The organism is Streptomyces aidingensis, from assembly GCF_900112355.1.
Taxonomy (GTDB): domain Bacteria; phylum Actinomycetota; class Actinomycetes; order Streptomycetales; family Streptomycetaceae; genus Streptomyces; species Streptomyces aidingensis.
In genome coordinates, this window is record NZ_FOLM01000002.1 from 488,002 (window position 1) to 544,268 (window position 56,267).

Below are 56,267 nucleotides of genomic sequence, written 5' to 3' on the forward strand. Positions count from 1 at the left end.
CAGGTCTTCCGCCGAGACCAGCGGGTGAAGATCGGCGTCCAGCCTGGCGATGATTTCGCGTGCCTCCACGATGGGCATGCCCACGGCTTCACGCAGCACATAGATGACCATGATCGCCTTGAAATCGACGGCCTCGGAGTCGCGCAGCGTGGCGAGAATTTCGGTGAAGGGACCGCCCTGGGCGATGATTCTCCGGACTTCCTCGATGACCTCTTCCACGTAACCTCAGCTTCCCCGCGAGAAAATCACTTCGGCATTCGTGTGCTGCCCAGGAGGGCCGTCGGCCCTGGTGACGTTGACATCGGTCAGGCCGAACTTCGCATTCATCCGGCCCGTGAACGTCGCCGCGGCGGCTTCCGGCTGCGTCCGGCGCTCGTTCAACAGCCCATTGAAGTCCGAAGCACGCCCCATGTCCCCTGCCCCCGTTTGCACTTACGGTCGCAACTGCCTGTAGGGGACCGTTATGGCCGCCACCGATGCGGGCAACACCCCTCCGGAGCCGTGGATACGGGAGCGCCGCGCAGCGGCTGAGGGCTGTCAGGGGCCGGCGGGGTGGGAGAGGTGATGGAGGCGGAGGGCGAGCTGGATTTCCAGCACGCGGTCGGGGGACTGCCAGTCGGTGCCCAGCAGGCGGGCTATCCGGTCCAGGCGCTGGGTGACGGTGTTGACGTGGATGTGCAGGGCGTCCTTGGCGCGGGCCGCGCTCATGCCGCTGGCGAAGTACGCCTCCAGGGTGGCGGCCAGCTCGGTGCCGCGGCGGGCGTCGTAGTCCAGCAGCGGGCCGATGGTGCGGCGGACGAAGCCGTCGATGTCCCGGCTGTCGGAGAGCAGCAGGCCGAGGAAGCCGAGGTCGCGGGCTGCCGCGCCCTGCCCGGTCCGGCCCAGCAGGCGGAGGGTGTCCAGGCAGCGGCGGGCCTCGGTCCAGGCGGCCGCGACCTGTGCCGGTTCGTCCAGCGGGGCGGCCACCGGCTCGGCGGCGCCGACCGTGACCGGCAGGCCGACGGCGGCGCCGAGCTGCGCCGCCACCTGGGCGGCGAGCCGGGAGGCGGTCTGACCGGGGACGGCCGGGAGCAGCAGCACGGTGCGGCCGTCCCGGGAGGTGGCCAGGCCGTGCCGGGTGACGGCCAGATGGGAGGCGGCGGACCACAGCCGCCGGCGTCCGCCGCCCTCGCTGCCGGCCGGGCCGCCGGCCGCGTCGTCGTGCTCGGCCCGGGCGGCCAGCACCAGGTGCGGCAGGTCGAGCTCGGCGCGCAGCCGGGCGGCCCGTTCGCGCAGCAGCCGGGGATCGCGGTCGGGGGTGTCCAGCAGGTCGTCGAGCAGTTCGCCGCGCACCCGCTGCTCCGCCTCGCCGGCGGTGCGGCGGGCGAGCAGCAGCAGCGAGGTGACCATGGCGGCGCGTTCCAGGGTGCGGCAGTCGACCGGGTCGAGGTCGGGGCGGCCGTGCAGCAGCAGGGCGCCGAGGGTTTCTCCGCCGGCGGTGACCGCGGCGGTCCAGATGCCGTCGTCGAGCACCGCCCGGCCGGCCGGCCCGCCGCCCCGGCCGGGCCGGGGCGATGCCGATTCCTCGATGAACTCGACTTTCCCGCCGAGGATTTCGGAGACCGCCGAGGTGACATCGGCCACCCCGCCGCCGTGCAGCACGATCGCGGTCAGCCGGTCGTGGATGCCGGCGGCCCGCTCGATCACCCGGCTGCGGTCCCGGATGATGCCGTTGGCCGACTCCAGCTCGGCCAGTGCGGCGCGGGTCTCCTCCAGCAGGCGGGCGGTGTCGATGGCGATGGCGGCGTGCGCGGCGAAGGAGGCGAGCAGCGAGATCTGCTCCCGGTCGAACACCCGGGAGCGGCGGTCGGCGGCATAGAGCACACCGATCACCTCGCGGCCCAGCAGCAGCGGCACCCCGAGGATGGCCACCAGGCCCTCCTCGCGCACCCCGCCGTCGATGGACCGGGTGTGGCGGAAACGCTCGTCCGCCATGTAGTCGGCGGTGACATAGGGGCGGGCGGTCTGCGCCACCAGGCCGCCGAGCCCCTCCCCCATGCCCAGCCGCAGCTGCTGGAACCGGGCGGAGACCGAGCCCTCGGTGACCCGCATATAGGTGTCGCCGCGCTCGGGGTCGGTGAGGGTCATGTACGCCACTTCGGTGCCGAGCAGGGAGCGGGCGCGCTGGACGATGGCGCGCAGCACCGAGTCCAGGTCGCGCAGGCCGGAGATGTCCCGGGCGGTCTCGAACAGCGCGGTCAGCTCGGCCTCCCGGCGGCGGCGCCCCTCCAGCTCGGCCCGCACCCGCAGGGCCAGCGCCCGGGCCCGCGCGGCCCCGGCGCCGGCGGGCGTCCGTTCCTGGTACGCCTCGGCGGGTGCGTCGGCCGCCAGCAGCTCCAGGAAGTGCAGGGCCGCCGCCTCGGCGGCGGGCGCGCCGGGCGCGCCGGGGGCAGCGGGTGCCGGGCCGTCCGGGGCGGTGGCGGGCGGGTCGGGGCTGGGGTTCATGGCGCTCATGGTCAGTGTGCGGTCCAGCCTCCGTCCAGGGGGAGTGAGATGCCGGTGATGCCGGCCGCCTCCGGCGCGCAGAGATAACCCACGGCGGCGGCCACCTCGGCGGGCTCGATCAGCTCCTTGCGCGCCGAGTCCGTCAGCATGATGTCGCTGATCACCCGCGCCTCGGGGATGCCGTGCACCGCCGCCTGGTCGGCGATCTGCCGCTCCACCAGGGGGGTGCGGACATAGGCGGGGCAGACGCAGTTGGAGGTCACCCCGTGGGCGGCGCCCTCCAGCGCGGCCACCTTGGACAGCCCTTCCAGCCCGTGCTTGGCCGCCACATAGGCGGCCTTGTAGGGCGAGGCGCGCAGCCCGTGGACGGAGGAGATGTTGACGATCCGGCCCCAGCCCTGGCCGTACATGTGCGGCAGGGCGCCGCGGATCAGCCGGAAGGGGGCGTGCAGCATCAGCCGCAGGATGCGTTCGAAGCCGTCGGGCGGGAACTCCTCCAGGGGCCGGACGAGCTGCACCCCGGCGTTGTTGACCAGGATGTCGGCGCCGGCCCCGGCGGCGACGCGTTCGGCGGCGTCGAGGTCGGTGAGGTCCAGGACCTCGGTCTCGGCGGTGATCTCGGCGGCGAGCGAGTCGAGGCCCTCGGCGTTCACGTCCACCGCGCGGACCTTGGCGCCGGCGGCGGCCAGATGGCGGGCGCAGGCCCGGCCGATGCCGCTGGCCGCGCCGGTGACCAGTGCCGTCCGGCCGGAGAGATCGGGCATGCCGGCGGGCCGGCCGGTGGCGTCGGTGCTGGTGATGGTGGTGGTCATGCGTGGTCCCCGGCCTGGTCGGTGGTCGGCTGGTGGCTGGGCGGCTGGTGGCTGGGCGGCTGGTGGCTGGGCGCCGGGCGGTGGCCTGCCGCGGGTGGCGTGCGGGAGGCGAGGGAGGCGAGCGCCTCGGCCGTCGCCCCGGTGGCCGCCGGGGTGAGCAGAATGGAGTAGTGGTTGGTGTCCGGCACCGGGCGGGCCGGCACCGGGCAGGCCGCCAGCCGCCCGGCGTCGTAGAGCGCCTGCGGTTCGTCCAGCAGGCCGCGCTCGGCGTAGAGCAGGGTGGCCGGGACGGTCAGCCGGGCCGCCGCGCCCAGGGTTTCCGGGTCGGTCAGCACATCGGAGCCGTCGGCCCGGACGGCCTCCAGCACGCAGCCGCTGCGCAGCGCGGGCGGGCTGCCGGTCAGGTCGCGGTCGACGTAGCACTGGACGTCCGGCCCCCAGTGCCGGGCCAGGGCGGGATGGTTCCGGAAGAAGGCGCGGTAGGCGTCCCGGTCGGGGAAGGTCATGGCGAGCCGCCGCATGGCGGGGCCGATGACGGCCTCCAGCAGGGCGTCGATATCGGTGCCCGCGGGGGCGGGGAAGCCGATCCCGCCGTCCACCAGCACCACCCGGGGGAACCGGCCGGGGTGGCGGGCGGCGGCCAGCGCCGCCACGAAGCCGCCCATGGAATGCCCGATCAGCGGCGCGGACGGCAGCCCGAGGTGGTCCAGCAGCGCCAGCAGATCGCCGGCATGGGCGGCCAGCCCGTACGGCCCGGGCAGTGCCCGGCTGCCGGCCCGGCCGCGCAGATCCGGTGCGTAGACATCGTGCCCGGCGGCGGTGAGGGTGCGGGCCAGGGCGGTCAGCGCAAGACCGTTGGCGGTGATGCCGTGCAGTGCGATCACCGGCCCGGCGGCGGCGGCCGTGGGAGCCGTGGTGGTGGCGGGCCAGTGGGTCACGGCCAGGTCGCCGCCGGCCACCGGGACCCGCAGTTCACAGCCGGCCGGTACCGGCTCGGGGCGGCCCGTCATGCGGATGCTCCTTCCGCTGCGTCGCGGCCGGGGGTGCGGCGGCGCGGGCGCAGGGCGCGCCCGGCCTGGGTGAGACCGCCGGGGAAGAGGTAGACGGCGGCGACGAAGAGAATGCCGAGCACGACCAGGGGCTCGGAGAGCGGAGCGGAGAGCCATTCCGGCAGCCCGGCCACCGCGTCCGATACGCCCAGGGCGCCGAGCCGGTGATCCAGATAGACGAAGAGGATGCCGCCGACGACCGGCCCCCAGCGGGTGCCGGCGCCGCCCAGCACCACCATCACCAGCAGGGTGAGGGTGAAGTCGGCGGTGCTGGCCTCGGGGGTGACCCCGCCGGTGACCACCAGATACACCGTGCCGCCCAGCAGGGCGAGCGCGGAGGCCAGCACGAAGGCCCCGAGCTTGTGACGGAACGGATCGCGGCCCAGGACGGAGACCCGCTGCTCGTTGTCCCGCACGGCCTGCCAGACCTTGCCGGTCGGGGAGGCCGCCGCCGTCCAGGCCACGGCCGCGGTCAGCACCAGATAGCCCAGCGCCAGCCAGTAGACGTTGACCGTGTTGGCGACGCCGATGAACGCCTGGGGCACCGCGTCCGCGCGCAGCGGGAGCCCTTCCTCGCCGCCGGTCAGGCCGCCGGGGTTGCGCTGCACCCAGATGGAACCGGCCTGGGCGAAGGCCAGGGTGACCATGGCGAAGCCGATACCGCCCAGAGCCAGGCTGCGCAGTGAGACCGCGCCCAGCAGGCAGGCGGCGGCGCTGCCCGCGGCCAGGGTGAGCAGGGCGGCCGGGACCAGGGTCAGGCCCAGTTCGGACATGGCGAGCTGGGTGCCGTAGGCGCCGCCCGCGATATAGAGGGCGTGGCCGAAGGAGAGCAGCCCGGTGCGGCCGAACAGCAGGTCGTAGCTGACCGCCAGCCCGGCGAAGACCAGGCAGAGGGCGAACAACTGGAGCGATCCGGCGGAGTTGACCGGTCCGTCCAGCAGCACGGGGATGTCCAGCGCCGAGTACGGCAGGGTGAGCAGAAGCAGCAGCACGGCGGCCGTGCCCAGCCGGGAACGGTGGGCGCGCAGCCGCTGCGGCAGGCCGCGCCGGACGCCCCCGCCCGGGGCCGGCGCGGGGCCGGGCGGCGCTCCGCCGGCCGGTCCGGGGGACGGCGTCACCGCGGCGGCGGGGGCCGGCCCGGCGGCCGATGCGGATGTGGATGCGGATGTGGATGTGGATGCGGAGGCGCCCGAGGGGGCGGTGCGGGGGTTCATGCCTGGCCTCCTGCGGTCGGGACGGGGGTGCTGCCGGCGGTGGGCCGGGGCACGGGCAGCAGTTCGCGCAGCCGGTGCAGCACGGAGCGGCGGCCGGGCGCGGGCCGGGCCAGCACCACGGCGGCCAGCACGATCACCACGGCGAAGTCTCCGAAGCCGCCCGCCACGTAGTAGTTGGCGTACTGCTGGACCAGCCCCACGGTGACGGCGGCCAGCGCCACCCCGGTGATGGACTCCAGCCCGCCGATGATCACCACCACAAAGGCGAAGATCAGCAGCCCGGTGCCCTGATGCGGGGAGAGGGAGCCGAAGTAGAGCCCGGCCAGCACCCCGGCCAGCCCGGCCAGTGCCCCGCCGAGGGCGAAGACCAGCGTGAAGGCCCGGGTGACGTCGATCCCCAGGGCGGTGACCATGGCGCGGTCCTCCACCCCGGCGCGGACGATCAGCCCGTAGCGGGTGCGGGAGAGGAACAGCCGCACGCCGGTGAGCACCAGCACCGCGGCGGCGATCAGCACCAGCCGGCTGACCGGCACCTGGGCGCCGAGCACCCCGACCGTGCCGGACAGCGAATCGGGCACCGGGAACGGCCGGGAGTCGGCGCCGGCATACGCCTGGACCAGGGCCGGTACGGTCAGCGACAGCCCGACCGTGACCAGGATCTGCTCCTTGGGCCGCCCGTACAGGCGGCGGATCAGCACCCGTTCGACCACCACGGCCAGCGCGAGCCCGGTGAGGGTGCCGGTGATCAGGGCCAGCAGCAGTCCGCTGATCCCGCCGACCGCGGTGGCGGTCTGCCAGGCGGCATAGGCGGCGACGGTGAGAAACGCGCCGTGCGCGAAGTTCAGCACGTCCATCAGGCCGAAGATCAGGGCCAGGCCGGAGGCGATGAGGAAGTACAGCGCGCCCAGGCCGAGCCCGGTGAGGGTGAGCAGGACGAGAGTGCTCATCGCGCCGCTCCTTTCGTGGTCTCCGTGGCCTGTGTGGCATCCGTGGCGCCCCGGCTGCCCCGGGTGGCTTCTCCGGTACTTTCTGTGACCGCACTTTCGGCGGATTCGGTTGCCCGGCCGGGCGGACGAGTTCCGCCGGGGGCCCGGCCCACGCCGAGCAGGGTGGTGGTGCGGGCCCGGTCGGCCAGCAGCCCGGCGGCCGGTCCGCTGTGCACCGCCCGGCCCGCCTCCAGCACCACCGCGTGCCCGGCCAGCTTCCGGATGACCGCCAGGTTCTGCTCCACCAGCAGCATCGGCACCCGCTCCGCGGCCCGCGCCAGCACCTCGGCGACCTCGGTGACCACCCGGGGCGCCAGGCCCTTGGTCGGCTCGTCCACGATGATCAGCCGGTTGTCGTTGAGCAGGCAGCGGGCGATGGCGACCATCTGCTGCTGTCCGCCGGACAGGGTTCCGGCCGCCTGCGCACCTCTGGCCTTGAGCTCGGGGAACAGCTCGTGGACCAGGTCGTAGGCGGGCCGGCCGCCGCCCGCCCGTTCGGCCAGGGCCAGGTTCTCGGCCACGGTGAGCCGGGCGAAGATGCCGCGGTCCTCCGGCGCGTAGCCGATGCCGCGCCGCACGGTGCGGTGGGTGGGCTCGTGGGTGATGTCCGTCCAGCCGTCGCCGCCGGCCCAGCGCACGGTGCCGCCGGTGATCCGCCCCTCCTCCGGCAGCAGCCCCAGCACGGCCCGCACGGTGGTGGTCTTGCCCACGCCGTTGCGGCCCATCAGCGCGGTCACCCCGGTGGCGGGGACGGTGAAGGTGACGCCCTGGAGAATGCGGGAGCCGGCGATGTCCACCCGCAGATCCCGGACGTCCAGAATGCTCGGGCCGGGCGGGCCGGGCGGGCCGGGCGGGCCGGGCGGCATGTCCTGGCTGGTCACAGGTCCTCCCCGAGGTAGGCGCGCTGTACTTCCTCGTCCGCCATCACGGCCTCGGGGGTGCCCTCGGCCAGCAGCGTGCCGTGGTGCAGCACCGCGATCCGGTCGGCCAGGTCGAGCACCACATGCATGTGGTGCTCGACCATCAGCAGGGTGCGGCCCTCCTCCCGGTGCAGGATGCGGATCACCTCGGTCAGTTCGCCGATCTCCTCGGCCGCGACGCCCGCCATCGGCTCGTCCAGCAGCATCAGCCGTGGCCCGTCGCCGCCGACCCCGGGAACGGTGGAGGCCAGCAGCATGGCCAGCTCCAGCTTGCGCTTGTCGCCGTGCGACAGCCCGCCGGCCAGGTCCTGTGCCCGGTGGCCGAGCCGTACCCGCTCCAGCACCGCCGCCACGTCGGGCCCGGTCACCCGGCGGGCGCCGACCGCCCGCGCGGCCAGCTCCACATGCTCGGCCACGGTCATGGTCGGGAAGACGGAGGAGGACTGGAAGGTGCGGCCGATGCCCAGCCGGGCGCGGCGGTGCGGGGCGAGCCGGTCGATCTCCCGGCCGTCCAGCAGCACCGCCCCGGAGGTGGGCCGGGTGATGCCGCTGATGAGGTTGATCAGCGATGTCTTGCCGGCCCCGTTCGGGCCGATCAGTGCCAGGAACTCGCCCTCGGCAACGGTCAGCTCGATGCCGTCGACGATGGCTACGGCGCCGACCGCCCAGGTCAGCGCGGTGCACCGGAGCACCGCCCGCCCCTTGGCCCCGGCGGCCGGGACGGAGGCGGGGGCAGGGGCGGACGGGGCGCCCGGGGGCGGGGGCGTCATGCTCAGCTTCCTTCCGCCGCCGCCGGCGCCGGGGCGACCACCGCGGCGTCGAAGGTCTGCACCACGGTGGGCAGGGCACCGTCGTCCGCGCTCTCGAAGGCCGCCTGGAACATGGGCTGGAGCAGGGCGTGGTCCTCGGCGCGCACGGTGTTCTCGCCCTTGACGCCGGAGAAGGTGAAGCCCTCCAGGGCGTCGATCATGGCCTGGGTGTCGCCGTCGGCGCCGCCCGCGCGCACCGCCTCGACCACCATCTGGGCGGCGTTGAAACCGTCCGGGGTGAACAGGTCGGTCTCCCAGCCCTGTGCGTCGAAGTAGCTCTGCAGCGCCTGCGCCTCGGGGGTGTCGGTGGCGCCGGGCACATAGTGCGCGAGCAGCGTGACCTTGTCGCGGGCCTTGCCGAAGACGGGGTAGCTGGCGCGCAGGTCCAGCCCGGTGACCACGGTGGCGGCGTCCAGCACGCCCTGCTGGTCCAGGGTGGTCCACATGGACTGGGCGGTGTCTCCGGCCCAGGCCACGAAGACCATGTCCGGGTCCTCGGCCAGCACCTGGGCGGCGGACGGGGTCAGATCGGTGGCGCTCGGCGGGGCCAGGACGGACGCCACCTCCATGCCCTGGGCGCCGAGCACGCCCTCCACGGCCGCCACATTGGCCTGGCCGAAGGCGCTGTCCTGGGCCAGCACCACCACCTTCTTGCCCTCGCTCTGCCCGCCCAGGATCTCCTTTGCGGTGACCACGTCCTGGTAGGTCTGGCGGCCGGAACGGAAGGTGTAGTCGTTGCTGCCGGTGACCGCGTCGGTGGCGGCCGGTCCGGAGATGTAGAGGACCTGGTTCTGCTCGGCGAGCGGGGAGAGCTGGACGGCCACACCGGACGAGACCGTGCCCGCGATGATCCGGGCACCCTCGCCGATGCGCTGCCGGGCGAGCGCGACGGCGGTGTCCGGCTCGGCCGCGTCGTCCGACTTGACGACCTCGATGGCGATGCCGTCCACCTCGCCGGTGCCGTCCGTGGCGTAGTCCAGGCCGGCCTCGAAGCCGCGCAGATACTGCTCGCCGTAGGAGGCCAGCGGGCCGGAGGTGGAGGTGATCAGCGCGACGGTCACGCTGCCGCCTTCCCCGTCACCGTCCTTGCCGCCGGAGCCGCCGCCGCTGCCGCCCGCGTCGCTCGATCCCGGGCTGGAGCAGGCCGCGGCGGTCGCGGCCAGCACGGCGGCCACGGCGGTGGCGGCCAGTCTGCTGAGAACTCTTCGGCGGACTCCTCGACGCGGCTGAGGCATGGTGTACGGCTCCCTTGTACGGCCGGTACGGCGGCGGCTCGGCACAGCTATGTGTGTCCCAGTGATGCCGAGAAGGGTCCGTCCCATCGAAGCCCCAGGACAATGTGTGTCCCACACATACTCAGCCATCGATCTATAGATCCGGTCTCCATCAACGGCCGGGCCGGTCCGCCCTACGGTGCCCGCATCCACCCCCGCCGGCGCGGCCCGGGACGGCCGCGCCGCGTCCGAAGGAGAACCGGACATGCCGACCATGCCCCGGAGAGCCGCACCCCGCCCCAAGGGGCGAAGAAGACCTCTCGCCGCACTGACCGCCCTGCTGGCCACGGTGGCCGCCCTGCTGCTGGTGCCGGCCGGTCCGGCGCACGCCGCCTCGCTGACCGCCGTCACCGGATTCGGTTCCAACCCCGGCAACCTCACCATGCACCGCTATGTCCCGGACGGCCTGCCGGCCGGCCGCCCGGTGGTGGTGCTGCTGCACGGCTGCGCCCAGGGGCCGACGGACTACTTCGCCGACTCCGGCTGGCAGAAGTTCGCCGACGCCCACCGCTTCACGGTGATCGCGGCGGGCCAGCAGAGCGGCAACAACTCCTCGCGCTGCTTCAACTGGTTCGAGCCGGGCGACACCCGGCGCGGCCAGGGCGAGGCGCTGTCCATCAAGCAGATGGTGGACCGTGTGCTGGCCGACCAGTCCGCCGACCCGGACCGGGTCTACGTCACCGGCCTGTCGGCGGGCGGCGCCATGACCGCCACCATGCTGGCCGCCTACCCGGACGTCTTCGCGGGCGGCGCGGTGATCGCCGGCCTGCCGCACGGCTGCGCCACCTCGATGATCGACGCCTTCTCCTGCATGAGCCCGGGGAAGACGAAGTCCGCCGACGCCTGGGGCGACCTGGTCCGCGCCGCCCACCCCGGCTACCTGGGGCCCCGGCCGGTGGTTTCCCTCTGGCACGGCGGCGCGGACTACACCGTGGCCACCGCCAACCTCACCGAGTCGGTCAAGCAGTGGACCGACGTCCACGCCACCGACACCACCGGCGACGCCACCCGCACCCTTGCGGCATCCACCACCCGCACCGAATACCGCGACGCCTCCGGCGCGCCCGTCGTCGTCTCCTACCTCACCGCCGGCAACGGCCACGGCACGCCGGTGGCCCCGGGCAGCGGCACCGAGCAGTGCGGCCGGACCGCCGCCTACTTCCTGAGCAGCCTCTGCTCCAGCTACCACATCGCCCAGGACTGGAACCTCTCCGGCACCACCCCCGACCCGGACCCGGAGCCCGACCCGGATCCGGAGCCCGACCCCGAACCTGACCCCGACCCGGATCCCGAGCCGCCCCTGGCCTGCGTCACCGCCAACAACTACGCCCACACCCTGGCCGGCCGCGCCGTGCACCGCTACGGCTACGCCTACGCCGTCGGCTCCGGCGACCACCTCGGCCTGTGGTCCCTGGCCGTGACCACCACTCTCACCGAAACCACCCCCGGCCACTGGACCCGCACCACCGCCTGCCCCTGACCGGGAACTCCCCCTCCCGCCCGCGGAGGCGCGGTGCCCCACCACGCCTCCGCGGCACCGCCGTGCCGACTGCCGTCACCGGCTACGACGCGGCCTGTGCCGCAGCCGCGGAAGCATACGGCTGCGCCCTGCTGACCACCGACGCCCGGCCGGCCCGGGCGCCCGGCCTGCGCTGCCCGGTCCGCGTGCCGGACGCCCACGGCTGACCGGCTGCCGCCGGTCAGGAGGCGGCGGCCCGGTTGGGGATGGTGCAGTCGGTGCCGGGCGGGGCGCCCTGCGGCCAGGCGAGGCCGTCGAAGCGGAGGCGGCCGGGGTTGTCCGGGTCCAGGCTGACGACGGCGACGGCCTTGTTGTGCGCGTTGCCGTGGTTGTTGAGGCAGATCCAGCCGCTCGCGCCGGAGACCCCGTAGCCCTGGCTCATCTGCGCCCAGACGGCGGCCACCTCCGCCGCGGACGGTACGGCGACCGCGCCCGCGGCGGCGGCCAGCCGGATGCCCTCGACGGCCGTCCACACCGCGTCGTACATCACGATGGCCCGGGAGTCCTCCAGATCGGTCGTGCCGATCCGGGCCGCGTGCTCGGCCGCCAGTGTCTTCAGGGTCTCCATGGCGTCGTGTTCGCCGCCGACCGGGTCCGCGGTCGCCGGCCAGGCGTCGGGGTGGGCCAGGGCGCTGTAGCGGACGGTGATGCCCTTGCCCAGGACGTCCCAGTTCAGCTCGGTGTCCGTGGCCAGGGTGGAGGCGCCCGAGGCGCTGATCACCGTGAACCGGCGGCAGGGCTGTTCGCCGAGCTCGTTGACGAACTGCCGCAGATGCGTCGGGCGGCCGGCGAAGTAGAGCGTGTTCACGGTGTCCGGCAGATTGCAGATGCGCGGGATCATCAGCCGGAACTGGGCGGCGACGCCGGTGGTGTCGGTGATTCCGGACGAGGTGAACTTCATCGGTTCGTACGCCGCGGCCCCGGCCAGTTCGCCGCCGAAGATCTCGTACAGCGTGCTGTTGTAGTGGTCGCCGGCGCGGGCGTCGTAGACCAGGAGCGGCTCACCGTCCCCCTCGCCCTCCGCGGCCTGCTGGAAGGAGGCGAGGGCGGCGGCCTGGTCGCCGTTGTCCGGGACGATCTTGACCATGCCCGGGAAGGCTTCGGGGTCCTCGGCCGTGTTGCCCAGGTTGTCGGCGGTGAGCGGGCCGGCCACGACCGGCACGCCGGCCCCGGTCAGCCGGGTCAGGATGTCCCCGGCGGGCCGCTGGCTGATGTTGAAACCGGTGACGGCGCGCAGCCGGTCGGAGTCGTCCGCGGCCATGCCGATGAGCTGCTCGGTCACCCGCTCCCAGTGGGCGCTGTCCCGGCCCGGGTTGGCCAGCACCAGGCGGATCAGCGGCCCGGCGTCGTTGTCCTGGTGGTTGGCCCGGTACTGGGCCAGGAACGCACCCTGCACCTCCTTGAGTATCTGCTCCCGGCCGACCTCGCCGGAGAGCGTCATCGGGATCATCAGGGCGACCGTGACGTACTCCTGTCCCGAGGCGCGGACCTCGTCGTTCTCCCGCTCGATGCGGGCGGAGACCCTTTCCAGGTGCGGGGAGAAGACGAACGAGCCGTCGGTGACCCCGACACACTCCCCGTCGCGTTCGACCACACCGGGGGCGCAGCTGTCGTCGGTCAGCCGGTCCACCAGCACCAGCAGGATCACGGCGACGGCCAGCACCAGCCCGGCCAGCAGCAGAGTCTGCACGCCGCGCCCCAGGCGGAACCATCGGTGCCGCAGGCCCTGGCGCAGGCCCTGGCGCAGTCCTGGCAGCCGGCTCGGGGTGTTCATGGCCGCTCCTCCCCCGGTGGGTCGGTCAGTTCGGGTGCCTGGGTGCCCCGGCCCAGCAGGCCGGACCACCTGGTGGCGGCGGTGAGGAACGCGGCGTCGCCCTGCCGCGTCGCCTGGAGTTCGACCAGGGCGCCGGAGACCTGGAGGAGTTCGGCCGAGGAGGGCACCGGGGCCAGCGGGTCGGAGAGCCGCCAGACGCCGCTGACCAGCCAGGTGATCGCGTCATGGATACCCGTGCCGGGGTCCGCGACGCAGGCCGGGCACGGGGTGCGTGCCGCGCCGGCCGCCGCCGGTTCCGCGGCCGGGCCGCCGGCCGGCGGATGCGGTGCGGCGCAGATGATGTTGACCCAGGACAGCCACTCGGCCGCGGTCATGTCCGGCAGCCGGTGGTGCAGGCACCGCACCACCGGCTCCAGACGGCCCAGGGCCAGCGTGTGATGCAGATAGGCCAGGCCGTGACCCGGCGCGCCCTCGTCCAGATGGGCGGTGTTGTGGAAGGTGCGCAGCCGCCGCTGAACGGTCCCCCACTGGCCGGCCAGCCGGGTGCGCAGCCGGTGCAGCAGCAGGATGCGCAGCGCCGGATCGGTGAGGAACGGCACCCCGTCGGCCCCGCCGGGCTCACCGGCCGGCCATGGCCAGGGCCGGGTGCCGCGCTGCCAGTGCCCGCCGTCGAGCTCCGCGGTCACCGCCTCCAGCCGCGCGGCCACCGTGTACTTGGCGGCCGGGCGGTCCGGCGGGGTGACGGCCTTCATCAGCCAGACCGCCGCCTGCTTGTTGAGCGCCGGGGCGAGCAGCGCGAGTTCGTCCTGGAGAACGGGGTCGGGCAGCAGCCGGTCGAGCAGCGCCTCGCCGAGGGTCCGCCCGCCGCCGCCCGCGGCGGGCAGGCGGAGCAGCGCGGACCCGCTGTGCGGGGTGCCGGAGGCGGCGGCCCGGGAGACCGGGCCGGCGAGTTCCCGCACGATGCCCTCCCGGCCCCGGCTCAGCCGCCGCACCGGCCAGGCCAGGGCGGCGGACCAGGCGGCGACCCCGAACAGCCGCCGGGCGTCGTCCTGGTTCATCCCCGGTATGCCCAGCGGCAGCAGCCATGCCGTGGCCGAAAGGTTCTCCGGGCCGGGCGGCTGCCAGGCCACGGTGGCGTCCCGGACCGCGTCGCAGGAGCGGTGGGCGGCCGGGTCGCCCAGCGCGGTGGTGACGATCACCGGGCGGAAGGCCGTCCCCCGGCCGCCCCGCCCCGGGGCCGGGCGGGCGCCGCGGTCGTAGGCGGTGAGCAGCAGGTCCAGCAGGTGCTCGCCCCGCGGGGTGTGGACGTTGTCCAGCAGCAGCAGCGGGGGCGGGGTGCGGGAGAAGGACTGCCAGGGGCCGCGCTGCGCGTCCACGTCCGCCAGCAGGGCGGCGACCAGCAGCAGCCGGCCCTCGTGGCGGTCCGCCTCGCCGCGCTGCCGGAAGGCGTTGACGAATTCGAAGAGGCGGCTGAAGCCGTCGCCGCCGCGGCCGGTCACGTTCTCCTCCCACCAGCGCAGCGCCGCCCGTCCGGAGCGGGTGCCGGGCCGCAGCTGGCGGGCGGTGGTGAGCAGCATGCCGGCCAGGTCCTCGGGGAGCGGGAAGCCGAGCAGGGCCAGGAGCTGGGCGACGGCGTGCTGCAGCCAGGCGTCGAAGTCGAATCCGGTGCCGCGCCGGCCGGCGTACCAGGAGGCGATGAAGGTCCGCAGGTGTTCACGGGCCTCGGCGGGGTCGGTGCCCTCCTCGTCCGGGCGCCAGGCGGTGAGGAGCAGCAGGCCGAGGGTGAGCCGGTGGCAGGTGACCGGGCGGCCGGGGCCTTCGGTGCGGGCGGCGAGCTGGTAGGAGAGCAGTGCGAGCAGCCGGGAGAGGGCGAGCGTGTCCACCGGTTCCGGCAGTTCGCCCGCCGCACCGGGCGGGCCCGGCGGCGGCCCGGGCGGCGCCGGGGACGCCTCCGCCCCGGCCGTCCCGGCCGTCCCGGCCGTCCCGTCGTCCGCGTCCGTGGCCGTCTCCCGGGTCCGGTGGCCGGAGCCGCTCAGGCCCAGATGGCCGAAGAAGGGGTCGGCGAGATCGGCGTGGGCGACGGCGAGCCGGCGGTCATAGCCGTCGCGCAGGATCTCGATCAGCCGGCTCTTGCCGGCCGCCCGGCCGCCCGTCACCCGGATCACCGGCGGCACCGCGAACTCCCGGGGGACCGGGCGGGGCTCGGTCCGGTGCACTCCGACCAGCCTGGGCACCAGCCGGTCGTACACCGCGCGTGTGCCCTGCCATTCCGCGTCCTCGGCCAACACCTGGCTCCCCCGTGACCCGTGGCGGTGCGCCGCGACGGACGGCACGACGCTGTGCGTCCGGCGGCTGCTCCGCAGAGTGACTGCGAGACTGCCCCAGTCCGGTATCGGCCGCAAGCCTTTGCGGGCATTCTGCCGGAACGCGCGGGCCGGGGTGAGGGTGCCCGGCCGGTCACTCGCCGGGGCCGCACGCCGGGCGCCGGCGTCGTCGTCCGGACCGGCTCCGGCAAGGCGCTGCTGCCGGACCACGACCACGACCACGGCACCGCCCCCGGACCGGGCTCCTTCCCGCGCCGGCGGGCCGCCGCCGCTGCGCGCATCGCGGCGCAGCCACCACGCCAACCGGATGCCGCAATGGCTCTGCCGGCACGGTGTCACCCCCCGGGCGCGGCATCCCCGGCATCGGTTCCGCCATGCCCCGGCACGGCAGACACCCGGCCCGCCGCACCGCCGGGGCTGCCGGTCAGGCGGAGGGGGCGGTGATGCGGGTGAAGGCGTCGAGGTTGCGGGTGGATTCGCCGCGGGCGGTGCGCCATGCGTATTCCTTGCGGATGGCGGTGGCGAAGCCCTTCTCCAGCAGGGTGTTGAAGGAGCCGTCCGCCTGCTCCAGCACCGCGCCGAGCAGCCGGTCGATCTCCTCCGCGGTCACCGCGGCCAGTGGCAGCCTGCCGACGAGATAGATGTCGCCGAGGGTGTCCACGGCGTAGGCGATGCCGTAGAGCCGGGTGTTGCGCTCCAGCAGCCAGCGGTGCACCTCGGCGTGGTTTTCGTCCGGGCGGCGGATGACGAAGGCGTTGACCGAGAGCGAGTGCCGCCCGGCCACCAGGGAGACCGTGGTGGACAGCTTGCGGGTGCCCGGCAGCTTCACCACATAGTGCCCCTCCCGCGGGTTCTCCCAGCTCACCCCGGTGTCCTCGGCGGCAAGGCCGGTCAGCGCGGCCTCGATGGTCTCGCGTGCTCCCGTGCTGGGCTCAGGGTTCTCCGGCATGGCCCGATCGTATGCCCGCCGCGGTGGCGGGCCGGAAGCGGCGCTCCCAGATCGCCTCGGTGTAGATGTCGGCGGTCTCCCGGGCCGCCGTGGCCCAGCCGAAGCCCCGGGCGTGCCCGACCGCCGCCGCGCCCATCCGGTCGGCCAGCTCCGGCTCGTCGGCGAAGCGGGCCAGCGCGCGGGCGTAGCCGGCCGGTTCGTGGCCGCGCACCAGCAGCCCGGTGACGCCGTCCCGGACCGCGACCGGCAGACCGCCGACCGCCGCCGCCACCACCGGGGTGCCGCACGCCTGCGCCTCCACCGCGACCAGCCCGAAGGACTCGCTGTGCGAGGGCATCACCAGCACGCTGGCCGCCCGGTACCAGTCGGCCAGCTCGCTCTGGGCCACCGGCGGGTGGAACCGCACCAGATCGCCGATGCCCAGCCGCGCCGCCAGCTTGTGCAGCTTCTCCGGCCTGGCCAGCCCGCTGCCGCTGGGCCCGCCGACCACCGGGACCAGCAGACGTTCCCGCAGCGCGGGCCGGGCCCGCACCAGCTCGTGCACGGCGCGCAGCAGGATGTCCGGGCCCTTGAGCGGCTGGATACGGCCGGCGAACAGCGGGATCAGCGCGCTGGGCGGCAGGCCGAGCCGGGCCCGGGCCGCGGCCCGCCCGTCGGCCGGCCGGAACCGCCGCAGATTGACGCCCGGGTGCACCACCGCGGTCTGCTCGGGCCGGGCACCGTAGTGCCGCATCAGGTCCGCGGCCTCCTCGCCGGTGTTGGCCACCAGCCGGTCGGCGGCGTCCACGATCTGCTGCTCGCCGATGATCCGGTAGGCCGGCTCCGGGGTGTCGCCCCGGGCCAGGTGGGCGTTCTTGACCTTGGCCATGGTGTGCATGGTGTGCACCAGCGGCACGCCCCAGCGCTCCGCGGCCAGCCAGCCGACATGGCCGGAGAGCCAGTAGTGCGAGTGCACCAGCTCGTAGTAGCCGGGGCGCCGGCCGGCCCAGGCGCGCATCACTCCGTGCGTGAAGGCGCACAACTGGGCGGGCAGCTCCTCCTTGGCCAGCCCTTCGTACGGGCCCGCGGTGACATGCCGCACCAGCACGCCGGGGGCCAGCTCCACCACCGGCGGGACGGTTCCGGAGGTGGTGCGGGTGAAGATCTCGACCTGGGTGCCGAGCGCGGCCAGTTCTCTGGCCAGCTCGACGATGTAGACGTTCATGCCGCCGGCGTCTCCGGTGCCGGGCTGATGGAGCGGGGAGGTGTGCACGCTGAGCATGGCCACGCGCCGCGGGTGCCGTCCCGAGCGGCGGAGCGTGAGCCGTGGAAAGTCCGGCACGAGAACTCCTGACCACTGAACCGATTGACCCGTCGAGTCCGCCACCACGCCACCGGCCGGTGCGGGCTCCTGGGGCGGCAACCGCGGAGGAGGGCCTTCCTCTTCCCACTTTGCCAAACCGTGACACCGGCCGCAGACCGGTAGGGTCGCGGGCATGGGTGACCGGGGCACGGGCCGCGGTGGCAGCCGGGCGCGTCCCGAGGGGACGGTGACCAGGGGGACCACGCACCAGAACCGGCTGCGCCGGATGGACCGCTGGATCGCCGACGCGCACGGCGCGGCGCTGCGGCGCGGCCCGCAGCCGCCGGTGGCGGTGGATCTCGGCTACGGCGCGGCGCCCTGGACGGCGGTGGAGCTGCTGGCCCGGCTGCGCCGGGTGGCGCCGCGGGTGCGGGTGGTGGGTGTGGAGATCGATCCGGCGCGGGTCGCCGCGGCCGGGCCGTATGCCCGGGGGCGGGACGGGCTGAGCTTTGTGCGCGGCGGCTTCGAGGTGCCGCTGCCGGGCGGCCTGCGGCCGGCGCTGATCCGGGCGGCGAATGTGCTGCGCCAGTACCCGGAGGAGGAGGTCCCGGCCGCCTGGGCCCGGCTGTGCGGGCGGCTGGCGCCGGACGGGCTGCTGGTGGAGGGCACGTGCGACGAGATCGGCCGGCGCCATGTGTGGGTGGCGCTCGGTCCGGAGGGTCCCCGCACGGTGACCTTCGCGGCCCGGCTGGGCTCGCTGGCCGCCCCCTCGGAGCTGGCCGAGCGGCTGCCCAAGGCGCTGATCCACCGCAATGTGCCGGGGGAGCCGGTGCACGCCTTTCTGCGCGCCTTCGACCGGGCGTGGGCGGCCGAGGCCGCGTACGGCCCGCTGGGCGCGCGGCAGCGCTGGCTGCGGGCGGTGCGGGCGGTGGGCGCCGAGTGGCCGACGGCCGACGGGCCGCGCCGCTGGCGGCACGGCGAGATCACCCTCCCCTGGACCGCCCTCGCCCCCCGTGACTGGCGCTGGCCGCCGCCCTGAGCCGGCGGGCCGGCTACCGAGCGGCGGGGGGCGGCGGGACGGGAGAAGGGGGAAGAAGGGGCGAAGCGGGCGCAGCGGGCAGGCCGGGAAGGGCAGGCTGGGCGGGAAGGGCAGGCAGGGCTTCGTCCAGGAGGTCGCGGTCCTGGCCGTAGCTGAGCAGGTCACGGGCCCGGTCCGGGGCCAGCCAGCGGAAGACGTCCACCTCGTGGTTGGGCACGAAGACGCCGCTGATCGCCTCGGCGGTCCAGTAGCTGACCTCCTTGTCCCTGCCCCGCGCACCGTAGCGGAGGGTGCGCAGCTCGGTGCCCAGCAGGCATTCCATGCCGGTCTCCTCGCGCACCTCGCGGACCGCCGCCTCGGCCGGCTTCTCGTCCGGGTCGAGCTTGCCCTTGGGATGCGACCAGTCGTCGTAGCGCGGGCGGTGCACCAGGCCGATCTCGATGCCTCCGCCGGGGGCGTGCCGCCAGAGCACGCAGCCCGCCGCCCGTATCGGATCCCCCGTGTTGTCAGTTGCCTGTGCCACGCCGGTTCTTCCTTCTCGACTGGATGAGTTCTTCCTGCAGATTGCGCAGCGGTTCGCCGTCCTCGTCCACCACATGCCGGGTCCAGGTGCCGTCGGAGCCGAGGCGCCAGGACTGGGTGGTGTCCGAGGTGCCGGTGGCGATCAGCCGGCTGAGCGCGGAGCGGTGCGCCGGGTCGGTGACCTGCACCAGCGCCTCGATCCGGCGGTCCAGGTTGCGGTGCATCAGGTCGGCGCTGCCCAGCCACACCTCGGGGTCGCCGCCGTTGAGGAAGACATACACCCGGGAGTGCTCCAGAAAGCGGCCCAGTACGCTGCGCACCCGGATGTTCTCGGAGAGTCCCGGCACCCCGGGCCGCAGCGCGCAGATGCCGCGCACCAGCACGTCCACCGGTACGCCGGCCTGCGAGGCCCGGTAGAGGGCGTCGGTCACCCGCTCGTCCACTATCGAGTTGGCCTTGATCCGGATGCCGGCCGGCCGGCCCTCCCGGTGGTGGGCTGTCTCCCGCCGGATGCGGGCTATCAGTCCGTCGCGCAGCGAGCGCGGCGCCACCAGCAGCCGCCGGTAGGTCTCCCGGCGGGAGTAGCCGGAGAGCCGGTTGAAGAGGTCGGAGAGGTCCGCGCCGACCTCGGGGTCGGCGGTGAGCAGCCCCAGGTCCTCGTACAGCCGGGCCGTCTTGGGGTGGTAGTTGCCGGTGCCGATGTGGGCGTAGCGGCGCAGCTGCTCGCCCTCCTGACGGACCACCAGCGAGAGCTTGCAGTGGGTCTTCAGGCCGACCAGCCCGTACACCACATGGCAGCCGGCCTCCTCCAGCTTGCGCGCCCACTTGATGTTGGCGTGCTCGTCGAACCGGGCCTTGATCTCCACCAGCACCAGCACCTGCTTGCCCTGCTCTGCGGCGTCGATCAGGGCGTCCACGATCGGGGAGTCGCCGGAGGTGCGGTACAGGGTCTGCTTGATGGCCAGGACGTCGGGGTCGGCGGCGGCCTGCTCCACAAAGCGCTGCACGGAGGTGGAGAAGGAGTCGTAGGGGTGGTGCACCAGGACGTCGCGGTCGCGCAGCGCGGCGAAGATGTCGGGCGCGGAGGCGCTCTCCACCTCGGCCAGATCGCGGTGGGTGCCGCCGACGAACTTGGGGTACTTCAGCTCCGGCCGGTCCAGCGCGGCGATGGCCTTCAGCCCGGTGAGGTCGAGCGGGCCGGGGACCTTGAAGACCTCGGCCTCGTTCACCTTCAGCTCGCGCACCAGCAGGTCAAGCACTTCCTCGTCGATGCTGTCCTCGACCTCCAGCCGGACCGGCGGGCCGAAGCGGCGGCGCAGCAGCTCCTTCTCCAGGGCCTGGAGGAGGTTCTCCACATCGTCCTCCTCCACCTCCAGGTCCTCGTTGCGGGTGACCCGGAAGACGTGGTGGGCCAGCACCTCCATGCCGGGGAAGAGTTCCTCCAGGTGCGCGGCGATCACGTCCTCGACCGGGACATAGCGCTGCGGCGACGCCTCCAGCAGGCGGGAGAGCAGCGGCGGCACCTTCACCCGGGCGAAGTGCTTGTGGCCGGAGGCCGGGTTGCGCACGATCACGGCCAGGTTCAGGGACAGGCCGGAGATGTACGGAAAGGGGTGCGCCGGGTCCACGGCCAGCGGGGTGAGCACCGGGAAGATCTGGCGGCGGAAGAGGGAGAACAGCCGGATCTGCTCGTGCTCGGTCAGCTCCGGCCAGCGCAGCAGGTGGATGCCCTGCTCGGCGAGTTCGGGGGCGACCGACTTGTGGAAGCAGTCGGCGTGGCGGGCCATGAGGTCGCGGGTGCCGGCCCAGATCTTCTCCAGCACCTCGCGGGGCTGGAGGCCGGAGGCGGAGCGGGTGGCCACGCCGGTGGCGATGCGGCGCTTGAGCCCGGCGACCCGGACCATGAAGAACTCGTCCAGGTTGCTGCCGAAGATGGAGAGGAAGTTGGCCCGCTCCAGCAGCGGGGTGTCCGGGTCCTCGGCGAGCTCCAGCACGCGCTGGTTGAAGGTGAGCCAGCTCTCCTCACGATCGAGGAAACGATTCGCCGGAAGGGGGGCCGCGTGCTCCGGCACCGGGCTCGCGGCGGCGGCCCCCGCCGGCAGGACGGTCATGGCGTCTTCCTCCTCGGGCGCGGCGTCCATGGGCTGCTCGGGCAGGGCGTGCGGGCGGAAGGCCTCGATGGAGCCCACCGGCCCGGCGACGGCGTCGGCGGCGGTGGCGTCCGCCGGGCCCGGGACGACGGGCGTGGCACTCGGCCGTCCGGGTGAGGTGCGGGGCGCCGCCCGCGGCGCGCTCCTCGGGGCGGGCCGCGGCGCGGGCTCCGCGGCGGTCGCGGCGTCCGGCGTCCCGGCGTTTCCGCCCGCGGCCTTCGCCGCCGGCTCGGCGTCCGCCGCCTCGGCCGCCGCCCTGGTGGCCCCCTTGGCCGTGTTCCGTGCCGTGTTCCGGGCCGCGCCCTTCGCCGCACTCCTGGCCGCGCTCTTGGCGGCGCCCTTCGCCGCACTCTTGGCGGCACCCTTCGCCGCGCTCTTGGCGGCACCCTTCGCGGCGCCCTTCGCGGGGCTGCCGGCGGCCGTCTTCGCGGCGGATCTGCTGGTGCTCTTGGCCGTCGTCCTGGCGGCGGTGCGGGCGGCCGTGCGCCGCCGGGCAGCCGCGTCCGAGGCGGCGGTGGACTCGCCATCGGCTCCGGCATCGGTGGCGCCGGCGGGCAGCTTGTCGGACGGGGTCCGCGGTTCCGGGCTCATACACCCATTCTCCCGCCACCACGGCAAACGCAACACATCACTCCTGTGACGAGCGGGTGTCCCGGCGCAATCGCGCACGCGGGGCGCGTACGCCCCGCCCCGGCCAGGCCGCTCCGTCCGCCCCGCCGGGCGCCCCGCACCACCATCTCCCCGGCTCCCCCCGTCGCCACCCGCTCCCCCGTCTCCACCCCGGCCCCCGCGCTCCCGCCGGTCAGCTCTCGGTGCGGTACATCAGGTCCGTCTCATGGGTGCGGAAGCCCAGGCCCTCGTAGAGCCGCACCGCCGCCGTGTTGTCCGCGTCCACGTACAGCATCCCGGTGGCGATCCCGCGGTCCCTGGCCAGATAGCGCAGCCCGGTCAGGGTCAGCGCCCGGCCCAGCCCCAGGCCCTGCGCCTGCGGCGCGATGCCCAGCACATAGATCTCGCCCAGCCCCTCGGCGCTGTGCACCTTGGTCCAGTGGAAGCCGAGCAGTTCCTCCCCTCCCCCGCCGGCCGCCCCCGGCGCCGCCCGCACGGCCAGGAAAAAACCGTGCGGATCGAACCACGGCTCGGCCTGGCGCGCCAGGAGATCGCGCATCCCGAGGGAACCCTGTTCGGGGTGGTGGGCGAAGGCCGCCGCGTTCACCGCCAGCCAGGCCTCCTCGTCCTTGCCCGGGACGAAGGTGCGGACGGTGACGCCCACCGGCCACCGGATGTCGTCCAGTGGCAGGCCGCCCAGCGGGCGGCGCAACTGCCGCAGTTCCCGGAAGAGGGTCAGCCCCAGGCTCTGCGCGAGATGGCGGGCCGCCGGGTGGCCGCCGTGCGCCCAGACCCGCAGCCGGTTCCCGGACTCGGCGAGCAGCGTCTCGCCCAGCGAACGGCCGTACCGCCGGCCGCGATGGGCCGGATGCACCACCAGCTCCGCGGACGGCGCCTCCACGGGCTCGGTGCCGTCCAGCAGGGCATAGCCGACCAGTTCGCCCTTGTGCCGCAGCAGCAGATGCCGGACGCCCTCCCGGGGCCCGCCGCGCAGCAGCAGCCGGCCCTGTTCCGAGACGGCGGCCTGGCCGTCCACCCTGGCCGCCAGCGCGATGAGCTCCTGAGCGTCCCGCACATCCGTCGCCGACACTTCGTCCAGTACCACGACGTCGCTCATGGCCAAACTGTACGGGGCCGCCGCGCGTAATGCCGCGACGCGAACTCGCAATGTGCTGGTTACCTCTGCACCCCTGACACGCTACGCGCGTAGCCCGTAGGCTGCGGTCCACATCCGTGCCGCCTCGGGCCGAGGCAAGCACCTCAAGGCCCCGGACCCCCGGGCCGGTTCACGGCCCCGTGTCCCCGGACCGACTCGCGTGAAAGGGAACAGCCCCGCATGCAACGCCCCACTCTCACCCGGCTGCCCGGCTCGCGCCACCGCAGAATCACCGCGGCGCTCGCCACGGCTCTCACCGGCGCACTGGTCCTCGCCCTGCCCGCCACCCAGGCATCAGCCGGCGGCGGCCACCACGGCGGCGGCAAGCACAAGCCCGGCAAGCCGCCCGCCACCACCGAACTCCAGGTACTGGCCCTCAACGACCTGCACGGCGCGCTGGAGCCCCCGAGCGGCTCCGGCGGACGCGTCACCCATCTGCACGAGGACGGCACCACCTCGACCATCGAGGCGGGCGGCGTCGAGTACCTGGCCACCGCGCTGCGCGAGGCACGCGAAGGCCACAAGCGGTCGGTCACCGTGGCCGCCGGAGACATGGTCGGCGCCACCCCGCTGCTCTCCGCCCTCTTCCACGACGAGCCCACCATCGAGGCGCTGAACCTCATGGACATGGACGTGGTGGGCGTGGGCAACCACGAGTTCGACGAGGGCTGGGAGGAGCTGGTCCGGCTCCAGGACGGCGGCTGCCACCCCGAGGACGGCTGCTATGTGGACGGCCGCACCTACGAGGGCTCGGACTTCCCCTTCCTGGCCGCCAACGTGGTCCACGAGGACACCGGCAAGCCGATCCTCGCGCCCTATGTCATCAAGAACCTCAAGGGCGCCAAGGTCGGCTTCATCGGCGTGACCCTGGAGGGCACCGCCGACATCGTCACCCAGTCCGGGATCGAGGGCATCGCCTTCCTGGACGAGGCCGAGACCATCAACAAGTACGCCAAGCAGCTCAAGCGCAGGGGCGTCAACGCGGTCATCGCCCTGGTCCACGAGGGCGGCTATCCGGCCTCCTCGGCCTACAACGCGGACTGCGGCCCGGGCGGCGCCAACCTCTCCGGCCCGATCGTGGAGATCTCGCAGAACACCACGCCGATGGTGGACGCGCTGGTCACCGGCCACACCCACCAGCCGTATGTGTGCTCCATGCCGGACCCGGCGGGCAATGAGCGGCTGGTCACCTCGGCGGCCTCCAACGGGCGGCTGTTCACCGAGCTGACCATGGAGTACGACTGGCGCAAGCGCGACATCGTGCGGGCCTCGGTCTCCGGCTCCAATGTGGTCGTCGAGCGGGAGCGGGCCGCCGCGGACCTGACCGGCCTGATCGGCTTCTGGGACGCGCTGGCCGGTCCGCTCGGCGCCCGCCCGGTCGGCTGGATCGCCGAGGACATCAACGAGGACCGGAACCTTCCCGAGACCCCGCTGGGCAATCTGATCGCCGATGCCCAGCTTGCCCACGCCCGGACCGTGGACCCGTCCACCGACCTCGCCCTGATGAACCCCGGCGGCATCCGCACCGACCTGGTCCACGCCGCCTCGGGAGACGAGGGCGACGGCGTGGTGACCTTCGAAGAGGCCTTCACCGTCCAGCCGTTCACCAACTACGTGCACATCATCGACCTCAGCGGCGAGCAGTTGCTGGCCGTGCTGCACGAGCAGGTCACCGGCGGCAACGCGGAGGCCAACCGCATCCTCCAGCCCTCCGAGGGCTTCGGCTACACGCTGGACCTGACCAGGACCGGCGCGGACCGGATCGTCGCCGGCTCCGTCACCATCGGCGGCGAGCCGCTGGACCCGGCCGCCACCTACCGGGTCGCGGTCAACTCCTTCCTGGCCGGCGGCGGCGACGCCTTCCCGACCCTGGCCGAGGGCGGCAACACGGTGGTCGGCGGCATCGACGTCGACGCCCTCGCCGACTACCTGACCGCCCACTCCTCCCCGGAGAACCCCCTGACCGCCCCGGCGGCCGACCGCATCACCGTCATCCGGTAACCCGGCACCGCCCCCTCCCACCACCGGACGGCCGGTGTCCCGCCCCGGGACACCGGCCGTCCGGATGCCGGGGCGCGGGGCGGGGTGAGCGGTTCGGGTGAGAGTTCACGGGCACGTGGGAGCAAGGTACGGTCGGGGCATGAGCGGGCGTGGTGGCGGGGCGCTGATCAGCAGGGAGCTGACCATCGGGCAGCTGGCGGAGCGCAGCGGGGTGGCCACCTCGGCGCTGCGGTTCTACGAGACACAGGGACTGATCAGCAGCCGGCGCACCTCCGGGAACCAGCGCCGCTACGCCCGGGACATGCTGCGGCGGGTGGCGTTCATCCGGGTCTCGCAGAACCTCGGCATCCCGCTGAACGCGATCCGGGACGCGCTCGCCCAGTTGCCCGAGGGGCGCACGCCCACCCCGGAGGACTGGGCGCGGGTCTCCGGGTGGTGGCGCAAGGACCTGGACCGGCGGATCGCCCAGCTCACCCAGTTGCGGGACCACCTCAGCGAATGCATCGGCTGCGGCTGTCTCTCGCTCAGCGACTGCATGCTGGCCAACCCCTATGACGTGCTGGGCGGGCAGGGCCCGGGCGCCCGCCGCTTCGAGGACTGCGACATGGCGGGCGGCGGCGCCCCCGGGTCCTGCCCGCCGGCCTCAGCGGCCGGCTGAGGCGGCCGGGGCGGCCGGGGCGTCGGTCATGGCCAGGGCGAGGGCATTGCGGTGGGTGAACACCGGCCGCAGCCGGGTCGGGCCGTACTCCGGGTGGCGCAGCACCACGGCGGGGTAGCGGTCGGTGCGGCGGCGGTCCGGGATGTCCCCGCCGATCCGGCCCAGGCTCACCGTGCCGCGGCCGGGGCCGGGCCGGTAGCGCAGCTCCGCCACGGTGTCCGGTCCGGCGGTGCGGTGGCGCAGCGCCTCGGCGTAGTCCACGGAGAACTCCAGCCGGTCCGGGGCACCGGCCACGGTGCGGACCGCCACGTCCCAGTCGGGGCCCAGCAACACGCGGGGACGGGGGCCGGGGGCCCGGCCGGCCGGGGCGAGCACCCGGGCGGTGACGGTGAACCCGCTCTCCCCCGGCAGCACCTGCTCGATCTCGGCGTGCGCGTGCCGCAGCCAGGCCCGGACCGCCAGGGTGCCGTCGGCCGTGGCATACGGCACCCAGTGGCGCAGACCCCGCTGGTCCACGGTGGGGGGAAGGGTGAGCAGGGGCGCGGTGTCGAGCAGCCGGGCGGCGACCGGCGGGCCGGCGGCCTCCGCCGGGGTGCCCGGCGGCGTCCCGCGCGGGGCGAGCCGGCAGTCCCAGCGGCCCTCGCCCAGGATGTGGTGGGCACGGGAGAGCAGGGCGGCGGGCCGGCCGCCGGGCTGCTGCTCGGTCAGCGGCAGGCGGAGGGTGGTGGGCGTGCCGCGCAGCCGGAGCACCAGATCGAGCGGAGCACCGGCGGAGGCGGCGGAGGCCGGGATGTCCTCGAAGGCGATCAGCAGCGAGCCGTCCTCGGTGACCGTGCAGCGGGCCGCCGCCGGCCGCGGCCGGCGGGCGCGGCGGCGCACCGCGGCGAGCCGGGCGGCGGTGCGGGCGGCCAGCTCGCCGGCGTCGAACGCGGCCCCGGCCACGGCGGCGGACAGGCCCCCGGGACGGCGGACGGCGCAGCCGCCCGGACGCCGCCGGGCCAGGTCGTGCAGCAGGCCGGTCCAGCGCTCGGCGAGGCCGGCCGGGTCGTAGCGGGCGCCGGTGCGCAGCCCGGCCTCGCCCATGGCGCGCCGCCGCCCGGGGTCCTCGATCAGCTCCAGCAGGGCGTCGGCCAGGGCGTCGCTGCCGCCCTCCAGCGGCACCAGCAAGCCGTCCACGCCAGGGGTGATGATCTCCGCGGGACCGTACGGGCAGTCGGTGGAGACCACCGGCACCCCGCACCGCATGGCCTCCACGATCGTCATGCCGAAGGATTCGCCGTCCGAGGCCACGGCGGCGACCGCGGCCTTGGCCCACTCGCTCTCCACCGGCGCCACCGCCCCCATCAGCCGCACCCGGTCGCCCAGTCCGAGGGCGTCGATCGTGCGGCGCAGCCGTCCCTCGGTGCGGCCCCGGCCGTAGATGCGCAGCTCCCAGTCGGGCCGGACGGTGACCACCTTGGCGAACGCCTCGATCAGCCGGTCGAAGCGCTTGATCGGGATCAGCCGGCCGACCGCGACCACCAGCCGGGAGTCCTGGTCCGGGCCGGGCAGTCGCAGCTCCGGGTCGGGCGCGGGCACCGCGTTGGGCAGGGCGGTGACGGTGGCCCCGGAGCCGGCCGGCAGGGCGGCCCGCCAGGCGCGGGCGTCCGCCTCCGAGACGGTGACATAGGCGTCCAGGCAGGAGACGGCGGCCAGCATCTGCTCGCGCAGCTCGGGGTTGTGGGAGTCCAGGGTGCGGTGTTCCTGGCCGATCCGCAGACAGCGGTCGGGGCCGTAGGCGGCGAGGTGGCCGACCAGCAGGGGGCGGGTGGCGATCACCGCGTCGGCACGGGTGCGGCGCAGATAGGCGGCGACCCGCCGGTCGACCAGTCTGCTGGGCGGCACCGCGCCGCCGGCCGGTCCGGGGTCGTGGAACATGGCGCTGGACCGCCGGGCGGAGGGATGCGTCCAGCGCCACAGCCGGTGCCGGGCGTCGATCAGCGGCACCAGCCGCACCCGTGGGTCGAGCGGGAAGCGGGGCGCGTCACCGCGCCGGAACACGCTGACGATCTCCACATCGTGATGGGCACTCAGCCCGGAGGCCAGATTGGCCACGGCCCGGACCGTGCCGCCGATGCCGTACATGTTGTAGACCAGGAACGCGATCTTCATCTTCGGCCTCCGGGCGCGGGCTGCGGCGGTGCGGACAGGGGACTGAGGACTGAAGTACTGGGGACTGGGGACTGGGGAGTGGGGGAGGAGGCGGACGAGGGCTGACGGGCGGGCGGGGACCGGCCGGCGACGCGGACACCGGCGGAAAGCGAGAGCGACGGCCCCCGGGGGCGGGAAGGCCGGGAAGGCCCGGTTCGTCCCATCATGCGCTGCCCGCTCACCGTGGGGCAGCCGCCACGCGGGCCGCGCGGCGGGGAGCACGCCGCCTTCCGTGCCCGGCCGTGCCCGGCCCGGTCAGTGCCGGGGGACCGGGCCGTCGGGCGGCGGTTCCGGGGCGCCGGGAAGCCGGAGGTTGGCCACGGTGCCGCCGCCCGGCGCCGGGGCCAGCCCCACCTCGCCGCCGCACTCGCGCACCGTACGGGCCACGATCGACAGCCCAAGACCGGAGCCCGGCAGGCCGCGGGCGTCCGGCGAGCGCCAGAACCGTTCCCAGACATGCGGCAGCTCATCCGCCGGAATGCCCGGGCCATGGTCCCGGATGCGCAGCTCGCCGTCCCGCAGCGTCACCGCCACGCTGCCGCCGCCCGCGCCGAACTTCACCGCGTTGTCCAGCAGATTGACCACCGCCCGCTCCAGCGCGGCCGGCTCGGCCCGCACATACCAGGGGTCCAGCTCGGTGCTGATCTCCAGCCCCCGGGCGCGCAGCCGGGCCCGGGCCGCGGCCCGCTGGGCGATCTCGTGCAGCCCGGTGATCTCCCGCGCCCGCCCGGAGCGCTCCGGCCGGGACAGTTCCTGAAGATCGCCGACCAGCGTGCCCAGCTCGCCGAGCTGCGCGGTGACCGAGTCCATCAGCTCCCGCCGCACCCCGGGCGCCAGCGGACGGCCGGAGGTCTCGCTGCGCGTCAGCAGCTCGACATTGGTGCGCAGCGAGGTCAGCGGGGTGCGCAGCTCATGACCGGCGTCCGCGATGAGCTGCTGCTGGAGTTCCCGGGACGAGGCCAGGGCCGCGGTCATGGAGTTGAACGCCCGGGAGAGCCGGGCCAGCTCGTCGTCGCCCTCGGCCGGGATGCGGACCGAGAGATCCTCGGTGCGGGCGATGTGCTCGGCGGCCTCGGTGAGCCGGTCCACCGGACGCAGCCCGGCCCGGGCCAGCAGTACCCCCACCCCGGCCGCGCCCACCACGCCGGCCGCGGCCACCGCGGCCAGCACCAGGGCGAGCGCCCGCAGCGGGTCGTTCACCTCGTCCATCGGGCGGGCCACGGTCAGCGCCACCGGGCCCTGGAGCAGGCCCTCGGCGTCCACCCCGGGCAGGTGCCGGGTGAGCACCCGGTACGCGGAGCCGTCCGTGCCGGTCACCGTGTGCAGGGCGGAGGCCCGCTGGTCGGCGGCCACCGCCCGGTCCGCCGCCGCCACCTCCAGACCGATGTCACCGAAGATCACGCACCGCTGCCCCCGGCTGTCGACGAGCTGGGCGATGTCGCCGAACGGGCTGGGTCCCCGCTCCCCCGGCCCGCCGGAGTCGTCGGCCATGCAGTCGGTCACCCGGGCCCGCTCCAGCAGGTTGACCGGGATACGGCTCTCCTGGAGCCGTTCGTCCAGGGAGGCCAGCAACTGGCCGCGCACCAGGAACCAGGCGGAGAGCGCGATGGCGGCCACGGCCAGGGCGACGGCGGCGGCGGTCAGCGCGGCCAGGCGGGTGCGCAGCGGCAGAGCGGACGGGTTCACCGCCCGCGCGCCTTCCGCACGGCGGGGCCGCTCCTCGTCATGGGCGCGGCTCCCGCAGGGTGTAGCCCACCCCGCGCACGGTCTGCACCAGCCGCGGCTCGCCGCCCGCCTCGGTCTTGCGGCGCAGATACATCACATACACATCGAGCGAATTGGAGGACGGCTCGTAGTCGAAGCCCCAGACCTCGCGCAGGATCTGCTCCCGGGTGAGCACCTGGCGGGGGTGGGTGAGGAAGAGTTCCAGCAGGGTGAACTCGGTACGGGTCAGCTCCACCGGACGGCCGCCCCGGGTGACCTCCCGGGTGGCCAGGTCCATCCGCAGACCGGCGAAGGACAGCACCTCGGTACCGGGCGGGCTGCCGGGGCCGCCGGCCTCCGGGCCCTGCCCGGCATAGCCGGAACGGCGCAGCAGCGCCCGCAGCCGGGCCAGCAGCTCGTCCAGCTCGAACGGTTTGACCAGGTAGTCGTCGGCCCCGGCGTCCAGGCCGGTGACCCGGTCCCCCACGGTGTCCCGGGCGGTGAGCATCAGGATCGGGACCCGGTTGCCGGCCGAGCGCAGCCGCCGCGCCACGGTCAGCCCGTCCATCCGCGGCATCAGCACATCCAGCACCACGGCATCCGCCGCCGGTTCGCCGGCGGCGGCCAGCAGCCGGTCCAGTGCCTCCCGGCCGTCGCCCGCGGTCTCGGTGCGGTAGCCCTCGAAGGCCAGCGCCCGGCTCAGCGCCTCCCGGACGGCCGGCTCGTCGTCCACGATCAGCACCCGGGAACGGTCGCTCATGGCTTCCAGTCTGGCACCCTCGGTCTCCCGCGGCACGGCCGGGACATCCCCGCCGGATGTCCCCCGAGGAGGTCTACGACCGGATCGCCGGCGATCTGCGGGCGGCGCGCAGGCTGCGCCGGATGTCCACCCCGCGCGGCAGGGGCGTCGGCGATCTGCTCGGCGAGCCGCTGCCCGGCGGCCCCGGCGGCCCCGGCGGCCGCCCGTACACCGATCTGGACGAGTTCTGCCGCCGTGCCCTGCTCCAGGGCTTCGACCTGCATCAGCGGCACGGGCGCGGCCTGCTGCCGGCCGGGCTGGTGCAGGAGATCCGGGCGCTGGCGCAGCCGCCGCTGCCCTGGGACGCCCGGCTGGCCCGCTGGTTCGACGAGTTCGTGCCCCGGCCGGAGCCGGTGCGCAGCTTCGCCCGGCCCGCCCGGCGCCAGGCGGCCACCCCGGACATTCCGCGGGCCGGGCGGTACTTCCCGCCCGAGGAGGTGGCCCGCTGCACCTTCGGAGTGGTGCTGGACACCTCCGGCTCGATGAACCGGACACTGCTGGGCAAGGCGCTGGGCGCGATCGCCTCCTACGCCGAGGCCCGTGAGGTGCCGGCCGCGCGGGTGGTGTTCTGCGATGCCGCGCCGCACGACGCCGGCTATCTGCCGGTGGCCGGGATCGCCGGCCGGGTGCGGGTGCGCGGGCGGGGCGGGACCGTGCTCCAGCCGGGCATCGATCTGCTGCTGCGCGCGCCCGGCTTCCCGCCCGACGCCCCGGTGCTGGTGATCACGGACGGCGCCTGCGATGTGCTGCGCGTCCGCCGCGAGCACGCCTTTCTCCTCCCGGAGGGCCACCGGCTGCCGTTCACCCCCCGGGGACCGGTCTTCCACCTCCGCTGAGTCCGGCCGTGCGGCTGCGGGGGCCGGGGGTCAGCCGCGGCGGGTGGGGGAGGAGATGCCGGCCGTGGTGGTGCCGGAGGCGGTCCTGAGCTGGGCGAGTACGTCCTTGGCGTCGTTGACCGGGATGGCGAAGCCCAGGCCCACGCTGCCGGCTTCGCCGGTCGGGCTGTACAGCGCCGAGTTGATGCCGATGACCTGCCCGGCCATGTTGACCAGGGCGCCGCCGGAGTTGCCGGGGTTGAGCGCGGCATCGGTCTGGATGGCCCGGTAGGTGCTTGTGGTGGCGCCCGTGCCGCCCGCGCCGCCGCGCCCGGGGCCGCTGCCCCACGGGTCGCCCCAGGGCATGCTGTCCTCGCTCTGCTGCTGCACCGTCACCTCGCGCTCCAGCGCGGAGACGATACCGCTGGTCACCGTGCCGGACAGCCCGGCCGGGGAGCCGATGGCCACCACCTGGTCACCGATGGCCACGTCCGCGGAGTCGCCCAGGGCGGCCGGGGTGAGCCCGCCGACGTCCTCGGCCCTCAGCAGGGCCAGGTCGATACCGGGGTCGCTGCCGGCCACCGTGGCCTCGGCGGTGCTGCCGTCCGAGAAGGTGATCTGCACCCGGTCGGCGCCGGAGACCACATGGTGGTTGGTGAGGATCTCGCCGTCCTCGGAGACGACGACGCCGGAGCCGGTGGAGGTGGCGGTGGCGATCTCCACCACGCTGGGGGCGACCGCGGCGGCCACGTCCGCCACCGTGGCATCGGCGTCCACCGAGATCGGGCTGCCGGCGACCGGGCCGCCGGCCGCGACGGTTCCGGCGCCGCCGTCGGTGAGCCCGGCGATCAGCGCGCCCGTGCCGCCGCCGATGGCACCGGCGGCCACCGCCACCGCCGCCAGCACGGCGACCGGGCCGCTCGCCCGGCGGCGGCGCCGCCGCGCCCGCCGCGGCTCCCGTGCCTCCCCGCCGCCGTCGGCCCAGGAAGCCCAGGTGGTACCGGCCGGTTCCGGGGTCCCGGAGGCACCGGTGGCCCAGACGGTCCCGGGCATCCGGCCGGCCCGGCCGGGGCCGCCGTACTCGTCGCTGCTGCTGGTGCTGCTGCTGCGGTTCTCGCTCATGGCACCGAGCGTGCGGCCGGAAGATGAGAGCAGTCTGAGACCCGTCTCAGACCTCTCTGCCAATCGCGCGGCGGCCTCAGCCGGTGGCCGCGCCGTCGTGGCGGCCGGCCACGAAGTCCATGGCCCGCACCCGGGCGCGGGCCAGCGGCCCGTGCCAGCGCTCCTCCCGCCGCAGGGCGCGGCGCAGCTTGCGGCCCGGCTCCCCGCCGGGGCCGCGGTGGTAGCGCCGGCGCGCCCAGGGCGCCCGCGGACGGGCCAGCCGCACCGCCGTCACCAGCAGCACCACCGGAAAAAACAGTCCCACGAAGCCCGATACATATTTGCCCTTGAGCATGGTCACGGCCACCAGCGCCAGATTGAACAGGCTCAGCCCGATGTCCAGCGCCCACTCCCACGGGGTGCCCTCGCCCACCGCCTGCCCGAGGTCCCGCACCACCACCGGGCGCTCGCCGAGCAGCAGCAGGCCGATCACGGCGAGCGCGGCGAACACCGCGACCACCGAGTCCCGGCCCTCCTTGGCCCAGTAGACGTCCCGCAGCCGCAGGATCAGCGCGAACTCGTCCAGCACCAGCGCCGTACCGATGCCGAACAGCGCGGCCGTCGCCGCCCGCCAGCCGCTCTCGGTCTGCACCGGCAGGGCGAAGCCGGTGACTCCCGCGATCACCATCAGCAGCACGCCGAACACCACATGGTGAATGTGCAGGCCCTCGGGCGGGGCGTCCTCCGGGGCCGGGTCCCGGCCTGAGCCGGAGAACTCGATGTTCCCGGGCCACCAGCTCACCCCGGCGCGGATCATCCGGGTGGAGAAGCGGATGAACGCGAAGCCGGCCAGCATCCCGGCGAAGAGACAGAACAGCGGCAGCCGCCCGGTCTCCACCACCGTCTGGTCGAACCACTCCCCCGGCCCGGCGGATGGCAGCGGGAACACACGGTCACCTCCGGCGATGAGCGGCGGAGCCCTCCATCCCATGGTGGACGGCCCGCCCCCGTGCCCGCCACCGAACGGTCCCCCGCCCGCGCCGGCCGGGCAACGGCCCGGCGCCGCGCGGCCCGGCGCGGCCTAGTCGCAGCCGCAGGAGCGGCGGATCTCCAGGGAGACGGGAAACTGGCGGACCCGCTCGACGGGGCCCTGCTCCGGGTTCTCCCCGACCGCCAGGGCGACCGCGGCCCGCGCCATGGCCTTGCGGTCGGAGCCGACCGTGGTCAGCGGCGGGTCGGTGAGCCCCGCCTCCTTCACATCGTCGAAGCCCACCACGGCCAGCTCGCCGGGCACGTCCAGACGCAGCTCCCGGGCGGCGCGCAGCACGCCGATCGCCTGGTCGTCGGTGGCGCAGAAGATGGCCGGGGGCCGCCGCGGCCCGGCGAGGAAGCCCAGGGCCTCGCGGTAGGCGTCGTAGCGGTTGAAGGGTGCCTGGAAGAGGCGGCCCTCGGTGGAGCGGCCGGCCTCGGCCATGGCCCGCCGCCAGCCCTCCACATGGTCGGAGACCGGGTCGCCGACCGGGGGCGTGGTCTCGGTGCCGCCCAGGCAGGCCACATAGTCGTGGCCGTGCTCCAGCAGATGGCGGGTGGCGAGCTGGGCGCCGCCGATGTCGTCCAGCACCACGGCCACATCGTTCAGCGCGGCGAACGCCTCGGGGCGTTCGTGCAGCAGGACCACCCGGGCGTCCCAGGCCTCGATCTCGGCGGCGGCGTTCTCGCTCGGGCCCTGGCTGATCAGGATCAGTCCGGAGACCCGCATGCCGAGAAACGCCCGCAGATAGTGCACCTCGCGCTCGTCGAGGTAGTCGGAGTTGCCGACCAGCACCATCTTCCCGCGCTCGGCAGCCGCCTGCTCGACGGCGTGGGCCATCTCCGCGAAGAACGGCTGCCGGGCGTCCGGGACGATCAGCCCTATCAGGTCGGTGCGCTGCGAGGCCATGGCCTGCGCGACACGGTCCGGGCGGTAGCCCAGCTCCTTGATGGCCGCCAGTACCCGCTCGCGCGTCCCCGCGGCCACGGGACGCGGCCCATTGTTGATGACATAGCTGACCACGGCGGTGGAGGTCCCCGCCAGCCGCGCCACATCATCCCGCGTCACCTTGGCCACGGGGGGAAGTCTACGCGCAGCGCGGTCAGATGCGGCGGGCGGCCTGCTTGACCACCTGCTCCGCCTCGCGGGTCACCGCACGGGCCTGCTCGGCGTGCGCGCCCCGGTCCGGGTCGTGCTTCTCCGGGACGACGAAGCGGTAGCCGACGTTGCGCACGGTGCCGATCAGCGCCTCGTGCTCGGGGCCGAGCTTGGCGCGCAGCCGCCGCACGTGCACATCCACGGTGCGGGTGCCGCCGAAGTAGTCGTAGCCCCAGACCTCCTGGAGCAGCTGGGCGCGGGTGAAGACCCGGCCCGGGTGCTGGGCGAGATACTTCAGCAGCTCGAACTCCTTGAAGGTGAGGTCGAGCACCCGGCCGCGCAGCTTGGCGCTGTAGGTGGCCTCGTCGACCACCAGGTCGCCGTTGCGGATCTCCATCGGGCTGTCGTCGGCGACGAGCTGCTGGCGGCCCACGGCCAGCCGCAGCCGGGCCTCGACCTCGGCCGGGCCGGCCGTGTCGAGGACCACATCGTCCACGCCCCAGTCGGCGGTGACCGCGGCCAGGCCGCCCTCGGTGACGATCAGCACCAGCGGGGCGCCGGGGCCGGTGGAGCGGATGAGCTGGCAGAGCGAGCGGACCTGCGGCAGATCACGGCGGCCGTCGATGAGGATCACATCGGCGTTCGGGGCGTCCACCAGCGCCGGGCCTTCGGCCGGTGCCACCCGCACGTTGTGCAGCAGAAGTTCGAGGGCGGGGAGAACTTGTGCGGACGGCTGGAGGGCGTTGGTCAGCAGCAGAAGTGAACTCATGGCGGGAGCATTCCTTCCTCGGTCCCGGGGAGCGGTGGACGGTTGGCAGCTCTGCCGTTGAAGCCCTGGTCCGGCACGGGGTGACGCTACGGCCGGGGCCGCTCTCAAAGCACAAAAGGACCCTGGGTGGCTTCGGTGCCCGGGTCCTTCGTGTTCCGAAGCATAGCGGACCCGGGGAAGAATGCGCAGGGTCTGCGTCACAGTCCGGACACCGGGAGGACATCTGGGTGCGCCGGGGGCTCTCCGCGGGCGCCGCGGCACCGGCGGCCGGCCGGGAGGGGCGATGATGGGGGCACATGTCCGTAACGCGGCGACGGCGGCGCGGCAGGCAGGACGGCGAGGAGCGGGAGGCACTGATGGCGAGCGGCACGATCCGGTACTGGGCGGCGGCCAAGGCCGCGACGGGTACGGCGGCGGAGAGATACGACGCCGCGACGCTCGCGGACCTGCTCGACCAGGCGCGCAAGGAGCACGCCCACCAGCCGGACTTCGAGCGGGTGCTGGCCCGCTGCTCGTTCCTGGTGAACGAGCGGCAGGTGGGCGACCGGCCGCACGAGTCCGTGGAGCTGTCCGAGGGGTGGACGGTCGAGGTGCTCCCGCCGTTCGCCGGCGGTGCCCGGTGAGCCGGCACCGGCGCCCGCCGGGGACGGGCGGGCCATTCTCGCGGCATATGACCGGTATGCAGTCCGGGACGGCCCCGGCCGGCCGGCCCGCCGCGGCTGACGGCGGCGGCCCGCGCCTGCTGCCGGGCCAGCACGGCGGCACGGACGGTGCGGACGGCGCTGCGCACGGTGCGGCGGACGGCGGCGGTGTCGCGGCTCCGGAGCGGCCCTCCCGCGCCCCCGCCCGGGGCCCGGTGCGCGAGGGCTCGCCGGTCATTCCGCCGGGGGCCGGCCCGGCCGTGCTCACCGCCGCGCTGGCGGTGACGGCCGCGGCGGCGGCGCAGTGGGGCCAGGCCGCGCTGCTGCCCGCCGTGCTGCTGCTCCAGGCGGTGACCTCGGCCGGCTGGTTCCGGCTGAACGGCATGTGGCCGGCCCGGCAGGGCATCGCGCTGGCCTTCGCCGCCGGGGTGACCGCGGACGCGGCCGTGCTGGCCGGCGGCCGGGACCACGCCGACGCGGCGCTGCTGGGCACCCTGGGCGTCTGGTTCCTGCTGGTGATCGTCAACCAGATGCGGCACCGGGGCTCCGGGGAGGAGCGGATGGACGCGCTGACCGCGACCGCCGCCGCCACCGTGCTGACCGTGCTGGCCGGCAGCCTGCTGGCGGCCGGGCAGGTCGCGGCGGAGGTGGTGACCTTCGGCGCCCTCGGGGTGGCGGTGGCGGTGCTGGTCCGGGCGGCGGTGCCGGACCGGGGCGGCCGGGCGGCGCGGGCCTGGGTCGGTCTGCTCGGCCCGGCCGCGGCGGTGCTGGCCGCCGCCGCGGTCGCACAGCTCGCGGCGCGGATCGCCGGGCACGACCTGGACCACGGGCTGCTGCTGGGCGCGGCGGCGGGCTGCTGCGCGGTGCTGGGGCTGCGGGTGGCCAGTTATGACTGGCCGTCCCGGTTCGTGCACTTCACGGCGGGGGTGGCGCTGCCGCTGACCGCCGCCGCGCCGGTGCTGTACGGGCTGGCCCGGCTGCTGCACTGACCGGCCCCGCGGCGGGGGCGGCGCTCCTGTAACGAGCCTGCTGCAAGCTTCCGGGCCTCCCGCGATGACCGGGGGCCTTCGGGTTACGCTCGCCGACGGCCGTTCCGCCGACGATCACCGGCCGTCGATCCACTGGGGGGAACCCGACCACCATGCGTGCGCTGCGAATATCCCTGATCCTGCTCGTCGTGTTCGGTGTCCTGTTCACGGTCGCCGACCGGCTGTCGCTCATGTTCGCCGAGGGCGAGGTGGCCACCCGGGCCCGGTCCGGTCTGGGGCTGGAGTCGGAGCCCGGCGTCTCGATCAAGGGCTTTCCGTTCCTCACCCAGTTGCTGGGCAAGCGGATCGACCATGTCGAGCTGGACATCAGCGACTACGGCGTGGAGCTGGACGGGCGGCAGACCCGGCTGGAGGATCTGAGCATCGAGCTGCGCAACACCAGGATCGCCGGCGACTTCTCCGGCGCCCGGGCGGAGCGGGCCTCGGGCACCGGCGTGCTCGGCTACCGGGAGCTGGGCGAGCTGGCCACCCAGGAGGTCAAGGAGGTCCACGACTCGCTGGCGGTGGAGTTCGGCTACGCGGGCGAGGGCCAGGTGATCATCCAGGTCACCGTGCTGGGTCAGAAGCTGGTCCCGGAGATGACCGCCGATCTGGTGCTGCACGAGGAGAGCCAGCTGGTGCAGCTCAAGGTGGACGAGATTCCCTCGCTGGACGGGCTGCCGCTGGTCGGGAGCGGGCTGGAGGACCAGCTCCGGGAGTGGGTGGACCGGGAGCGGGAGATCCGGGGCCTGCCGGAGGGGCTGTCCCTGGACGGTGTGGAGGCCGCGGAGAACGGGGTGAACCTCGCGGTGACCGGCACGGACGTCGGCCTCGACGGGGCCTGAGCCCTGCACGGGGCCGGACGGCCGGCCGCGCGGCACCCCGCCCGTCCGGATGCTGAGACGTCCCCTTCCATGACGCCGCACCCCCGGTGGACACTGGTCCGCCGGGGGTTCCGCGTCCCCCGGAGGAGCGCTCGCGGCCCCCATGATCCCAGATTGCAGACAGAATCGTCTCACCATCCGGAACGCCGGTGACATGGGCGCCCCGGGGTCCGTACGATCGCCGTCATGATGCGACAGGCGGATCTCACCAAGCGACGGGCAGTCGACCTTTGCCGCGTCGCCGCCATGCTCTGTCGTCCCGCCGCCTGACGGCCTTCTTCCATCCCCCGCGTGGTGACCCCGCGCCCCTTCCCTGCCCGGACGGGGGCACGCGCCGTGCCGCCACGCCCCGGTCACCCCGCCCGCAGAACCCGCCCAGCGCCGAAGGAGTACAGACATGAGCCGCAGTGACGTCCTGGTGGACGCCGACTGGGTCGAGAAGCACCTGGACGACGCCAATGTCGTCATCGTGGAGGTCGACGAGGACACCTCGGCCTACGACCGCAACCACATCCGCAACGCCGTCCGCATCGACTGGAAGCAGGACCTTCAGGACCCGGTCCGCCGGGACTTCGTGGACCAGGCCGGCTTCGAGAAGCTTCTCTCCGCCAAGGGCATCGCCAACGAGCACACCGTGGTGCTGTACGGCGGCAACAACAACTGGTTCGCCGCCTACGCCTACTGGTACTTCAAGCTCTACGGCCACCAGGACGTCCGGCTGCTGGACGGCGGCCGGAAGAAGTGGGAGCTGGACTCCCGCCAGCTCGTCGCCGAGGTCCCCGAGCGCCCGGCCACCGTCTACCGGGCCAAGCCCCAGGACAGCTCCATCCGCGCCTTCCGGGACGATGTGGTGGCCGCCATCGGCAGCCAGAACCTGGTCGACGTCCGCTCCCCCGACGAGTTCAGCGGCAAGCTGCTGGCCCCGGCCCACCTCCCGCAGGAGCAGTCGCAGCGCCCCGGCCATGTGCCGAGCGCCCGCAACATCCCGTGGTCGAAGTCGGCCAACGACGACGGCACCTTCAAGTCCGACGAGGAACTGAAGGAGCTGTACGAGCAGGAGGGCGTGGACCTGGCCAAGGACACCATCGCCTACTGCCGCATCGGCGAGCGCTCCGCCCACACCTGGTTTGTGCTGCACGAGCTGCTGGGCCAGCCGAACGTGAAGAACTACGACGGCTCCTGGACCGAGTACGGCTCGCTGGTCGGCGTGCCGATCGAGCTCGGCGCCAACGACTGACCCACCCACCGGCCCCGGAGGCGGCGCAGCCCCGGGAGACACGTCAGAGACGTCAGAAGACAAGGACGACACTGCCATGTGCGGAGCACAGCCAGGCGGCCCGGACGCCTCCACCATCAAGCCCGGCGAGACCACCATCCAGGGTTCCGTCACCCGCGACGGCGAGCCGGTGACCGGCTACGTCCGGCTGCTGGACAACACCGGTGAGTTCACCGCGGAGGTGCCCACCTCCGCCACCGGACAGTTCCGTTTCTACGCCGCCGAGGGCACCTGGACCCTGCGGGCACTGGTGCCCGGCGGCACCGCGGACCGCACGGTCGTCGCCCAGCAGGGCGGCACCGTGGACATCGCCATCGCGGTCTGAGAGCGCGGCGCCCGGCCGGACGGCGGTCCGGACCCGAGAAGCACGGCGAGGGCCGTGCCGCCGGGGGGATCCTCCCCGGCGGCACGGCCCTCGGGCGTTCCCGGACCCGCCGCTCCGTGTCCCATGCGTCACCTTCGCAACCGGATCGTGATCATGTGCCGTACAACCGGGCAGCTCACCGGCCGGTCTGACCCCGCGTACCGCACCGTGGAGGTCACCGATGGAACCGGCGCACCGGCCGCCGCCCGCCCCCGCTTCACCGCCCCAGCCGCCGCCCCCGGCACCGCCCGCACCACCGCCGCCGCCCGCAACGCCGCCGCCGCCCGCAACGCCGCCGCCCACGCCGGCGGCGCCCGCGCCCGCCCCGCCGGCCCCGTCCCCGTTCCCGTCCTCGGGCAGGCCGCCCCGCCGCTGGGGACGCACCCTCGCCCTGCTGGCCGCCGCGCTGCTGCTGGGCACCGTCACCGGAGTCGCCGCCGGCTACACCGTGCAGGCCGACCGTGACCCCACCCCGCTGCCGCCGCTCGCCCAGGCCGGGCTGGCCTATCCCGCCGAGCCCGCCACCGAGGAGGAGCTGCCGCCCGCCCTCACCGAGGAGGAGGACCTGCGGCTGCGCCACGACGGCGATCTGCGCGAGCTGCTGCTCGATCCCCCGGAGGGAGCCGAGGAGCCGTTCATGCCCGTCGGCACGGACGGCTGGGTGGACCTCCAGGAGTACAGCGAGGGCTTCCAGCACCCTGACGAGATGTTCGACGCCCACCTCGCCGACGATGTCCGGCGGGTCGCGGTCGCCCAGTGGGCGGAGGACGAGTTCCGCGAGACCGAGATCTACCTGGTCCAGTTCCGGGAGGTCGCCGACCTGCGCTCCCTCGCCTACCTGGGCGAGCAGCAGTTCACCATGAGTTCCACGGATCTCGCCGGTCACAACGGCGAGGCGCTGGAGGGCGATGTCAACGCCCGCTACTACCTCTGGGACCGGACCTTCGAGGAACCCGGCTACTACCCCTACACCGTCTACAGCGCCCGGGTACTGGCCCAGCGCGGGGACATCGTGCTGGACATCTTCGTGACCGACTTCGACCGGGAGATCAGCGAGAAGTCGGTGCTGGAACTCGCCAAGCGTCAGTTGGAGCTGCTGTGATCCGCCGCATTCTGCTCTTCGCGCTGGCCGCGCTGCTGGTGCTCGGCCTGGCCGGCGGCGGTCTGCTGTACACCCGGACCGTGGTGGACGGGGCCGACCTCGCCGCGCCGGTGGAGCACGGAGTGGAAGAACTCGCCGGCGCCTCCCACCGGGGCGACGACGGCCGGAGCTATCCGCGCGGCCGGGACCACACCGAGCTGAGCGCCCTGCTGCTGCCCGTTCCGACCGCCTACCACCCCGGCCCGGACATCGGCGAATGGGGCAATGACGCGGAGATCCCCGGCGAGGAGGCCACCGCGATCCTCAAGGACAGCGTGGCCGAGATGCCGCGCGAGTTCCGCAAGGAGTTCCACGACTACGCCGACGGCCTGAAGCTGGAGGGGGTGGCCCTGCGCAGCTACGCCAGCCGCAATCACTCCTTCGTCGCGGAGATCTCGATCACCGCCTACGGCTCGGACCAGGGCGCCGCGGACCACCATGACCGGCTGTCCGGGCTGGCCGGGGAACTCGACCTGTTCCGCGAGGGGCCCACTCTCGACGACTATCCGGACGCCCTCTGCTACCTCCAGCCCCAGGGCGAGGAGCTGCTGCGCTTCCTCGACATCGACCCGGCCGACGTGGACCTGTCGGAGATGCCGGAGCCGGAGCTGGACTCCCTGTGGTGCTCCGTCCCCTTCGGGCCGTACCACGTGGAGCTGGAGGCATACGGCGTGCTGCCCCTGGCGAAGAAGCCGATCACCGGCCTGCTCACCGACCAGCTCGATCACCTTGAGGCACCGGGAACCTTCATATGACCCAGCAGACACCCGACCGTCCCGCGGCTTCCCCGGCCCCGCCGGACACCGCACCGGCCGCCACCGACCAGGAGAGCCCGGCCCAGGAGAATGAGAACCCGGCCGGGGAGAGCGGCGAGCAGGCCGGGGCGGACACCCCCGAGGCCCGGGCGGCGGCTGCCGCCGCTGCCGAGGCCGCCGCGGAGGCCAAGTGGCAGGCGTGGGTGACGGAACAGGAAAGCCGTCCCGCCCAGCCCGCGCAGTCCGCCCCGCCCGCCCAGTCCGCTCAGCCGCCCGTGCCGCCCGCGGCACCCGGGCCCGGGTGGCCCGGCATGAATCCGTGGGCGCCGCCGCAGCCGCCCGCCGCCCCGAAGCCGCCCCTGGTGCACCGCCGCTGGGTCCGCGCGGTGACCCGCTGGACGCTGGCCGCCGCGCTCTTCGCCGGCGCGGCCACGGTCACCGGGCAGCAGATCTCCGCACGCGAGCGCACCGACGTGCCCGGTCTGGCCACCGCGGCCGACGGCCGGTGGGACTACCCGGAGCTGAGCCTGCCGCCGCTGCCGGAGGGCTCGCCGCCGCCGTTTGCCAATGCCAACAAGGCGCAGATCCACCATGCCGATCTCCGTGCGCTGCTGCTGCCGCCGCCGGAGACGGCCGAGGCCCACCCGGAGCTGGACGGTACCGACTGGCTGGAGCCCGCGGGCTTTGCCGGGCTCATGGACTCCGAGGAGCAGCGGGAGGACCTGGCGGAGGCGTTCGCGACCCATCCGCTGCGGCAGATCGCCCAGCGCGGATGGACCATGCCGGACGGCACCACGACCGAGATCTATCTGCTGCGCTTCACCACGGGTGCGGTCGCCGACGCGCTGTTCGACAGGGAGTTCGGCACCCTGGGGACGCACAAGGATCTGGCGGTCGCGCCGAAGACCGAGCCCGACGAGGGATGGCCGGAGGAGAACGGACGCATCGGCCAGGTCACCACGGTGGTCCGCACCGAGGCCGCGCCGTATACCGAGGGTCACACCCGTCTCGCCTATCTGCGGGCCGGTGACGTCCTCGGCCTCGTCGTCCAGACGCATCCGGACGACGCGGCCGAGGTGCCTTTCCATCAGACGGTCATCCTCCAGGCGCAGTTGCTGGGCTGAGGACGGCCGGGCAGTGGGGTCCGGCCGGCACCGTCTGCCGAGTCGTTCGGTACTTGCCTCAACTCAGCCCCTTCAGCGCTGAGTACCGCAGTTCGGGCACAGCCAGTCGCCCTGCGGTCCCTGCTGCATGGAGGCGCCACACGTAGGGCAGTTCATGATCCACACACCCCTTTCATGCCGTGAGACGCTGCGGCTCGCGTTCGCGTTCCGTAACCGTGGTCACGAAACGGTCACCAGAGTGTTCCTTACCCGCTCCTACCCCGGGCGGCCGACCTCACCGCGCCGGGGACCAAGTCGCCGACTAAACTCGGTGCCAGTCCCGTGATCACCCCCGATCACCCCTGCTACCAGGGAGAACCCCGTGCTTGAGTTCACGTTCGTCGCCTTGATGGTCCTGGTCGTGGTCGGTACCGCGGCTTTTACCGGTCTGGTGGTCAAGAAACTGTACGAAGGCCAGCGCTGACTGCGAAGTTCGTCACATACCGTTCTTGCGTTCGAAGTTTCGAGAGAACTGACTGATCCCTGATGATCGAAATCCCCTCCGGCCTCCGCCCGGAACTGGTCCCGCTCGCCTTCCTGCTCGGCACCTGGCAGGGCGCGGGCGTCGCCGACCTGCCGGGCGAACCGCAGTGCCACTTCGGCCAGGAGATGACCTTCACCCACGACGGGCGGGACTTCCTGGAATACGCCTCGCACACCTGGGAGCTGGACGACGAGGGCCGCAAGGTCCGCCCGCTGGAGTCCGAGCACGGCTACTGGCGGGTCTCGGAGCGGACCGTCGAGGTGGTGATGGTCCGGGACCGGGGCGTGGTCGAGGTCTGGTACGGCGAACTCGCCGAGGGGAAACCGCAGATCGACCTGGCCACCGACACCATGGCGCGGATCGGCGGCTCCCCCGAGTACAGCGGCGGCAAGCGGCTCTACGGCTATGTCAAGGGCGAGTTGCTGTGGGTGGGCGAAATGGCCACCCCCTCGCAGCCGCTCCGTCCCTATATGTCCGCCCAGTTGAAGAAGGTCGTCGACCCCCGCGAGTGGGTCAAGGACCTGACCGACCTGCCGGACGACGGCGTCGCCTTCTTCAAGTGAGGCACCGCCTCCGCTTCAACAAGCCGATGCACTGACCAGCCACTTCGGCACCATCGCATGGCCGGTCCCCGGTCCGGTCCAGCCCCGGACGTTGACCTTTCACCCTTACCCGCAGTCACCTCCAGTGACCACCACACCACCCATCGCCGCCGGGTCCGCCCGCCGTCCCGAGCGCCGCAAGGGGGGATCGGAAGGGGAGGTTGACAAAACCGGCCGCACCGGCCGCACTCGGAGTGCACTTGCGGCTGAGGCTCCCTGGCGCAGAGGTTCTTCTCCGGTGCCTCCGGAGCGCCGGGCACGCGGCAGCGGGCGGAGGACGGCCGATGAACCGGGGCGCAGCGGCGGTCACAGGGTGCGCAGGGCGCCGCCGTCCACGGCGATGAGGGAGCCGGTGACATAGCCGGCGGCCGGGGAGAGCAGGAAGGCGGCCACCCGTCCGAACTCCTCCGGGGTGCCGTAGCGGCGCAGCGGGATGGCGTCCAGCGCGGCCTGCCGCCCGGCCGGATCGGCGGCGTCGAGCCGGGCCAGCCGGTCGGTGGCGATCCGGCCCGGCATCAGGCCCAGCACCCGCACGCCCCGCGGGCCGTACTCGTCGGCCAGATCCTTGGCGGCCATGGCGAGTCCGGGCCGCAGGCCGTTGGAGATGCCCAGCCCGGTGAGCGGCGACCGGGCCGAGGTGGACAGCACCAGGGCGACCGCCCCGCCGTCCGGCTGCCCGGCCAGATGACCGGCGACCGTCCGGGCGCAGCGCAGCGCGCCCAGGAAGACGCTCTCGAAGGCGGCGCGCCACTGCTCGTCGGTGGCGGAGGCGGCGCTGCCGGGCGGCGGCCCGCCGACCGAGACCAGCGCGCCGTCCAGCCGGCCGAACCGCTCCAGGGCCAGGTCCAGCAGGCGCCGCGGGGTCCCCGGATCGGCCTGGTCGGCCGCCGCGCCCGCGGCGACGGCGGGACGGTCCGGGCCGGCCGGGCCGTTCAGCCGGTCCAGCGCGGCGTCCACGTTGGCCTGGTCGCGGGAGGAGATCACCACCCGGGCACCGTCGGCGACCAGTGCCGCGGCGGTGGCCAGGCCCAGGCCCTTGCTGCCGCCGGTGACGAGCCAGACCCGCCCGTGAAGTCCGAGATCCATGCGCGGTTCCCTCCGCTTGCGCCGGTTCCGGTTCCGGTTCCCGTTGCGGCAGCCGGATGATCATCGAGCATGCCGCCTGTCCCGTGCCCGTGGCAACGTCATGCGACCGATGTGCTTACGCGGCGCTGATGCGGGCAGCCGCAGAATTGTGGTGCCCAGTGGCGGCAGCCGCGCGGGTTTCCCCTCTCCCGCCCGGCTGCCGCCCGGGTCCAGGCCGCTCCGCGGGCCGTGTGCGGCGGCTCGCCACGCCTAGACTGGCCGGGTGGTGAGCACCGACTGGCAGACAGATCTGCGCAATCGCGGATACCGGCTGACTCCGCAGCGTCAGCTCGTGCTGGAGGCCGTCGAGAAGCTGGGACACGCCACCCCCGACGACATCCTCACCGAGGTACGGCGGACCGCCGGGGGTGTGAACGTCTCGACGGTGTACCGCACGCTGGAGCTGCTGGAGGAACTCGGGCTGGTCTCGCACGCCCATCTGGGGCATGGCCCGCCCACCTACCACCTCGCCGAGCGGCACCACCACATGCATCTGATGTGCCGGGACTGCGGCACGGTGCTGGAGGCGGACATGGACCTGGCCGCGCCGTTCGCCGAGAAGCTGCGCGAGGCCATGGGCTTCGAGACGGACATGAAGCACTTCGCGATCTTCGGCCGGTGCGCCGGCTGCGCCGCCGCCCTGCACGGCGAGGCCGCCGCCCGCGACGACCGCTGACCGGTCCGGCGGGGCCGTGGCGCGCGGAACGTACGCTGGAGGCATGTCCTCCGAGACCTCGTCCTCGTCCTCGTCTTCTCCGGCCTCCCCGGCCTCCCCGGCCTCCCCCGGGTATGCCAGCCCGCTGCTCGCCCTGCCCGGTGCCGTGGCCGCCGAGGCCCCGGACGCCGGGGTGGCCGCGCACTACGGCGACCTGTTCCGGGAACAGCGCGCCCTGGAGCACGGCGACGGTTTCGTGGACCTCTCGCACCGCGAGGTGGTCACCGTCACCGGCGAGGACCGGCTGAGCTGGCTGCATCTGCTGCTCACCCAGCATGTCTCCACGCTGCCTCCGGGCCGGGCCACCGAGGCGCTGATCCTTTCCGCCAAGGGCCACATCGAGCATGCCCTCTATCTGGTGGACGACGGCTCCACCACCTGGCTGCACACCGAGCCGGGCCGGGCCGACGCGCTGACCGGCTACCTGGAGAGCATGAAGTTCTTCTACCGGGTGGAGGTCGCGGTGCGCACCGCGGACTACGCGGTGGTCTTCCTGCCGGCCGGCTCGATCGCCGATCCGGGCCCGGACGCCGTGGTGCGGGAGACCGCCCACGGCCGGGACGTCTTCCTGCCCCGGGAGCGGCTGACGGACTTCGCCGCCGGGCACGGACCGGCCGCCGGGGTGCTGGCCCACGAGGCGCTGCGGGTGGCCGGCCACCGGCCCCGGCTGGGCCGGGAGACCGACCACCGCACCATCCCGCACGAGCTGGGCTGGATCGGCGGTGCGGTCCATCTCGACAAGGGCTGCTACCGGGGCCAGGAGACGGTGGCCCGGGTGCAGAACCTGGGCAAGCCCCCGCGCCGCCTGGTCTTCCTGCATCTGGACGGCAGCGAGGTCAAGCTGCCGGAGCACGGCGACCCGGTGCGGCTGGCCGCGGACGGCCCGGAGGGCCGCGCCCTGGGCTTTGTCACCACGGCCGCGCGCCACCATGAGCTGGGGCCGATCGCCCTGGCCCTGGTGAAGCGGAATGTTCCGCCGGACGCGGAGCTGCTGGCCGGGCCGACCGTGGCGGCGCAGGAGACCGTCGTCGCCCCCTGAGCTTCCGCGGGCCCCCGCCGGCCGGCGGCCGTCCTCACAGTCAGTCCACGTCCAGGAGTACGGTGAACGGCCCGTCGTTGGTCAGCGTCACCCGCATCCGGGCACCGAAGCGGCCGGTCTCCACCGTCGCGCCGAGCGCCCGCAGCTCCCGGCAGACTGCTTCCACCAGCGGCTCGGCCAGCTCGCCCGGGGCCGCCGCCTGCCAGGTGGGACGACGGCCCTTGCGTGCGTCCCCGTAGAGGGTGAACTGCGAGACCACCAGCAGCGGCGCTCCCGTGTCCGAGCAGGACTTCTCGCCCTCCAGGATGCGCAGGCCCCACAGCTTGCGGGCCAGCCCGGCGGCCTGCCGCTCGGTGTCGCCATGGGTGACGCCGACCAGGACGCACAGTCCCGGTCCGGTGATCTCCCCGACCGTCTCGCCGTCCACCACCACGGCCGCACCGTCGGCCCGCTGTACCACTGCTCGCATGTCCGCCATCATGCCGGAACGATCCACCGGCCCGGACGGCAGCCGGATGGGTGCCAAGGCGCTGCGCAAGAGGGATGCGCAGTGACACGATGCGTCCCACGGGGTACGTACCCGCGTGAGCAGCCACAAAAGGGGACGAGGGGTTATAAACCAATGATCACATCGAGAACTGGGGGAGAGCCGGCCGGGATTCCCACGGCTCGTGTCCCGGTCACGGAGATTTCCCCTCCGCCCACCGCACCGACCGCCACATCGCCCGCCGCCGCCGACGCGGCACCGGACGCCGAGGGCGGCCGGCCGGTGCGCGAGCTCAGCCTGCCGGAGCTGCGCGAGGCGCGCCGCCGGGCGCTGCGCGAGGAGTCCGACCTCAGCTTCATCCGGCGCCTGCTCCAGGGCCGCATCGACATCCTGCTGGCGGAGCTGCGGCACCGCAGCGCACCGCATGCCCCGGTGGTCGAGCAACTGCCCTCGATCCTGGCCGATCTGCCGTCCCGGCAGCGCTCGGCGCGCCATGTGACGCTGGGCCCGCCGGCCGGCGCGGAATACCGGGAACTGGCCGAGGCGGTGCTGGCCGAGATCGCGCTGTCCGATCTGTCCGCCCGCACCGACCAGGAGCTGCGGGAGGCGCTGGACCGGCTGGCCGGCTGCGAGGCGGGCATCTCCCGCCGCCGCCGGTCGCTGCATCGCACGGCCGACGAGTGCGGCGCCGAGATCACCCGCCGCTACCGGGACGGCGAGGCCCATATCGACGACCTCCTGACCTGACGGCGCGGCCCGCGCGGCCCATGGCCCGCGGCCCCCACGGCCGGCGGCGGGCCGTGGGCCGGTGTGCGGCGGCACCCCGCGGCGCTGATTCCTGTGGGCTTGTCGAGTATTGTCGGCGGCGCCCGTCGTCCATCGCCGTGTTCTTGGGGGGAGACCGCAGATGACCGTGGATGTGCCGACAGCCGCGCCGGTGCTGGCCGAGGTGGTGCGGTCCGGCTTTGTCGAGGGCCGGCACCGCGGCGCCCTGGTGGTGCTGGACGCGGACGGCTCGGTGCGGCGGGCCCTCGGCGACATCGCCTCGCCCGTCTACCCCCGCTCCAGCAGCAAGCCCATGCAGGCCGCCGCCGCGCTCCGGGCCGGCGCCGGGCTCTCCGGCCCGCGGCTGGCCCTGGCCGCCGCCAGCCACGCCGGGGAGGAGTTCCACCAGCGGCTGGTCCATGAGCTGCTCGCCGACGCCGGTCTGGACGAGACGGCCCTCGGCTGCCCGCCCGACCTGCCCCTGGACCGCCCGGCCGCCGAGGCGCAGCTCGCCGCCGGCCACGGCCGCACCCGTACCGCGATGAACTGTTCGGGCAAGCACGCCGGCATGCTCACCGCCTGCGTGGCCGCGGGCTGGTCCACCCATGACTACCTGGACCCCGGCCATCCGCTCCAGCTTCTGATCCGCGAATCCGTGGAGGCGGCCACCGGCGAGCCGGTCGCCCACACCGGGACGGACGGCTGTGGCGCGCCGCTGCTCGCCTACTCGCTCACCGGTCTGGCCCGGGCCTTCCGCGCCCATGTGCTGGCCGCGCCCGGCACCCCGGAGCGCCGGGTCGCGGACGCCATGCGCGCCCATCCCGAGTATGTGGCCGGTACCCGGCAGACCGACACCGCCGTCATGCGGGCCGTCCCCGGCGCGCTGGCCAAGGCGGGCGCCGAGGGCGTGCAGGCGGTCGCCCTGCCCGACGGCCGGGCCCTGGCCTTCAAGATCGAGGACGGCGGCGCCCGGGCCCGCGGCCCGGTGCTGGCCGCCGTCCTGGCCGGGCTGGGTGCCGGCTCCGCGGAGCTGGCCCGGGCCACCGGGTCGCCGCTGCTCGGCGGGGGCCGCCCGGTCGGAGAGGTGCGCGCCGTCATCTGACCGGCCGGCCGCCGCCGCTGCCCACGCCACCGCCGCTGCCGACGCCGCTGCCATGCCGCATCCGCCGTGGCGAAAATGCCTGGCGAAGCCCACTGGCCCGTGCCAGGGTCGGTTCATGGGTGTGGACATACGAGTAGTGGACGGCAATGTCGCCGACAGCGACGCCTGGTACCGCGGGCTGCATCACGGATTCACGCTGCCCCCGGCCTTCACCGAGGAGGAGCTCGCCCTCCGCCGGGCCAGGATCGATCTCCGCCGCGCCTGGGGCGCCTTCGACCAGGACCGCTGCGTGGCCACCTACCGCAGCTTCGACCAGCGGCTCACCGTCCCCGGCGGGCGTGATGTGGCCGCCAACGCCATCACCGCCGTCACCGTCTCCGCCACCCACCGGCGCCGGGGCCTGCTCACCCGGATGATCACCAGCGATCTCGCCGAGGCCAAGGAGCGCGGCGACACCGTCGCCACCCTGGTGGCCGCCGAGTACCCGATCTACGGCCGGTACGGCTTCGGCCCGGCCACCAGCACCACCGCCTGGGAGGTCGACCGCCTGCGCGCGGGCCTGGACCGCCGGGCTCCGGTGCCGGATCCCGCCGAGGGCGGCTCGATCGAGTTCCTCGACGGCGCCGAGGTGCGCAAGCTCGGCCCCGAGCTCTACGAGCGGTTCCGTCCGGGCTGCCCCGGCGCCATCGACCGGCCCGCCCTGTGGTGGGACCGGGCCACCGGCGAGGTGCGGATGACCCCGTCCTGGACGGAGCCCTTTCACGCCCTGCACCGGGACGCGGACGGCATCCCGCAGGGCATGGTGACCTTCCGCGCGGACACCCGCTGGACCAACGGCATGCCCGACGAGACCGCGACGGTGGCCTCGCTCTTCGCGGTCACCCCGGCCGCCGAGCGCGCCCTGTGGCACTTTCTGCTCTCGGTGGACTGGGTGACCCGGGTCAAGGCCGATCACCGCGCCCCCGACGACCTGCTGCCGGATCTGCTGCCCGACCCGCGCGCCGCCGCCGTCACCGACCAGGCCGACTTTCTGTGGCTGCGCCCGCTGGACATCCCGGCCATGCTCACCGCGCGCGGCTATCCGGCCGAGGGCGAGCTGGTGCTCCGGGTCGACGATCCCCTCGGGCTCACCGCGGGCAGCTATCTGCTGACCGCCTCGCCGCAGGGCGCCGACTGCGTCCCGACCAGCCGCCCCGCCGATCTGACGCTGGGCACGGGCGCGCTGGCCACGCTCTACCTCGGGGAGCGCAGCGCCGGCCGGCTGGCCCGGCTGGGCCGGCTGACGGAGGAGCGGCCGGGGGCCGCCGCCCGGGCCGACCTGCTCTTCCACACCCCGCGCCGCCCCTGGCTGCCCGACATCTTCTGACCGCTGACCGACCGCTTCCGGCCCGGGCCCGCACGGCCGAGGGGCGCCGCCGTCCGGCGGCGCCCCTCAGGGATTGAGCACAAGCATGACCAGTACGGTCGCCCCGATACTGGCGCACACCGCGTTGCGCCGGCTGACGCCGATGCGCAGCAACAGCAGGCCGATCACGCCTGCCAGGCCGAACTGGGTCTCCACCGCCTTCTCCACCGCCAGGCCGAGGGCGGCGAGGACCAGTACCTGCGTGAGCATGGTGCTGCCTCCTCCGCTCCGCTGTTATGGGCCGTTCCGTTCGTTCCGCTCCGCCCGGTGACCGCATCCGCCGTCCCAGCGACCGCCGCCCGCCCCGTCCGCCACCCCAGGGGAATCACGGCTATCTCTGGAGGAGTTGACCAAAGTTGGTCACCAAGTATGCCAAGTAGATGCCCGGTTGCTGGCAACTTGGAACCATAATCCGGAGCTCTGCCCTCAACTGACCGAAAGTCATATGCTTTCCGGATGACCGAGGAGAGCCGCATCGCCGACGTCCTCCGGCAGCGCATCCGTTCCGGGGAGCTGCCCCGCAACTCCCGGCTGCCCACCCAGCACGCCCTGGCCGAGGAGTTCGGCGTCAACCGCACCACCATCCGCCAGGCCCTGACCGTCCTGGAGCGGGAGGGTTATCTCACCGCCCGCGGGCGCGGCGCCCCGGCCGTGGTGACCAGCCCGGCCGCCGAGGCGCCCCGGCCGGCCGATGTGGAACTGGCCGAGCGGATCGCGCTGGCCTTCCGCTCCGAGCACGTCGCCATCGACGCCTTCTCGCTCACCACCGAGACCCTGAACGCCGCCCTGGCCCGGCCGCTGCTGGCCATCTCGGCCGGTGATCTGGCGCCGCGCTCCATCGCGGTACGGGTCATCGTCCCCCGCCCGGAAGGCACCCTGGCCTTCCCCCGGCTGGTCGCCGATCCCGGCGACCCGCGCCCGCTGGAGCGGCTGCGCCGCATCTCCGCCACCTTCTGCGGCTCCCTGCGCCACCAGTTGCTGTCCCTGGCCGAGCGCGGCCTGGTTCCCGAGGTGAGCGTGCAGATCCGGACCGTGGACGTGACCCCGCTGCTCAAGCTGTACCTACTCAACGGCACCGAGGCGCTGACCGGTTACTACCAGGTGGTGGCCCGGCCGGTCGGCTTCGGGGCGGAGGAGCTGGAGATGTACGACGTGCTGGGCCTCAGCTCGATGGTCTTCCGCTCCTCGGCCGACAAGGACCGCCGGGACGAGCAGGAGGCCGCCTTCGTGGCGGAGTCGCAGCGCTGGTTCGAGTCCCTCTGGTCAACAATTGCCCGGCCCGTCACACTGGGCTAGGTGCGGCAACTGCTGAGTGGCGTCGACAGTGTGCTCCTCGACTTCGACGGCCCGGTGTGCTCGCTCTTCGCCGCCCGCCCGGCCGCCGATGTGGCGCAGCGGCTGCGCGAGCTCGCCTGTGAGCTGGGCGTGGCGCCCCGGCTGCTGGCCCAGGGGCCGGCCGCCTCCGAGGACCCGCACGCGGTGCTGCTCGCCCTGGCCGGGACGACCGGCGTCCGGGGCCTGGCCCGCCGGCTGGAGCATGCCCTGACCCAGCAGGAGGTCCGGGCCGCCACCACCGCCCGGCCCACCCCCGGGGCACGGGAGCTGATCCACGCGCTCCAGGAGCGGGGCATCCGGCCGGCCATTGTCACCAACAACTCGCCGCTGGCCGTGACCGCCTATCTGACCGGGCAGCGGCTGCTCGCGCCGTTCGCCGGCCGGGTGCACGGCCGGGTCGCCGATCTCAGCCTGCTCAAGCCGCACCCGGACCCGGTGCGGCGCGCCCTGCGCTCCACCGGCACGGCCGCGGAACGCTCCGTGCTGATCGGGGATTCGCCCTCCGACCTGGCGGCGGCCCGGGCCGCCGGGGTGCCCTTTCTGGGCTTCGCGCCGCACGCCGCCGCCGAGTCGGCGTTGTGCGCGGCGGGCGCCCGCCATATCACGAGCTCCCTGCGCCGCGTGCGCCAGGCGCTGGGCGGCTCCACGTTCGGGTGACGTGCCCGCTCGGCCCATGCCCGGCCGCCCCGGGTGCGAAGTACCTTTCCCCTACCATCCGTTGCCCCCGGCCGCAGGCCGCCCCGGGCTCCGCCGCCCCGACCGGAACGGCTCACTCCGCTCCCGCCGTCACTGTCACCTCATGCACCACACAGACCCCGCAGCACCTCTCTCACACCATCAGACACACCTGACACACCTGTCTCACCTGACTCTTCTACCTCCTCTGACTCGTCTGACTCGTCTGCCTGCCGCACCCGCCCCTCCACCGCCGGGACACCGCATGAACCAGCCGACCGCCGGCCCCGCCGCCTCCTCCTCGTCGTCCTCCCGCTCTGCCGCCGCTGCCGACGCTGCCGCCGACGAGCTGCCGGGCACCACCGAGAGCCGTCTCGCCGGCTACCACCGGAGCTGGCGGGTGGTCCGCCCGCACGGCGAACTCGCCGCGCTGGGGCGGCTGAAGGCGGGCGGCCCGCGGATCGGGGTACCGCGGTTCGACCCGCGCTGCTTCCCCTCCGAGGAGGATCTGCTGGTGGAGCTGGCCAGGTACGGGGTCCCCCGGGTGCCGCCGGTGTACCGGCTGGGCAAAGGCGGCGGCCTCCAGGTGCACGGCTTCATCGAGGGCGAGCCGCTGTCCCGGCAGCGCCCGCCGCACGAACGTCTCACCGGCCGTCAGCTCGCCCAGCTCATGGCGCTGTTCTCGGCCATGGCACGCATCCGGCCGACCGACCTGGCCCTGCTGCACCACTGCCCGCCCCGGCACCGGCCGCGCACCAGCGGCGCCTTTCTGCGCACCCTGCTGCACTTCACCCGCCACCGGGTCTACACCCTGCACGCCGCCCGCTTCGCCGGGCTGTTCACCGCCTTCGGCGTGGACCCGGAGGTGCTCGCCCCGGACGGGCCGCTGGGCCGGGCCGCCGGCCGGCTCACCGACCGCCCGTTCTGTCTGCTCCATGGCGACCTGCACCGGGACAATCTGATCGTGGCGGCCGGGGACGGCGCGCTGTGGACCATCGACTGGGAACTGGCCCTGCTGGGCGACCCGGTCTACGACCTCGCCACCCATCTGCATCTCACCCACTACCCGCGGAGCCAGCAGCCCGCCGTGATCGGCCGCTGGGCCCGCACCATGCCCGCCGCGCTGCCCGGCGCGGCCGACGGCCTCGCCGCCGACCTGCCGGTCTATCTGGCCTACAAGCGGGTGCAGTCGGTCTTCACCGACGTCATCCGGCATGCGCTGGCGGTGCGGGCGGCGGACCGCGACCTCCGTCCGGTGCGCATCGCCCGCGCCACCCAGGCCGTCGGCACCGTCCTCACCCGCGCCGCCCCCGCCCTCGGCCTGGCCCGCATTCCCTCCCCCGCCACCATCGAACGCGCCTACACCCGCCTGGCCGGCTGAGCCCGCCCGCGGCCCGGACCACCTTCCGGTGTCCACGATCTTGTCGCGGTCACGGGGAGCTGGGAGCCTGTGCGGTATGGCGGAGGAGAAGCCTGTGCGCCGCGGAGAGCCCGTGCCGTTCCGGATGGCCGGGCCGGGCGGTGTCGTCGAGCTGCCGAGCACCATCGCGGGTATCCGGAGCCGGCTGCCGGAGGACGAACGAGTACAGTTCGACCTGGAAGTACGGGCGACCGGGGCCGGCGATCTGCCGGCCGTCCTGGCCCGCTGGGCGATGCACATCCCGACCGAACTCGACGATGCCGAGGAAGCGCTGGTGCTGCGGCTCAAGGACGGCGACTTCTCCGGGCTGACCTTCTCGGACGACGGCGACGACTCCTGGCGGAGCACCGGCTGACCATGTTCCGCATCGCCTACACCGATGAGGCTCTCGCCGAGCGCCGCACCATCCCCGCCGAACGGCGCAAGCCGTTCGAGGAGGGCATGCGCGAGATCGGCCGCTTTCCCTATGACAGCGGCTCATCGGCCGTGAAGGGCAACCGGGACCGCCGTGAGGCCACGGTCAGCGGCCTGGCCGTCATCCGCTACGAGGTCAGCCCTTCGGTGCTGATCGTCACCGTGCTGCGCCTGGTGCCCCTGCCCTGACCGCCCGGCCCGCGGCGGGCCGCCTCACCGGTGTCCGAGGTGCAGGCGCGGCAGGGTGCGGGCCAGCGGGGCCGGGAGCCACCAGGCGCGGCGGCCGAGAAGCTGCATCACGGCGGGGACCACCAGGCAGCGGATGATCACCGCGTCGATGAAGATGGCCGTGGCCAGGCCGAAGCCGAACTGCTGGAGCATCCGGTCGCCGCTGAGCATGAAGGCGCCGAAGACCACCACCATGATCGCGCCCGCCGCCGTGATCACGCCGCCGGTGTGGGCCAGACCCTCGCGCACCGCGCGGGCCGGGTCCCGGCTCAGCTCCCACTCCTCGTGGATGCGGGAGACCAGGAAGACCTCGTAGTCCATGGAGAGCCCGAAGACGATGGCGAAGATCATCACCGGGACGAAGGCCTCGACCGGTCCGGGCTCCATGCCCAGCATGCCGTGCTGGAACACCAGGGTGATGGCGCCCAGCGAGGCGCCGATGGAGAGCAGGTTGAGCACGGCGGCCTTGAGCGGGATCAGCACCGAGCGGAAGACCACCGTCAGCAGGACGACGGAGACGCCGACCACGATGGCGACGAACAGCGGCATCCGGTCGGCGACCTGGCCGGAGAAGTCCTCGACGGCCGCCGTGGCACCGCCGATCAGGAACTCCGCGCCGGTCTCGGCGGCCAGGGCGGGAGCGGTCTCGCCGCGGAGCCTGCGGACCAGGTCGGCGGTGGCCTCGTCCTGGGGCGCGGTCTCCGGGTAGAGGATGACGGTGGCGACCTCGCCGGACTCGCCGGTGACCGGGCCGAAAGCCCGGGCGACACCCGGGGTGGCGGCCAGGGTCTCGACGGCGGTCGCGGCGGCGCGCAGCGGGTCCGCGGTGCCGTCGCCGGTGCCGTCGCCGGCCGAGACGGCCACCACCAGCGGGCCGTTGAAACCGGGGCCGAAGCCCTCGGCCAGCAGGTCGTACGCCGCACGGCTGGTGGAGCCCACCGGATCGTTGCCCGCGTCGGCGAAGCCCAGACGCATCCCGGTGGCGGGCAGGGCCAGGGCGGTCAGGGAGACGACGGCGGCGAGCAGGGCGGCCACCGGGCGGCGCTGCACGGCCGCGCCGACGCGGCGCCAGTTGCCGCCCTGCCCGACCTGCCCGTCGTCCTTGCCCCGGGCGGCCCGCCGGGCGGCCTTCGCCCGGAACTGGCGGGCGAAGCGGTCGCCGAACATGCCCAGCAGCGCGGGCAGCAGGGTGAGCGAGGTGGCCATGGTGACGGCCACGGTCAGGGCGACCGCCAGCGCCACGCCCTGCAGCGAGCCCAGCCCCAGCGCCACCAGGCCGAGCAGCGCGACGATCACCGTGCAGCCGGCGAAGAAGACGGTGCGTCCGGCGGCGTCCAGCGCGCGGCGGGTGGCGAGCTCCGGCCCGGTGCCGGCGAGCAGTTCACCGCGGAAGCGGGCGAAGATCAGCAGCGCGTAGTCGATGCCGACGCCGAGGCCCACCAGCATCATGGTGTACGGGGTGTAGCTCGCGATGGTGAAGACGTGCGAGGCCAGGACGATGAGCCCGACCGTCGAACCGACCGCGAAGACGGCGCTGATCACCGGCAGCCCGGCGGCGATCACCGTGCCGAACATGAAGACCAGGATGACCAGCGCGGCCATGATGCCCGCGCCCTCGGCCGCCCCGCCCTCCGGCTGGGAGAGCCGGCGCGCCGCGTCGCCGCCCAGTTCCACGCGCAGTCCGTCCCCGGCGATGGTGCGGCCGGTGTCCAGGATCGCCTCGGCCTGCTCCAGGGTGAGGTCCTCGGCCTTGCCGTCCAGCACCACGGTGGCGAAGGCGATGGTGCCGTCCGCGGAGACGGCGCCGCCGTCCCCCTCGTACGGGCCGCGGGTCCCGGCGACCCCCGGCAGCCCGCCGACCTCGGCCAGCATGGACCCGACCCGGTCCCGGGTGGCCTCGCCGGTCACGCCGCCCGGGTCGTGCAGCACGAGCTGGAGGGTGTCGCCGGCGTCCTGCGGGCTGTGCTCCCGGAGGAGTTCGAAGGCACGCTGCGACTCGGTGCCGGGCAGCGAGTGGTCGTCGCGGTAGCTGTCGCCGACCGCCGAGGCGGCGCCCACGGTGCCGGCCAGCACCACCACCCACAGCAGCAGGGCGGCCCAGCGCCGGCGGTAGGAGAACGCCGCCAGGCGTGCGAAGACGCTGCCGCGGTCATGGCGCGGCGGGGTCCCGGGGGTCGGAAGA

General features: G+C 74.2%; 52 protein-coding genes and 2 pseudogenes (2 of these 54 only partly in view). 26 read left to right on the plus strand and 28 right to left on the minus strand.

Features of this window, described 5'->3' with window-relative positions:
• From BM242_RS06720 to BM242_RS06760, 10 genes are all read right to left on the minus strand, one after another.
• Positions 1-219, minus strand: partial view of a hypothetical protein gene (locus BM242_RS06720; protein WP_093837721.1) — the 5' portion only. The gene continues 51 nt to the left of window position 1, outside the view; 219 of the gene's 270 nt are visible here — the first part of the coding sequence; the start codon lies at positions 217-219; its stop codon lies beyond the left edge, outside the window.
• Positions 220-225: 6 nt separating this feature from the next.
• On the minus strand, positions 226-381 hold the full coding sequence (locus BM242_RS29245; RefSeq protein WP_175541292.1) for a hypothetical protein: 156 nt from the start codon (positions 379-381) through the stop codon (positions 226-228).
• Between the two features lie 156 nt (positions 382-537).
• Positions 538-2,484, minus strand: a complete 1,947-nt coding sequence (locus BM242_RS06725) for a helix-turn-helix domain-containing protein (RefSeq protein ID WP_093837858.1) — start codon at positions 2,482-2,484, stop codon at positions 538-540.
• A gap of 11 nt (positions 2,485-2,495) precedes the next feature.
• Entirely contained in the window at positions 2,496-3,296 is an 801-nt protein-coding gene (locus BM242_RS06730; RefSeq protein WP_175541293.1) for a 3-hydroxybutyrate dehydrogenase, read from the minus strand.
• The gene (locus BM242_RS06735; RefSeq protein ID WP_093837722.1) at positions 3,293-4,306 is read right to left on the minus strand and encodes an alpha/beta hydrolase; all 1,014 of its coding nucleotides are present in this window, start codon (positions 4,304-4,306) and stop codon (positions 3,293-3,295) included. Before BM242_RS06735 ends, BM242_RS06730 begins: the two co-directional genes overlap by 4 nt.
• Complete coding sequence (locus tag BM242_RS06740; RefSeq protein WP_093837723.1) at positions 4,303-5,559, minus strand: branched-chain amino acid ABC transporter permease; 1,257 nt, start codon at positions 5,557-5,559, stop codon at positions 4,303-4,305. Before BM242_RS06740 ends, BM242_RS06735 begins: the two co-directional genes overlap by 4 nt.
• Positions 5,556-6,506 (minus strand): branched-chain amino acid ABC transporter permease, encoded by a 951-nt coding sequence (locus BM242_RS06745; protein ID WP_093837724.1) that lies wholly within the window; start codon positions 6,504-6,506, stop codon positions 5,556-5,558. Before BM242_RS06745 ends, BM242_RS06740 begins: the two co-directional genes overlap by 4 nt.
• Positions 6,503-7,411: an ABC transporter ATP-binding protein gene (locus BM242_RS06750; RefSeq protein ID WP_093837860.1), complete on the minus strand. Its 909-nt coding sequence runs from the start codon at positions 7,409-7,411 to the stop codon at positions 6,503-6,505. The genes BM242_RS06745 and BM242_RS06750 overlap by 4 nt, the downstream gene beginning before the upstream one ends.
• Positions 7,412-7,422: 11 nt before the next feature.
• Entirely contained in the window at positions 7,423-8,235 is an 813-nt protein-coding gene (locus BM242_RS06755; RefSeq protein WP_093837725.1) for an ABC transporter ATP-binding protein, read from the minus strand.
• Positions 8,236-8,237: 2 nt separating this feature from the next.
• Positions 8,238-9,509 (minus strand): substrate-binding domain-containing protein, encoded by a 1,272-nt coding sequence (locus BM242_RS06760; RefSeq protein WP_093837726.1) that lies wholly within the window; start codon positions 9,507-9,509, stop codon positions 8,238-8,240.
• A 244-nt stretch (positions 9,510-9,753) separates the two neighbouring features.
• On the opposite strand from BM242_RS06760, the gene BM242_RS06765 reads away from it, so the two are divergent.
• Both BM242_RS06765 and BM242_RS28425 read left to right on the plus strand, forming a co-directional pair.
• Complete coding sequence (locus BM242_RS06765; RefSeq protein ID WP_245833870.1) at positions 9,754-11,028, plus strand: extracellular catalytic domain type 1 short-chain-length polyhydroxyalkanoate depolymerase; 1,275 nt, start codon at positions 9,754-9,756, stop codon at positions 11,026-11,028.
• 62 nt (positions 11,029-11,090) lie between these two features.
• The gene (locus BM242_RS28425) at positions 11,091-11,234 is read left to right on the plus strand and encodes a hypothetical protein (RefSeq protein WP_175541294.1); all 144 of its coding nucleotides are present in this window, start codon (positions 11,091-11,093) and stop codon (positions 11,232-11,234) included.
• Positions 11,235-11,248: 14 nt separating this feature from the next.
• Here BM242_RS28425 and BM242_RS06770 read toward each other — a convergent pair whose 3' ends face one another.
• The 4 genes from BM242_RS06770 to mshA form a co-directional block, all read right to left on the minus strand.
• Positions 11,249-12,841: an ABC transporter substrate-binding protein gene (locus BM242_RS06770; protein ID WP_093837727.1), complete on the minus strand. Its 1,593-nt coding sequence runs from the start codon at positions 12,839-12,841 to the stop codon at positions 11,249-11,251.
• On the minus strand, positions 12,838-15,126 hold the full coding sequence (locus BM242_RS06775) for a hypothetical protein (RefSeq protein WP_139238280.1): 2,289 nt from the start codon (positions 15,124-15,126) through the stop codon (positions 12,838-12,840). The genes BM242_RS06770 and BM242_RS06775 overlap by 4 nt, the downstream gene beginning before the upstream one ends.
• A gap of 463 nt (positions 15,127-15,589) precedes the next feature.
• On the minus strand, positions 15,590-16,114 hold the full coding sequence (locus BM242_RS06780) for a type III secretion system chaperone family protein (RefSeq protein WP_093837729.1): 525 nt from the start codon (positions 16,112-16,114) through the stop codon (positions 15,590-15,592).
• Positions 16,098-17,435 carry a D-inositol-3-phosphate glycosyltransferase gene (gene mshA, locus BM242_RS06785; protein ID WP_245833871.1) on the minus strand — a complete coding sequence of 446 codons (1,338 nt, stop codon included), beginning with the start codon at positions 17,433-17,435 and terminating at the stop codon, positions 16,098-16,100. The genes BM242_RS06780 and mshA overlap by 17 nt, the downstream gene beginning before the upstream one ends.
• A gap of 154 nt (positions 17,436-17,589) precedes the next feature.
• Between mshA and BM242_RS06790 the strand changes: the two genes are divergently transcribed.
• Positions 17,590-18,435, plus strand: a complete 846-nt coding sequence (locus BM242_RS06790) for an SAM-dependent methyltransferase (RefSeq protein WP_093837730.1) — start codon at positions 17,590-17,592, stop codon at positions 18,433-18,435.
• 88 nt (positions 18,436-18,523) lie between these two features.
• On the opposite strand, the pseudogene BM242_RS06795 reads toward BM242_RS06790, so the two are convergent.
• The 3 genes and pseudogenes from BM242_RS06795 to mshD all read right to left on the minus strand — a co-directional run.
• Positions 18,524-18,925 (minus strand): annotated as a pseudogene (locus tag BM242_RS06795) (NUDIX hydrolase); the annotation flags it as partial.
• 16 nt (positions 18,926-18,941) lie between these two features.
• On the minus strand, positions 18,942-21,068 hold the full coding sequence (locus BM242_RS06800) for an RNA degradosome polyphosphate kinase (RefSeq protein WP_245833888.1): 2,127 nt from the start codon (positions 21,066-21,068) through the stop codon (positions 18,942-18,944).
• Positions 21,069-21,909: 841 nt separating this feature from the next.
• Positions 21,910-22,833: a mycothiol synthase gene (gene mshD / locus BM242_RS06810; protein ID WP_093837733.1), complete on the minus strand. Its 924-nt coding sequence runs from the start codon at positions 22,831-22,833 to the stop codon at positions 21,910-21,912.
• A gap of 219 nt (positions 22,834-23,052) precedes the next feature.
• Here mshD and BM242_RS06815 point away from each other — a divergent pair, with 219 nt between their 5' ends.
• Positions 23,053-24,873, plus strand: a complete 1,821-nt coding sequence (locus BM242_RS06815) for a bifunctional metallophosphatase/5'-nucleotidase (RefSeq protein ID WP_093837734.1) — start codon at positions 23,053-23,055, stop codon at positions 24,871-24,873.
• Positions 24,874-25,012: 139 nt separating this feature from the next.
• Entirely contained in the window at positions 25,013-25,531 is a 519-nt protein-coding gene (gene soxR, locus BM242_RS06820) for a redox-sensitive transcriptional activator SoxR (RefSeq protein WP_093837735.1), read from the plus strand.
• Here the strand turns inward: soxR and BM242_RS06825 are convergent.
• From BM242_RS06825 to BM242_RS06835, 3 genes are all read right to left on the minus strand, one after another.
• Positions 25,517-27,682 carry a glycosyltransferase family 4 protein gene (locus BM242_RS06825; RefSeq protein WP_093837736.1) on the minus strand — a complete coding sequence of 722 codons (2,166 nt, stop codon included), beginning with the start codon at positions 27,680-27,682 and terminating at the stop codon, positions 25,517-25,519. The genes soxR and BM242_RS06825 overlap by 15 nt on opposite strands.
• A gap of 294 nt (positions 27,683-27,976) precedes the next feature.
• The gene (locus BM242_RS06830) at positions 27,977-29,407 is read right to left on the minus strand and encodes a sensor histidine kinase (protein WP_093837737.1); all 1,431 of its coding nucleotides are present in this window, start codon (positions 29,405-29,407) and stop codon (positions 27,977-27,979) included.
• A gap of 37 nt (positions 29,408-29,444) precedes the next feature.
• Positions 29,445-30,185, minus strand: coding sequence for a response regulator transcription factor (locus tag BM242_RS06835; RefSeq protein ID WP_093837864.1), 741 nt, complete (start codon positions 30,183-30,185; stop codon positions 29,445-29,447).
• 56 nt (positions 30,186-30,241) lie between these two features.
• On the opposite strand from BM242_RS06835, the pseudogene BM242_RS06840 reads away from it, so the two are divergent.
• Positions 30,242-31,060, plus strand: a pseudogene (locus BM242_RS06840) (vWA domain-containing protein); the annotation flags it as partial.
• 30 nt (positions 31,061-31,090) lie between these two features.
• On the opposite strand, the gene BM242_RS06845 reads toward BM242_RS06840, so the two are convergent.
• The 4 genes from BM242_RS06845 to BM242_RS06860 form a co-directional block, all read right to left on the minus strand.
• Positions 31,091-32,161, minus strand: coding sequence for a S1C family serine protease (locus BM242_RS06845; protein ID WP_093837738.1), 1,071 nt, complete (start codon positions 32,159-32,161; stop codon positions 31,091-31,093).
• A 76-nt stretch (positions 32,162-32,237) separates the two neighbouring features.
• A complete protein-coding gene (locus BM242_RS30750; RefSeq protein ID WP_217652389.1) occupies positions 32,238-33,089 on the minus strand; it encodes a hypothetical protein in 852 nt (283 codons plus the stop codon).
• Positions 33,090-33,221: 132 nt separating this feature from the next.
• Positions 33,222-34,247, minus strand: coding sequence for a LacI family DNA-binding transcriptional regulator (locus BM242_RS06855; RefSeq protein WP_093837739.1), 1,026 nt, complete (start codon positions 34,245-34,247; stop codon positions 33,222-33,224).
• Between the two features lie 25 nt (positions 34,248-34,272).
• Positions 34,273-35,037: a winged helix-turn-helix transcriptional regulator gene (locus BM242_RS06860; RefSeq protein WP_093837740.1), complete on the minus strand. Its 765-nt coding sequence runs from the start codon at positions 35,035-35,037 to the stop codon at positions 34,273-34,275.
• Positions 35,038-35,393: 356 nt separating this feature from the next.
• Between BM242_RS06860 and BM242_RS06865 the strand changes: the two genes are divergently transcribed.
• The 10 genes from BM242_RS06865 (at position 35,394) to BM242_RS06910 (ending at position 43,336) form a co-directional block, all read left to right on the plus strand.
• Complete coding sequence (locus BM242_RS06865) at positions 35,394-35,660, plus strand: MoaD/ThiS family protein (protein ID WP_093837741.1); 267 nt, start codon at positions 35,394-35,396, stop codon at positions 35,658-35,660.
• Positions 35,661-35,707: 47 nt separating this feature from the next.
• Positions 35,708-36,667, plus strand: coding sequence for a hypothetical protein (locus BM242_RS29250; protein ID WP_093837742.1), 960 nt, complete (start codon positions 35,708-35,710; stop codon positions 36,665-36,667).
• Between the two features lie 152 nt (positions 36,668-36,819).
• On the plus strand, positions 36,820-37,551 hold the full coding sequence (locus BM242_RS06875) for an LmeA family phospholipid-binding protein (protein ID WP_093837743.1): 732 nt from the start codon (positions 36,820-36,822) through the stop codon (positions 37,549-37,551).
• 228 nt (positions 37,552-37,779) lie between these two features.
• Entirely contained in the window at positions 37,780-37,860 is an 81-nt protein-coding gene (locus BM242_RS31105) for an Ms5788A family Cys-rich leader peptide (RefSeq protein WP_399552418.1), read from the plus strand.
• Between the two features lie 127 nt (positions 37,861-37,987).
• A complete protein-coding gene (locus tag BM242_RS06880; RefSeq protein ID WP_093837744.1) occupies positions 37,988-38,827 on the plus strand; it encodes a sulfurtransferase in 840 nt (279 codons plus the stop codon).
• 76 nt (positions 38,828-38,903) lie between these two features.
• Positions 38,904-39,191, plus strand: a complete 288-nt coding sequence (locus tag BM242_RS06885; protein WP_093837745.1) for a DUF1416 domain-containing protein — start codon at positions 38,904-38,906, stop codon at positions 39,189-39,191.
• A gap of 220 nt (positions 39,192-39,411) precedes the next feature.
• On the plus strand, positions 39,412-40,332 hold the full coding sequence (locus tag BM242_RS06890; protein ID WP_093837746.1) for a hypothetical protein: 921 nt from the start codon (positions 39,412-39,414) through the stop codon (positions 40,330-40,332).
• A complete protein-coding gene (locus BM242_RS06895) occupies positions 40,329-41,126 on the plus strand; it encodes a hypothetical protein (RefSeq protein WP_093837747.1) in 798 nt (265 codons plus the stop codon). The genes BM242_RS06890 and BM242_RS06895 overlap by 4 nt, the downstream gene beginning before the upstream one ends.
• Positions 41,123-42,250 carry a hypothetical protein gene (locus BM242_RS06900; protein ID WP_245833873.1) on the plus strand — a complete coding sequence of 376 codons (1,128 nt, stop codon included), beginning with the start codon at positions 41,123-41,125 and terminating at the stop codon, positions 42,248-42,250. Before BM242_RS06895 ends, BM242_RS06900 begins: the two co-directional genes overlap by 4 nt.
• A gap of 525 nt (positions 42,251-42,775) precedes the next feature.
• Entirely contained in the window at positions 42,776-43,336 is a 561-nt protein-coding gene (locus BM242_RS06910) for a heme-binding beta-barrel domain-containing protein (RefSeq protein WP_093837749.1), read from the plus strand.
• 345 nt (positions 43,337-43,681) lie between these two features.
• On the opposite strand, the gene BM242_RS06915 is transcribed toward BM242_RS06910, so the two are convergent.
• Positions 43,682-44,461, minus strand: coding sequence for an SDR family oxidoreductase (locus tag BM242_RS06915; protein ID WP_093837750.1), 780 nt, complete (start codon positions 44,459-44,461; stop codon positions 43,682-43,684).
• Positions 44,462-44,723: 262 nt separating this feature from the next.
• Here BM242_RS06915 and BM242_RS06920 point away from each other — a divergent pair, with 262 nt between their 5' ends.
• Both BM242_RS06920 and ygfZ read left to right on the plus strand, forming a co-directional pair.
• Positions 44,724-45,176, plus strand: a complete 453-nt coding sequence (locus BM242_RS06920) for a Fur family transcriptional regulator (protein WP_093837751.1) — start codon at positions 44,724-44,726, stop codon at positions 45,174-45,176.
• A 43-nt stretch (positions 45,177-45,219) separates the two neighbouring features.
• Positions 45,220-46,254: a CAF17-like 4Fe-4S cluster assembly/insertion protein YgfZ gene (gene ygfZ, locus BM242_RS06925; protein WP_093837752.1), complete on the plus strand. Its 1,035-nt coding sequence runs from the start codon at positions 45,220-45,222 to the stop codon at positions 46,252-46,254.
• A 40-nt stretch (positions 46,255-46,294) separates the two neighbouring features.
• Here ygfZ and dtd read toward each other — a convergent pair whose 3' ends face one another.
• On the minus strand, positions 46,295-46,723 hold the full coding sequence (dtd, locus tag BM242_RS06930) for a D-aminoacyl-tRNA deacylase (protein ID WP_093837867.1): 429 nt from the start codon (positions 46,721-46,723) through the stop codon (positions 46,295-46,297).
• Between the two features lie 153 nt (positions 46,724-46,876).
• Between dtd and BM242_RS06935 the strand changes: the two genes are divergently transcribed.
• The 3 genes from BM242_RS06935 (at position 46,877) to BM242_RS06945 (ending at position 49,974) form a co-directional block, all read left to right on the plus strand.
• A complete protein-coding gene (locus BM242_RS06935; RefSeq protein WP_093837753.1) occupies positions 46,877-47,488 on the plus strand; it encodes an RsiG family protein in 612 nt (203 codons plus the stop codon).
• Between the two features lie 160 nt (positions 47,489-47,648).
• Positions 47,649-48,608, plus strand: a complete 960-nt coding sequence (locus BM242_RS06940; protein ID WP_093837754.1) for an asparaginase — start codon at positions 47,649-47,651, stop codon at positions 48,606-48,608.
• A gap of 115 nt (positions 48,609-48,723) precedes the next feature.
• Positions 48,724-49,974, plus strand: coding sequence for a GNAT family N-acetyltransferase (locus BM242_RS06945; RefSeq protein WP_093837755.1), 1,251 nt, complete (start codon positions 48,724-48,726; stop codon positions 49,972-49,974).
• A gap of 66 nt (positions 49,975-50,040) precedes the next feature.
• On the opposite strand, the gene BM242_RS06950 is transcribed toward BM242_RS06945, so the two are convergent.
• Complete coding sequence (locus tag BM242_RS06950; protein ID WP_093837756.1) at positions 50,041-50,223, minus strand: hypothetical protein; 183 nt, start codon at positions 50,221-50,223, stop codon at positions 50,041-50,043.
• Positions 50,224-50,469: 246 nt separating this feature from the next.
• On the opposite strand from BM242_RS06950, the gene BM242_RS06955 reads away from it, so the two are divergent.
• From BM242_RS06955 to BM242_RS06975, 5 genes are all read left to right on the plus strand, one after another.
• Positions 50,470-51,309, plus strand: a complete 840-nt coding sequence (locus BM242_RS06955) for a GntR family transcriptional regulator (RefSeq protein ID WP_093837757.1) — start codon at positions 50,470-50,472, stop codon at positions 51,307-51,309.
• Positions 51,310-52,005: an HAD family hydrolase gene (locus BM242_RS06960; protein ID WP_093837758.1), complete on the plus strand. Its 696-nt coding sequence runs from the start codon at positions 51,310-51,312 to the stop codon at positions 52,003-52,005.
• Between the two features lie 283 nt (positions 52,006-52,288).
• Positions 52,289-53,404 (plus strand): aminoglycoside phosphotransferase family protein, encoded by a 1,116-nt coding sequence (locus BM242_RS06965; RefSeq protein WP_175541295.1) that lies wholly within the window; start codon positions 52,289-52,291, stop codon positions 53,402-53,404.
• A gap of 94 nt (positions 53,405-53,498) precedes the next feature.
• A complete protein-coding gene (locus BM242_RS06970; protein WP_139238281.1) occupies positions 53,499-53,798 on the plus strand; it encodes a hypothetical protein in 300 nt (99 codons plus the stop codon).
• A 2-nt stretch (positions 53,799-53,800) separates the two neighbouring features.
• A complete protein-coding gene (locus BM242_RS06975) occupies positions 53,801-54,046 on the plus strand; it encodes a hypothetical protein (protein WP_093837761.1) in 246 nt (81 codons plus the stop codon).
• A 24-nt stretch (positions 54,047-54,070) separates the two neighbouring features.
• Here BM242_RS06975 and BM242_RS06980 read toward each other — a convergent pair whose 3' ends face one another.
• Positions 54,071-56,267, minus strand: the 3' portion of a protein-coding gene (locus tag BM242_RS06980) for an MMPL family transporter (RefSeq protein ID WP_245833874.1). Its footprint extends 14 nt past the window's final position; only the last 2,197 of its 2,211 coding nucleotides appear in the window; its start codon lies beyond the right edge, outside the window; it ends in the stop codon at positions 54,071-54,073.

Bases quoted from the DNA above. Each gene is read 5' to 3' on its own strand.
- BM242_RS06725 (WP_093837858.1), bottom strand. From the start codon at position 2,484: ATGAACCCCAGCCCCGACCCGCCCGCCACCGCCCCGGACGGCCCGGCA.
- BM242_RS06730 (WP_175541293.1), bottom strand. From the start codon at position 3,296: ATGACCACCACCATCACCAGCACCGACGCCACCGGCCGGCCCGCCGGC.
- BM242_RS06735 (WP_093837722.1), bottom strand. From the start codon at position 4,306: ATGACGGGCCGCCCCGAGCCGGTACCGGCCGGCTGTGAACTGCGGGTC.
- BM242_RS06740 (WP_093837723.1), bottom strand. From the start codon at position 5,559: ATGAACCCCCGCACCGCCCCCTCGGGCGCCTCCGCATCCACATCCACA.
- BM242_RS06745 (WP_093837724.1), bottom strand. From the start codon at position 6,506: ATGAGCACTCTCGTCCTGCTCACCCTCACCGGGCTCGGCCTGGGCGCG.
- BM242_RS06750 (WP_093837860.1), bottom strand. From the start codon at position 7,411: ATGCCGCCCGGCCCGCCCGGCCCGCCCGGCCCGCCCGGCCCGAGCATT.
- BM242_RS06755 (WP_093837725.1), bottom strand. From the start codon at position 8,235: ATGACGCCCCCGCCCCCGGGCGCCCCGTCCGCCCCTGCCCCCGCCTCC.
- BM242_RS06760 (WP_093837726.1), bottom strand. From the start codon at position 9,509: ATGCCTCAGCCGCGTCGAGGAGTCCGCCGAAGAGTTCTCAGCAGACTG.
- BM242_RS06765 (WP_245833870.1), top strand. From the start codon at position 9,754: ATGCCGACCATGCCCCGGAGAGCCGCACCCCGCCCCAAGGGGCGAAGA.
- BM242_RS06770 (WP_093837727.1), bottom strand. From the start codon at position 12,841: ATGAACACCCCGAGCCGGCTGCCAGGACTGCGCCAGGGCCTGCGCCAG.
- BM242_RS06780 (WP_093837729.1), bottom strand. From the start codon at position 16,114: ATGCCGGAGAACCCTGAGCCCAGCACGGGAGCACGCGAGACCATCGAG.
- BM242_RS06790 (WP_093837730.1), top strand. From the start codon at position 17,590: ATGGGTGACCGGGGCACGGGCCGCGGTGGCAGCCGGGCGCGTCCCGAG.
- BM242_RS06800 (WP_245833888.1), bottom strand. From the start codon at position 21,068: ATGACCGTCCTGCCGGCGGGGGCCGCCGCCGCGAGCCCGGTGCCGGAG.
- mshD (WP_093837733.1), bottom strand. From the start codon at position 22,833: ATGAGCGACGTCGTGGTACTGGACGAAGTGTCGGCGACGGATGTGCGG.
- BM242_RS06815 (WP_093837734.1), top strand. From the start codon at position 23,053: ATGCAACGCCCCACTCTCACCCGGCTGCCCGGCTCGCGCCACCGCAGA.
- soxR (WP_093837735.1), top strand. From the start codon at position 25,013: ATGAGCGGGCGTGGTGGCGGGGCGCTGATCAGCAGGGAGCTGACCATC.
- BM242_RS06825 (WP_093837736.1), bottom strand. From the start codon at position 27,682: ATGAAGATCGCGTTCCTGGTCTACAACATGTACGGCATCGGCGGCACG.
- BM242_RS06835 (WP_093837864.1), bottom strand. From the start codon at position 30,185: ATGAGCGACCGTTCCCGGGTGCTGATCGTGGACGACGAGCCGGCCGTC.
- BM242_RS06845 (WP_093837738.1), bottom strand. From the start codon at position 32,161: ATGAGCGAGAACCGCAGCAGCAGCACCAGCAGCAGCGACGAGTACGGC.
- BM242_RS06860 (WP_093837740.1), bottom strand. From the start codon at position 35,037: ATGAGTTCACTTCTGCTGCTGACCAACGCCCTCCAGCCGTCCGCACAA.
- BM242_RS06865 (WP_093837741.1), top strand. From the start codon at position 35,394: ATGGCGAGCGGCACGATCCGGTACTGGGCGGCGGCCAAGGCCGCGACG.
- BM242_RS29250 (WP_093837742.1), top strand. From the start codon at position 35,708: ATGACCGGTATGCAGTCCGGGACGGCCCCGGCCGGCCGGCCCGCCGCG.
- BM242_RS06875 (WP_093837743.1), top strand. From the start codon at position 36,820: ATGCGTGCGCTGCGAATATCCCTGATCCTGCTCGTCGTGTTCGGTGTC.
- BM242_RS31105 (WP_399552418.1), top strand. From the start codon at position 37,780: ATGCGACAGGCGGATCTCACCAAGCGACGGGCAGTCGACCTTTGCCGC.
- BM242_RS06880 (WP_093837744.1), top strand. From the start codon at position 37,988: ATGAGCCGCAGTGACGTCCTGGTGGACGCCGACTGGGTCGAGAAGCAC.
- BM242_RS06885 (WP_093837745.1), top strand. From the start codon at position 38,904: ATGTGCGGAGCACAGCCAGGCGGCCCGGACGCCTCCACCATCAAGCCC.
- BM242_RS06890 (WP_093837746.1), top strand. From the start codon at position 39,412: ATGGAACCGGCGCACCGGCCGCCGCCCGCCCCCGCTTCACCGCCCCAG.
- BM242_RS06900 (WP_245833873.1), top strand. From the start codon at position 41,123: ATGACCCAGCAGACACCCGACCGTCCCGCGGCTTCCCCGGCCCCGCCG.
- BM242_RS06910 (WP_093837749.1), top strand. From the start codon at position 42,776: ATGATCGAAATCCCCTCCGGCCTCCGCCCGGAACTGGTCCCGCTCGCC.
- BM242_RS06915 (WP_093837750.1), bottom strand. From the start codon at position 44,461: ATGGATCTCGGACTTCACGGGCGGGTCTGGCTCGTCACCGGCGGCAGC.
- ygfZ (WP_093837752.1), top strand. From the start codon at position 45,220: ATGTCCTCCGAGACCTCGTCCTCGTCCTCGTCTTCTCCGGCCTCCCCG.
- dtd (WP_093837867.1), bottom strand. From the start codon at position 46,723: ATGCGAGCAGTGGTACAGCGGGCCGACGGTGCGGCCGTGGTGGTGGAC.
- BM242_RS06935 (WP_093837753.1), top strand. From the start codon at position 46,877: ATGATCACATCGAGAACTGGGGGAGAGCCGGCCGGGATTCCCACGGCT.
- BM242_RS06940 (WP_093837754.1), top strand. From the start codon at position 47,649: ATGACCGTGGATGTGCCGACAGCCGCGCCGGTGCTGGCCGAGGTGGTG.
- BM242_RS06945 (WP_093837755.1), top strand. From the start codon at position 48,724: ATGGGTGTGGACATACGAGTAGTGGACGGCAATGTCGCCGACAGCGAC.
- BM242_RS06950 (WP_093837756.1), bottom strand. From the start codon at position 50,223: ATGCTCACGCAGGTACTGGTCCTCGCCGCCCTCGGCCTGGCGGTGGAG.
- BM242_RS06955 (WP_093837757.1), top strand. From the start codon at position 50,470: ATGACCGAGGAGAGCCGCATCGCCGACGTCCTCCGGCAGCGCATCCGT.
- BM242_RS06965 (WP_175541295.1), top strand. From the start codon at position 52,289: ATGAACCAGCCGACCGCCGGCCCCGCCGCCTCCTCCTCGTCGTCCTCC.
- BM242_RS06975 (WP_093837761.1), top strand. From the start codon at position 53,801: ATGTTCCGCATCGCCTACACCGATGAGGCTCTCGCCGAGCGCCGCACC.